This window comes from Streptomyces sp. NPDC096310 (assembly GCF_044763125.1).
Classification (GTDB): Bacteria; Actinomycetota; Actinomycetes; order Streptomycetales; family Streptomycetaceae; genus Streptomyces.
In genome coordinates this window covers 56465-114135 of sequence record NZ_JBIWFO010000010.1, presented here as the reverse complement: position 1 = coordinate 114135, position 57671 = coordinate 56465, and the positions used below count along the sequence as shown (strand labels likewise).

Below are 57671 nucleotides of genomic sequence, written 5' to 3'. Positions count from 1 at the left end.
CGGGCGACCCCGGGCCCGCGGCGCCGCTGCTGGCCCTCGTCGAGGACGACGAACCCGGTGACGGCTGGAAGGCCGTCGGGTCCGCCGAGGTGGGCGAGGGCAGGACCGCCCTGCTGGTGCACGCCGACGACGTACGGCTGCGGCGCCTCGCCGTCCTCGACGCGGTGATCAACAACGGTGACCGCAAGGGCGGCCATCTGCTGCCCGCGCCCGGCGGACGGCTCTACGCCATCGACCACGGCGTCACCTTCAACGTGGACGACAAACTGCGCACCCTGCTCTGGGGCTGGGCCGGTGAGCCCCTGACCGGCGAGGCGCTGGAGGTGCTGGCCCGGCTGGCGGACGCCCTCGCGGACGGCGGCCCCCTCGCCACCCGGCTGGCCGAACTCATCACCCCGGCCGAGACCGACGCCGTACGGGCCAGAGTCCGTGAGCTGCGCCACACAGGCCGTCACCCCGAGCCGTCGGGGCAGTGGCCCGCGATCCCCTGGCCGCCGGTGTGAGACCGGGGGCGGCCCCCCTGGAGCGGTCCGCGCCCGTCCCCGTGGAGCACGCGGGGACGGATCGCGCAAGAGCGCCCAACCGGCCAACGGCGGGTATCCGGTTCGTATCCGGAAGTTCCGTCCGGTTACGCTCATGACATGCATGCCTGGCCCGCTTCCGAGGTCCCCGCCCTGCCTGGCAAGGGCCGCGACCTCAGGATTCATGACACGTCGACCGATGGCCGAGTCACGCTTGAGCCCGGTCCCGTCGCCCGTATCTACGTCTGCGGCATCACGCCGTACGACGCGACCCACATGGGTCACGCGGCGACCTACAACGCGTTCGACCTCGTGCAGCGCGTATGGCTCGACACGAAGCGGCAGGTCCACTACGTCCAGAACGTGACCGATGTCGACGATCCGCTGCTGGAGCGGGCGCTGCGCGACGGGGAGGACTGGGTCGGGCTCGCGGAGCGCGAGACGGCGCTCTTCCGCGAGGACATGACCGCCCTGCGGATGCTGCCGCCCCAGCACTACATCGGCGCCGTCGAGGCGATACCGGGCATCGTGCCGCTGGTGGAACGGCTGCGCGACGCCGGCGCCGCGTACGAACTCGAAGGCGACGTCTACTTCTCCGTGGCGGCCGATCCGCACTTCGGCGAGGTCTCCCGGCTGGACGCCGAGGCGATGCGGCTGCTGTCGGCCGAGCGCGGCGGCGACCCGGACCGGCCGGGCAAGAAGAACCCCCTCGACCCGATCCTCTGGCTGGCGGCCCGCCCCGGCGAGCCGAGCTGGGACGGCGGCTCGCTGGGCCGAGGCCGGCCCGGCTGGCACATCGAGTGCGTGGCCATCGCCCTCGACCATCTCGGTATGGGCTTCGACGTCCAGGGCGGCGGCAGCGACCTCGCCTTCCCGCACCATGAGATGGGCGCCTCGCACGCGCAGGCCCTCACCGGCGAGCACCCGTTCGCCCGATCCTATGTGCACGCCGGCATGGTCGCCCTGGACGGCGAGAAGATGTCCAAGTCCAAGGGCAATCTGGTCTTCGTCTCGGCGCTGCGCCGCGACGGCGTGGACCCGGCGGCGATCCGGCTCGCCCTGCTCGCGCACCACTACCGCTCCGACTGGGAGTGGACGGACCAGGTCCTCCAGGACGCCGTCGACCGGCTGGCGCGCTGGCGGGCCGCGGTGTCGCGGCCCGACGGCCCGTCGGCCGAGGAACTGGTCGAAGAGGTCCGCGAGGCGCTGGCCGACGATCTGGACGCCCCCACCGCGCTGACGGCCGTCGACCGCTGGGCGGCGCTCCAGGACACCACGGGCGGTACGGACGAGGGCGCGCCCGGCGTGGTCTCCCGTACGGTCGACGCCCTGCTGGGCGTCGCGCTCTGACAGGTCGTACAAACTACGAACGCTGTACAGAACGCGCTGTAGGGAAAGCGCTGTAGGGAAAGCACTGTACGGAAACGCTGTACGAAGAACTGTACGAAGGCTGTACGAAGAAGGAGGGCGGCGCCGACCGGCGCCGCCCTCCTTCTCTCCGTCACCGACCGGCGGTCAGTCCTCGGACGAATCGTCGTCGTCGCCCGTGTCCCGCTCCTGGTCCTTCGGGGAAGGACCCGGGCCCTTGTCCTTGTCCGTACCGCCACCGGCCCCGCCGCGCGGTGGCCGCTGCGGACGGGCGCGGCCGCCGGACGCGTCCCGCAGGAATGACGGCCCGTCACCGCCCTCCGTGGCGTGGCCGCCCGGCGCCGGGCCGAGCCCGCCGTCCCGGCGTCGCAGATACCGCTCGAACTCCCGGGCGATGGCCTCGCCGGAGGCCTCAGGAAGCTCCGCCGTGTCCCGCGCCTCCTCCAGCGACTGCACGTACTCCGCCACCTCGCTGTCCTCGGCCGCCAGTTGGTCCACGCCGAGCTGCCAGGCCCGGGCGTCCTCGGAGAGTTCGCCCAGCGGGATCCGCAGACCGATCAGATCCTCCAGCCGGTTGAGCAGCGCCAGCGTCGCCTTCGGGTTGGGCGGCTGCGACACGTAGTGCGGTACGGCGGCCCACAGGCTCACCGCCGGTACGCCCGCGTGTGTGCACGCCTCCTGGAGGATGCCGACGATGCCGGTCGGCCCCTCGTACCGCGTCTCCTCCAGATCCATCGTCCTGGCCAGGTCCGCGTCCGAGGTGACCCCGCTGACCGGCACCGGCCGGGTGTGCGGAGTGTCGCCGAGCAGCGCGCCCAGGATGACCACCATCTCCACGCCCAGCTCATGGGCGAAGCCCAGCAGCTCGTTGCAGAACGAGCGCCAGCGCATGGACGGCTCGATGCCGCGGACCAGTACCAGGTCACGGGGCTTCTCACCGCCGACGCGCACCACGGAGAGCCGGGTGGTCGGCCAGGTGATCTTGCGCAGGCCGCCCTCCAGGAAGACCGTGGGCCGGTTGACCTGGAAGTCGTAGTAGTCCTCGGCGTCGAGCGCCGCGAACACCTCGCCCTTCCATTCCCGGTCCAGATGACCCACCGCTGTGGAGGCGGCGTCGCCCGCGTCGTTCCAGCCCTCGAACGCGGCCACCATGACCGGGTCGATCAGCTCGGGAACCCCCTCGAGCTCGATCACCCAGTGCCTCCTTCCGACGTTGTCACTTGTACGCACCAACCTTACGGCTTCACCGGTGCCCGCCCGCAGCCCTGTGCACGCTCCGCGCACGCCCGGGTGAACCTGGGGTCTTTCGTTTGGATCGGATCGGACGCGGCTGGAAAGCCCCGTCCGCACTGTTGCGCGGTGCGCAGAGCCTATCCAGGTTCCCCCGCGCAACCCCGTCGATTCATCCGAGCTGTGGCCGGGAATTGACGCCGGGCTCTGGACGTGCGGACCACAATGGCGCTATACATCGGATGACTGAAGAGATCCGATGTTCTTCTCAAAGGGGCGTGCATGAGCCAGACCGTCACGGGGTTCGAGGTACACGACATCCGGTTCCCCACCTCGGAACAGCTCGACGGCTCCGACGCCATGAACCCCGATCCCGACTACTCGGCCGCCTATGTGGTGCTGCGTACCCAGGACGGCACCGAGGGACACGGCTTCTGCTTCACCATCGGGCGCGGCAACGATGTCACCGCCGCCGCCATCGAGGCGCTGCGCCCCTATCTCACCGGCAGACCGGCGCCGCTCACCGCGGCCGATCTCGCCGCTCTCTACTTCGAGCTGACCCACGACTCCCAACTGCGCTGGCTCGGCCCGGAGAAGGGCGTCATGCACATGGCCGCGGGCGCCGTCGTCAACGCCGCCTGGGACCTGGCCGCCAAGAGCGCCGGCCTGCCCGTCTGGGAGTTCCTCGCCGGGATGACACCCGAGGAACTGGTCTCGCTCGTCGACTTCCGCTACCTCACCGACGCCCTCACACCGGACGACGCGCTGGCCATCCTGCGCGCCGCGGAGCCCGGCCGCGCCGAGCGGGCCGCCCTGCTCCGTACCGAGGGCTACCCCGCGTACACCACCTCGCCCGGCTGGCTCGGCTACTCCGACAGCAAGCTGGTCGCCCTCGCGGAACAGGCCGTCGCCGACGGGTTCGAGCAGATCAAGCTCAAGGTCGGCGGCGATCTGGCCGACGACGTCCGGCGCATGAAGCTGGCGCGCGCGGCCGTCGGCCCCGCCATCCGGATCGCCGTCGACGCCAACCAGCGCTGGGACGTGCCCGAGGCGCTGCACCGGCTGTCCGCCCTCGCCCCCTACGACCCGCACTGGATCGAGGAGCCCACCAGCCCCGACGACATCCTCGGCCACGCCGCCGTACGGGCCGGCCAGCCGGTCAAGGTGGCCACCGGCGAACACGTCGCCAACCGGGTCGTCTTCAAACAGCTTCTCCAGGCCGACGCCGTCGACTACCTCCAGATCGACGCGGCCCGCGTCGCCGGAGTCAACGAGAACCTGGCGATCCTGCTGCTCGCCGCGAAGTACGGCGTCCCCGTCTGCCCGCACGCCGGCGGCGTCGGCCTCTGCGAACTCGTGCAGCATCTCGCGATGTTCGACTACGTCGCGGTCTCCGGCACTCAGGAGGGCCGGGTCATCGAGTACGTCGACCACCTCCACGAACACTTCGCCGACCCCGTGGTGATCGTCTCCGGGCGGTACGCCGCCCCGGGCGCGCCGGGCTTCTCCGCCCGGATGCTCCCCGAGTCGATCGCCGCGCACCGCTACCCGGAAGGGCCCGTCTGGCAGGCCCGCCGCACCACCGAGGAGGTCACCTCATGACGGCCGCACGCGACTTCGACGGGCTCTGCGCCCTGGTCACCGGCGGTGCTTCGGGCATCGGCGCGGCCATCGCGGCCCTGCTCCTGGAGCGCGGCGCCCGGGTAGCCGTGCTGGACCGGGAGACGGCCGGGGCGCCCGCAGGGACCCTGCCGCTGACGGCCGACGTCACCGACGACGCGGCGGTGAAGGCGGCGGTCGACGCGGCGGCGGCCGAGTTCGGCGCCCTGCACACCCTGGTCTCCAACGCGGGTATCGGCGCGGTCGGAACCGTCGAGGACAACCCCGACGACGAGTGGGGCCGCGTCCTGGACGTCAACGTCCTCGGAATGGTCCGTACGGCCCGGCACGCCCTGCCCCATCTGCGCCGCGCGGCCCCCGGCCGGCCCGGCGCCGTCTCCATCACCCACACCTGCTCCATCGCCGCCACGGCGGGGCTGCCCCAGCGCGCCCTGTACTCCGCGAGCAAGGGCGCGATCCTCTCGCTGACCCTGGCGATGGCCGCCGACCACGTACGGGAGGGCATCCGCGTCAACTGCGTCAACCCCGGTACCGCCGACACACCCTGGGTCGGCCGGCTGCTCGACCAAGCGCAGGACCCCGCCGCCGAACGCGCCGCCCTCGAAGCCCGCCAGCCCTCGGGACGGCTGGTCGGCGCCGACGAGGTCGCCGCGGCGGTCGCCTATCTCGCGGGACCGGCCGCGGCGGCCGTCACCGGAACGGCACTCGCCGTCGACGGCGGAATGCAGGGACTCCGCCTGCGCCCCGCCCCCTGAGAAGGCGGCCCGCTGAGAAGCCCCCTGAGAAAGCGGCTCCCCGAGAAAGCGACCTCCTGAGAACAGCGCAGCCCGCACGCACACCGAAGGGACAAGGACGGGACTTCCATGCCGGGACACACCGTGGGGCGCTCCCCACTCCGCAGACCCCGTACGGCCACCACCTCGGCCTGCGCCTTATTACTTGTCGCGGTGGCGGCCCTGGCGGGCTGCAATCGCGACCAGGAGGCCGGAAAGGGGAGCGGCGGCACGGTCGGCATCGATCTGCCGCGCAGCGACAGCGATTTCTGGAACTCGTACCAGCAGTACATCGAGAAGGGCGTCAAGGCCGGTGAGGTCAGCGCGCTCCCGCTGACCAACTCGCAGAACGACATCGGGAAACTCGTCTCCAACGTCCAGGTCTTCACGGACCAGGGCGCCAAGGCCGTCGTCATGGCCCCGCAGGACACCGGCGCGATCGCCGAGACCCTGCGGACGCTCGCCGAGAAGAAGATCCCCGTCATCAGCGTCGACACCCGCCCCGACCAGGGCGAGGTGTACATGGTCGTACGGGCCGACAACCGGGCGTACGGCGAGAAGGCCTGCCAGTTCCTGGGCGAGCGGCTGAAGGGCAAGGGGAAGGTCGCCGAGTTCCAGGGCGACCTCGCCTCGATCAACGGCCGGGACCGCTCCGAGGCCTTCAAGAGCTGCATGGCCCGGAAGTACCCCGGCATCCAGGTCTTCGAGCTGGCCACCGAGTGGAAGGGCGACGTCGCCTCCGCCAAGCTCCAGTCCACCCTCGCAGCCCACCCCGACCTGGGCGGCATCTATCTCCAGGCGGGCGGGGTCTTCCTCCAGCCCACCCTGGCGCTGCTCGAACAGAAGAGGCTGCTCAAGGCGCCGGACGCGCCCGGACATATCGCCATCGTCTCCAACGACGGCATCCCCGAGGAACTGGACGCCATCCGGGCCGGGAAGATCGACGCGACGGTCTCGCAGCCGGCCGACCTGTACGCCTCCTACGCGCTCTACTGGGCGAAGCGGGCGCTGGCCGGCGAGAAACCCCAGGCCGGGCCGACCGACCACGGGTCCACAGTCATCAAGATCCCGGGCGGCTTCGAGGACCAGCTCCCCGCGCCCCTGGTGACCAAGGAGAACGTGGACGACCCGAAGCTGTGGGCCAATCAGCTCGACGCGGGGGAGTAGCCGTGGCACCGCGGAACACACCCCCCGAGGCCGTCGCCACCGCGCCGCCCGCCGTACGGGCCGAGGGCATCGTCAAACGCTTCGGGCCCACCCTCGCGCTCGACGGGGTCGGCATCACGGTCGGCCCGGGCGAGTCGCACGCCCTGGTCGGCCGCAACGGCGCGGGCAAGTCCACCCTGGTCGGCGTTCTGACCGGGGTGCACAAGGCGGACGCGGGCGAGGTGCGCTTCGGCGGCGCCCCCGCGCCTGCCGCCGGGGACACCGCCGCCTGGCGGACCCGGGTCGCCTGTGTCTACCAGCGGCCGATGATCGTGCCCGATCTGACCGTCACCGAGAATCTCTTCCTCAACCACTACGGCCTGCCGGGCCCCCGAACCGGGACCGGCGGACGCCGCCTCATCGACTGGCGCGGGCTGCGCCGCCGCGCCCGGGACCTGCTCGCGGAGTACGGCGTCGAGGCCGACCCGGACGCCCGCGCCAAGGATCTCCCGGTCGAGCAACGGCAGTTCGTGGAGATCGCGCGGGCGCTCTCCTTCGGCGCCCGGTTGATCATCCTGGACGAGCCCACCGCGCAGCTCGACGCCCGCGGCATCCAGCGGCTCTTCGTCAAACTCCGTGAACTGAGCGGCCAGGGGGTGGCGTTCCTCTTCATCTCCCACCATCTCCAGGAGGTGTACGACCTGTGCGCCACCGTCACCGTCTACCGGGACGCCCGCCATGTCCTGACCGCCCCGGTCGCCTCGCTCGCCCGTAACGAACTGGTGGCCGCGATGACGGGGGACGCCGCGCGGACGGCCGCCGCCCGGCCCGCCCGGCGCCCGGACGCCCCGGACCCGTCGGGCGAGTCGCCCGTCCTGGAGGTCCACGGACTCGCCCTCGCCGGGGAGTTCGGGCCGCTGGACCTCTCCGTACACCCCGGTGAGGTGCTCGGCGTCGCGGGCGCCGCGGCCGGCGGCACCACCGCACTCGGCGAGACGCTGGCCGGGATGCGGGCGCCGACCGCGGGGCGGATCACCGTGCACGGCCGTACGGTGGCGCCGGGCAGCGTCCCGGCCGCGCTGGACGCGGGCATCGGCTACATCCCCGAGGACCGGCACCGCCAGGGGCTGATCCCCGAACGCAGCGTCGCGGAGAACGCCACCCTCACGGTGACCGGCCGGCTCGGCCCGTGGGGGACCGTACTGCCCGCGCGGACCAGGGAGTTCGCCCAGTCCATGATCGACTCACTGGACATCAGGACACGCGGCCCGGGCCAGCCGGTCTCCGGCCTGTCGGGCGGCAACCAGCAGAAGGTCGTCGTCGCCCGCGCCCTGGCGCGCGACCCCGGCGCGCTGATCGCCGTACGGCCCACGGCCGGTGTCGACGTCAAGTCCAAGGACGCGCTGCTCGGTGTGGTGCGCGGGGTGGCCGACGGCGGCCGCGCCGCCATGATCATCTCCGATGAGCTGGACGATCTGCGGGTGTGCGACCGGGTGCTCGCGGTGTTCCACGGGCACGTGGTGGCCTCGTTCGGGAGCGACTGGACCGACCGGGAGCTGGTGGCGGCCATGGAAGGCGTGCACGGGACGGTCCGCGGCGCCGCGGACCGTACGGACGACGACATGGGGGAGCGGGGATGACGCAGACCGTAAGGACCCGGGCGGTGGCGCCGGTCGAGGACCCGAGCCCGCTCCACCGGCTCCGGCTGATCCGGTGGAGCGACTTCTCGCTCGTGCCGGTGATCCTGGTGCTGATGGTGATCGGCTTCATCGTCTCGCCGGTCTTCCTCACCTCCGGCAATCTGATCAGCGTCGTCCAGCAGTCCTCCGAACTGAGCCTGCTGGTGCTCGGGCAGGCGCTGATCCTGATCTGCGGCCGGATGGACCTGTCGCTGGAGTCGACGATCGGGATCGCGCCCGTCCTCGCGATGTGGCTGGTGCTCCCCTCGGAGGGCGGTCGGTTCGCCGGGCTCGACCTGCTGCCCGTCTGGGCGGCCGTGCCGGTCTGTCTGCTCGCCGGGGTGGCCATCGGTGGCATCAACGGCTTCCTCATGCTGAAGCTGCGCGTCAACGGCTTCATCGCCACGCTCGGCATGCTCACCATGTTGCGCGGGCTCCACATCGGGATCACCGAGGGCAAGTCGATCACCGAGGTGCCGGAATCCTTCCGGTACCTCGGCAAGACGGACTGGCTGGGCGCCCCGGCCGCCGTCTGGATCTGTCTGGCGCTCTTCGCGCTGGGCGGGGCGGCCCTGGCCTGGCTGCGCCACGGACGGGCGCTGTACGCGATCGGCGGCAACCCGGAGGCTGCGCGCGCGGCCGGGATCCGGGTGGACCGCGTCACCTGGGTCGTGCTGGCGATCGGCGGGCTGCTGGCGGCGTTCGCCGGCATCCTCTACACGGGCCACTACGGCTCGGTCGCGGCCACCCAGGGCAACGGCTGGATCTTCCAGGTGTTCGCGGCCGCGGTCATCGGCGGCATCAGCCTCCGGGGCGGGCGCGGCACGCTCTTCGGCGCGCTGACCGGGGTGCTCACCCTGCAGCTCGTGGTCAACGTGATGACCCTCGGCGGTGTGCCGGCGCTCTGGAACCAGTTCCTGAACGGCGCCATCATCATCGTCGCCCTGGTCATCTCGCGCTTCGCGAGCGGCGAGAAGCAGGACTGAACCGCCCGCCGCCGGGGCGTGTCAGAGCGTCGACCTGAGCCACATCTCCACGCTCGCGATATGCACCGTGGCCCAGGACCTGGCCGCCTCGGCGTCCCGGTCGCGCAGGGCGGAGAGGATCGCCCGGTGCTCGTGGAGCGTACGGCTGACGGCGTCCTCCTGGGTCAGCCCGCGCCAGATCCTGGCCCGGGTGGTGGGCCCGGAGAGCCCGTCGAGAAGGGAGCAGAGCACCGCGTTGCCCGACTGGCGCACGATGCCGTGGTGGAACTCCAGGTCGGCGGCGACCAGTTCCTCCACCGAGGGCTCCGGGCCGAGCGCGTCGAGCTGGGCGTCGAGCGCGTCCAGCTCGTCCTCGGTGATCCGGGTGCTCGCCATCGCGGTGGCGGCCGGTTCGAGTATCCGGCGTACGGCCAGGAACTCCAGCACGGTGTCGTCCCGGTGGAAGTCCACCACGAAGCTCAGCGCCTCCAGCAGGAGCTGCGGGGCCAGGCTGGTCACGTACGTACCGTCGCCCTGCCGTACGTCGAGGATCCGGATGAGCGACAGGGCGCGCACCGCCTCGCGCAGGGAGTTGCGGGAGAGCCCCAGCTCGGCGGCGAGCTCGCTCTCCTTGGGCAGCCGGTCGCCCGGGCGCAGCGCGCCGGAGACGATCATCCCCTTGATCCGCTCGATGGCCTCGTCGGTGACAGCCATGGGCACCCCTCCAGACATCCGATGTATCGGCCCCCATTATGCGTCCCGGAACGCCCGCCCGGCGCACGAAAAGGGACGCATCCGGAAAGGATGCGTCCCTCTCCCGCCCACGCGTCGCACGTATGTACTGATGTGCGGCGGTGCCGGCCGTACGGTTCAGACCCGCTTGCCCAGCAGGTCCTCCACCCGGGCGCGGATCTCGTCCGTGTCCAGGCCGCGGATGGTCAGCGTGGTGCGCCGGCGCAGTACGTCGTCGACCGTCTGGGCCCACTCGTGGTCCCGGGCGTAGACGACCTGCGCCCAGATCTCCGGCGCGTCCGGGTGGATCCGCTCGGCCAGCTCCGGGTACTCGTTCGCCAGCCGCACGATGTCGAAGGCGAGCGAGCCGTAGTGGGTGGCGAGATGGCGCGCGGTGTCCACGGCCATCGAGGGGCCCGTACCGCCGCCGTCGATCAGCAGCCGGTGCGCGACCGCGTTCGGGCTGGCGATCCCGGGCAGCGGAAGCTTCTTCGGCAGGTGCGAGACGGGCTCCATGCCCTCGCCGAGCGGATGGCCCGGCAGGGTCGCCAGCTTGTGCATCACCGTACGGCCGATGTGGCGGAAGGTCGTCCACTTGCCGCCCGCGACCGACAGCATGCCGCCGCGGCCCTCGGTCACGACCGTCTCGCGCTTGGCCTTGGAGGTGTCACCGGGGCCGCCCGGCAGCACCCGCAGACCCGCGAAGGAGTACGTGATCAGGTCGCGCGAGAGCTGCTGGTCACGGACGGAGTACGCCGCCTCGTCCAGGATCTGGTGGATGTCCTTCTCGTTGACCGAGACGTCGCCGGGCTCGCCCTCGTACTCCTCGTCCGTCGTACCGAGCAGCAGCATGTCCTCCCAGGGGAGGGCGAAGGTGATGCGGTACTTGTCGATGGGGGTCGCCAGCGCGGCCTTCCACGGGGAGCTGCGCTTGAGAACGAGGTGCGCGCCCTTCGAGAGGCGGATGGAGGGCGCCGCGTCCGGGTTCTCCATCTTGCGCAGGTGGTCGACCCAGGGGCCGGTCGCGTTGAGCACCAGCCGGGCGTCGACGCCGAACTCCGTACCGTCGATCCGGTCGCGCAGCTCGGCGCCGGTGACCCGGCCCTGGGTGAAGCGCAGCCCGGTGACCGTGGCGTGGTTGAGGACGGTGGCGCCGGAGTCGACCGCGGCGCGGACGGTCATCAGCGCCATCCGGGCGTCGTTCATCTGGTCGTCGCCGTAGACGGCCACGGCCTTGAGGTTGTCCGTACGCAGCTCGGGCACGGCCTGACGGGCCTTGGCCGGGCTGATCACATGGCCGACGCCGTCGCCGAACGCGGAGAGCGCGGAGTACGCGAAGACGCCCGCGCCGAGCTTGGCCGCGCCATGCGGGCCGCCCTTGTAGACGGGCAGGTAGAAGGTGAGCGGGTTGGCCAGGTGCGGTGCCACCTGGCGGGAGACCGCCCGCCGCTCGAAGTGGTTCTCCGCGACGAGCTTCACCGCGCCGGTCTGGAGGTAGCGCAGACCGCCGTGGAGGAGCTTGGAGGAGGCGGACGAGGTGGCGCCGGCGAAGTCGCCGCCGTCCACCAGGGCCACCCGCAGTCCCGACTGGGAGGCATGCCAGGCGGTGGAGATGCCCAGAATGCCGCCGCCTATCACCAGGAGGTCGTACGTCGCGTTGGACAGTTGTTCCCGGGTTTCGGCACGGCTCGGCAGGGAACCGCCGGCCGGGTGCGTCCCCAGTGCGGGGACGCTGTGCGGGGTGCTCATGTGTAACTCCTCTTCAGCTCGTCCCGGCTCTTGCGCCGGTGGCTGTGGTGCGGTCAGCTTGCGTCGTCGACGTCGAGCCAGCCCTTGGTCCGCTCGACGGCCTTGAGCCAGCTCTTGTACTCGCGGTCACGGGTGGCCGCGTCCATCCGGGGCGTCCACTCGGCGGCGCGGCGCCAGTTGGCGCGCAGCGCGTCGGTGTCCGGCCAGAAGCCCACGGCCAGTCCCGCGGCGTAGGCGGCGCCGAGGCAGGTGGTCTCGGCGACCATCGGGCGCACCACGGGCGCGTCCAGGACGTCGGAGAGCGTCTGCATCAGCAGATTGTTGGAGGTCATACCGCCGTCGACCTTGAGCGAGGTCAGCTCGACGCCGGAGTCCTTGGTCATGGCGTCACTGATCTCCCGGGTCTGCCACGCCGTCGCCTCCAGCACCGCGCGGGCGATGTGCGCCTTGGTGACGTAGCCGGTCAGCCCGGCGATGACACCGCGGGCGTCGGGGCGCCAGTGCGGGGCGAAGAGTCCGGAGAAGGCGGGCACGAAGTACGCGCCGCCGTTGTCCTCGACCGAGGACGCCAGGGTCTCGATCTCGGCCGCGGACTTGATCAGGCCCATCTGGTCGCGCATCCACTGCACCAGCGAGCCGGTGACGGCGATGGAGCCCTCCAGCGCGTACACCGCGGGCTCGTCCCCGATGCGGTAGCCGACCGTGGTCAGCAGTCCGTTGTACGAGTTGACGGGCTTGCCGGCGGTGTTCATCAGCATGAAGGTGCCGGTGCCGTACGTGGACTTGGCCTCGCCCTCGGCGAAACAGGTCTGGCCGAAGAGGGCCGCCTGCTGGTCACCGAGCGCGGAGGCGACCGGGATGCCGTCGAGGACGCCGCCCTTGGCGTGGCCGTACACCTCGGCGGAGGAGCGGATCTCCGGCAGGATCGCGGCCGGGACCTGCATCGACTCCAGGATCTTGGCGTCCCACTGGAGGGTGTGCAGGTTCATCAGCATCGTGCGGGAGGCGTTGGTGACATCGGTGACATGCACCCCGCCGTCGGTGCCGCCGGTCAGATTCCAGATGACCCAGGAGTCCATGGTGCCGAAGAGAATGTCGCCGCGCTCGGCGCGCTCGCGCAGCCCCTCGACGTTGTCCAGCAGCCAGCGCGCCTTCGGCCCGGCGAAGTAGCTGGCCAGCGGCAGCCCGGTCTCGCGGCGGAAGCGGTCCTGGCCGACGTTGCGGCCCAGCTCACGGCAGAGCGCGTCGGTCCGGGTGTCCTGCCAGACGATGGCGTTGTGGACGGGCTCGCCGGTGTTCTTGTCCCACAGCAGCGTGGTCTCGCGCTGGTTGGTGATGCCGATGGCCTTGACGTCGGCGGAGGTGATCCCGGCCTTCTCGACGGCGCGGGCGACCACCTCCTGGACGTTGGTCCAGATCTCGGTGGCGTTGTGCTCCACCCAGCCCGGCTTCGGGAAGATCTGCTCGTGCTCCTTCTGGTCGACGGCGACGATCCGGCCGTCCCGGTCGAAGACGATGCAGCGGCTGGACGTGGTGCCCTGGTCGATGGCCGCGATGAACGGGCCTGTGCCGTGGGAGGAGGTGGTGTTCGTGTCGCTCACGGTGTGCTCCTGCTCGGTTCGGGGAAAGGTGGCTTACGCGAGGGCCAAGTTGTAATACCCACCGGCCAGCGCGGCGCCGATCAGCGGGGCGACGACCGGTATCCAGGCGTAGCTCCAGTCCGAGCCGCCCTTGTTGGGCAGAGGCAGGAGCGCGTGCACGATACGGGGACCGAGGTCACGGGCCGGGTTGATGGCGTACCCCGTCGGGCCGCCGAGCGAGAGACCGATGGCGACCACGACGAACGAGGTGATCAGCACACCGAGGGTGCCGAGCCCGTTGCCCGAGTCGTTGAGGCCCTGGGTGAGGATCGCGATGACCAGCACAAATGTGGCGATGATCTCCGTCAGCATGTTCTGTACGACGTTGCGGACCTCGGGGCCCGTGGAGAAGACGCCGAGCACGGGCCCGGCCTTGGGGGCCGTCTTCTGGTCGACGAGCCCTTCGGCGAGTTCTCCCACCGGGGGATGCGCCGCGAGGATCTCCGGGTCGGTGAGATGGGCCTTGAACTGGCCCAGGTACGTCACCCAGACGAGGAAGGCGCCGATCATCGCGCCCAGCATCTGGGAGCCGATGTAGAGCGGTACGTCGCCCCACTTGATGCCGCCCTCGACCGCGAGGCCGATGGTGACCGCCGGGTTGAGCACGGCCCCGGAGATCGGCGCGGAGAGATACGCGCCGACCATGACGGCGAAGCCCCAGCCGAAGCTGATGGCGACCCATCCCGCGTTCTGCGCCTTCGAGCGCTTGAGAGTGACTGCGGCGACCACGCCGCCACCGAGCAGGATCAGCAGGGCGGTACCTGTGACCTCGCCTATGAAGATGTCGAAGCTGGACACCCGAGACTCCTTCGTCCAGGGGGAGGCGGACCTCCGGTTCCCACCGGTGGCCGTGCCTTCGGATGAGGGCGTTACCTGCCAGTGGCGCTGTCACACACTAACTCGTATTACCGGTAAGTGTTCGACAATGCCGACCGTTGAACGGCAGTTTTCTCCTTCAGGCAACGCGCCGTCAAGGGTGCTGTGGCCGAAACCTCGCTCTACGGCGATGATCGGGCATCCCGCTCAGAACCGCCCGGCGCCGATGTCCCGGGAAACGGCCCGCGCGCACTCGCGTACGGCCGTCACCAGCTCGGACCTGACCTCTCCCGTGGGGCAGATCCGTTCCACCGCGCCGGTGATCGCGATCGCCCCGACCGGCATCCTGCGCCGGTCGTGGATGGGCGCCGCCACCGCGGCCACGCCGTCCCAGGTCTCCTCGACGTCGGCGGCCCAGCCGCGCGCCCTGGTCAGATCGAGCACCGCCTCGAACTCCGCCAAACCGGTGATCGTCCGGGGGGTGAAGGCCGTCCGCTCGCTCTCGACGGCCTCGCTGTGCGCCACCGGGTCGTACGCCGAGATGACCTTCCCCAGCGCGGTGGAGTGCATCGGCTGCATCGCCCCCACCTCCAGGACCTGCCGGCTGTCGTCCGGGCGGAAGACATGGTGGACGATGAGCACGCCCTGCTGGTGCACCACCCCGAGATGGACGCTCTCGCCGCTGGAGCGGGCCAGGTCGTCCGTCCAGACCAGGGCGCGTGCCCGCAGCTCGTGCACGTCCAGATAGCTGTTCCCGAGCCGCAGCAGCTCGGCGCCGAGCTGGTAGCGGCCCGACGCGGCGTCCTGCTCGACGAACCCCTCCGCCTGCAGCGTGCGCAGGATCCCGTGGGCCGTCCCCTTGGCCAGCCCCACGGAGGAGGCGATGTCGGACAGGCCGAGCCGCCGCTCGCCGCCCGCGAGCAGCCTCAGCATCGCCGCCGCCCGCTCCAGCGACTGGATGTTCTTCGCCATCGGACCCGGACCTCCACTACGTTCGACAATGCTGAACACTATCGGTCGATGCCGACGTTTTCTCTCCGTAGAGAGGATCTGTGAAGGCCCGACGCGCCGAATGTCCAGAGGACAGAATGCCGTCCGCCCGCTGGAACGACGCACCGTGACGAGGCGCGCCCGGCTACGCTGGCCGGGTGTGCCTGCCATCAGCACACGCAGAAGCCGACAGCCGTCGCAGCCCCGGGAGTACTTACATGGCCTCGTCGCCGACCCCCACCACCGACAGCCGGACCCGCATCGACGCCCTCAGAGAGGCGCTCGCCACCCGTGTGGTGGTGGCCGACGGTGCGATGGGCACGATGCTCCAGGCGCAGGATCCGACGCTGGAGGACTTCCAGGATCTGGAAGGCTGCAACGAGATCCTCAACGTGACGCGCCCGGACATCGTCCGTTCCGTGCACCAGGAGTACTTCGCGGTCGGTGTCGACTGCGTGGAGACCAACACGTTCGGCGCCAACCACTCGGCGGCGAACGAGTACGACATCGCCCACCGCATCGTGGAGCTGTCCGAGTCCGGCGCCCGCATCGCCCGCGAGGTCGCCGACGAGTTCACCGCCGAGGACGGCCGCCAGCGCTGGGTGCTCGGCTCGGTGGGCCCCGGCACCAAGCTGCCCTCGCTGGGTCACATCGAGTACGGCGTACTGCGCGACGGCTACCAGAAGAACGCCGAGGGCCTGCTCGCGGGCGGCGCGGACGCCCTGATCGTGGAGACCACGCAGGACCTGCTCCAGACCAAGTCGAGCCTCATCGGTGCCCGCCGCGCGATGGACGCCCTCGGCGTGAACGTGCCGCTGATCTGTTCGCTCGCCTTCGAGACCACGGGCGTCATGCTGCTCGGGTCCGAGATCGGCGCTGCGCTCACCGCGCTGGAACCGCTCGGCATCGACCTCATCGGGCTGAACTGCTCCACCGGCCCGGCCGAGATGAGCGAGCACCTGCGCTATCTGGCCCGCCACTCCCGTACGCCGCTGATGTGCATGCCGAACGCGGGCCTGCCCGTCCTGACCAAGGACGGCGCCCACTTCCCGCTCGGCCCCGAGGGCTTGGCCGACGCGCAGGAAGCCTTCGTCGAGGACTACGGGCTCTCCCTGATCGGCGGCTGCTGCGGGACGACCCCCGAGCACCTGCGCCAGGTCGTCGAGCGGGCCCGTGGCCTCACCCCGGCCGTCCGCGAGCCGCGCCCCGAGCCGGGCGCCGCCTCGCTCTACCAGACCGTGCCCTTCCGCCAGGACACCTCGTACCTCGCCATCGGCGAGCGGACCAACGCCAACGGGTCGAAGAAGTTCCGCGAGGCCATGCTGGAGGGCCGCTGGGACGACTGTGTGGAAATGGCCCGCGACCAGATCCGCGAGGGCGCGCACCTGCTGGACCTCTGCGTCGACTACGTCGGCCGGGACGGCGTCGCCGACATGTCCGAGCTGGCCGGCCGGTTCGCGACCGCCTCCACCCTGCCGATCGTGCTGGACTCCACCGAGCTGCCGGTGCTCCGGGCCGGTCTGGAGAAGCTCGGCGGGCGCGCCGTCATCAACTCGGTCAACTACGAGGACGGCGACGGCCCCGAGTCGCGCTTCACCAAGGTCACCGAGCTGGCGGTCGAGCACGGCGCCGCGCTGATCGCGCTCACCATCGACGAGGAGGGCCAGGCCCGTACCGTCGAGCACAAGGTCGCCATCGCCGAGCGTCTGATCACCGACCTCACCACCAACTGGGGCGTGCAGGAGTCGGACATCCTCATCGACTGCCTCACCTTCACCATCTGCACCGGGCAGGAGGAGTCGCGGGGCGACGGCATCGCCACCATCGAGGCCATCCGCGAGCTGAAGAGCCGTCACCCCGACGTCCAGACCACGCTCGGACTGTCGAACATCTCCTTCGGGCTCAACCCGGCCGCCCGTATCGTGCTCAACTCCGTCTTCCTGGACGAGTGCGTCAAGGCGGGACTGGACTCCGCGATCGTCCACGCCTCGAAGATCCTGCCCATCGCCCGGCTGGACGAGGAGCAGGTCAAGGTCGCCCACGACCTGATCCACGACCGGCGCTCCGAGGGGTACGACCCGCTCCAGCGGCTCATGGAGCTGTTCGAGGGCGTCAACACCCAGTCGATGAAGGCCGGCCGGGCCGAGGAACTGCTCGCCCTGCCGCTGGACGAGCGCCTTCAGCGCCGCATCATCGACGGCGAGAAGAACGGGCTGGAGACCGACCTCGACGAGGCGCTGGCGACCCGTCCCGCGCTCGACATCGTCAACGACACGCTGCTGGAGGGCATGAAGGTCGTCGGCGAGCTGTTCGGCTCCGGCCAGATGCAGTTGCCGTTCGTCCTCCAGTCCGCCGAGGTCATGAAGACGGCGGTGGCCTATCTGGAGCCGCACATGGAGAAGTCCGACGCCGAGGGGAAGGGCACCATCGTGCTCGCCACCGTCCGCGGCGACGTCCATGACATCGGCAAGAACCTCGTCGACATCATCCTCTCCAACAACGGCTACAACGTGGTCAACCTGGGCATCAAGCAGCCCGTCGCCGCGATCCTGGACGCCGCCGAGGAGCACCGGGCCGATGTCATCGGCATGTCCGGGCTGCTGGTGAAGTCGACCGTGATCATGAAGGAGAACCTGGAGGAGCTGAACCAGCGCAGCATGGCGGCCGACTACCCGGTCATCCTCGGCGGCGCCGCGCTCACCCGGGCCTATGTCGAGCAGGACCTGCACGAGATCTACCAGGGCGAGGTCCGCTACGCCCGTGACGCGTTCGAGGGCCTGCGCCTCATGGACGCGCTGATCGCCGTCAAGCGCGGGGTCCCCGGCGCCACCCTCCCGGAGCTCAAGCAGCGCCGCGTCAAGGCCACCACGAACACCGTGGTGGAGGAGGCACCCGAGGAGGGCGCGGTCCGCTCCGACGTCTCCGTCGACAACCCGGTGCCCACCCCGCCGTTCTGGGGCACCCGCGTCGTCAAGGGCATCCAGCTCAAGGAGTACGCCTCCTGGCTGGACGAGGGCGCGCTCTTCAAGGGGCAGTGGGGGCTCAAGGAGTCCCGCAAGGGCGGCCCCAGCTACGAGGAGCTGGTCGAGAGCGAGGGGCGGCCCCATCTGCGCGGCTGGCTGGACCAGTTGCAGACCAGGAACCAGCTGGAGGCGGCCGTCGTCTACGGCTACTTCCCCTGCGTCTCCAAGGGCGACGACCTCATCCTGCTCGGTGAGGACGGCTCCGAGCGCACCCGCTTCACCTTCCCGCGCCAGCGCCGCGGCCGGCGCCTGTGCCTGGCGGACTTCTTCCGCCCGGAGGAGTCCGGTGAGACGGACGTCGTCGGCCTCCAGGTCGTCACCGTCGGCTCGAAGATCGGCGAGGCGACCGCGGAGCTGTTCGAGGCCAACTCCTACCGCGACTACCTCGAACTGCACGGGCTCTCCGTCCAGCTCGCCGAGGCGCTCGCCGAGTACTGGCACGCCCGGGTCCGCTCCGAGCTGGGCTTCGCCGGCGAGGATCCGTCCGACGTCGAGGACATGTTCGCCCTGAAGTACCGGGGTGCGCGCTTCTCGCTCGGTTACGGAGCCTGCCCCGACCTGGAGGACCGCGCGAAGATCGCGGAGCTGCTGGAGCCCGAGCGGATCGGCGTACAGCTCTCGGAGGAGTTCCAGCTCCACCCCGAGCAGTCCACCGACGCCATCGTGATCCACCACCCCGAGGCGAAGTACTTCAACGCGCGCTGAGCCCCACCCGGCCCCGTTCCCCGGTCCCGCCCCGGCCGGGGGAAACCGGGCGGCGCGCACTCCGGACGAGTCGTACACTTGTCGGCCCAGCGCAGGCCGGTCGCCTGTCCCGGCGGGAATGCCCCCCGGGTAAGGTGACCGGCCTTCTCGTCCCTCACGGAGGTGTGCCGGATGACCAGTACGGTCCCCGCGTCCTTGACCCGAACGGCCGAGGGCTCCGCTCTGCAGGCGGTTCTCCTCGACATGGACGGCACCCTGGTCGACACCGAGGGATTCTGGTGGGACGCGGAGGTCGAGGTCTTCAAGGACCTCGGACACGTCCTCGACGAGGCCTGGCGCGATGTGGTGGTCGGCGGGCCCATGAGCCGCAGCGCCGGCTTCCTGATCGAGGCCACCGGCGCCGACATCACCCTCGCCGAGCTGACCGTCCGGCTCAACGACGCGTTCGAGGACCTGATCGGACGCGGTGTCCCCCTGATGCCGGGCGCGCGCCGGCTGCTCACCGAACTTGCCGCGCACGAGGTGCCGGCGGCCCTGGTCTCCGCCTCGCACCGGCGCATCATCGACCGCGTCCTCACCTCGCTGGGACCGGAGTTCTTCGCCCTCACCGTCGCGGGCGACGAGGTGCCCCGTACGAAGCCGCACCCCGACCCGTATCTGCTCGCCGCGCGCGGTCTGGGCGCCGATCCGGCGCGGTGCGCGGTCATCGAGGACACCGCCACCGGGGTGGCCGCCGCCGAGGCCGCCGGATGCCGCGTGGTCGCCGTACCGTCCGTGGCCCCGATCGCCCCGGCCGACCGGAGAACCGTCGTGGGCTCGCTCGAAGAGGTGGACCTGGCATTCCTGCGTGCTCTGATGACGCACGGGGACCGACCCGTGCACTGAGCGTCGCGATGAAATGCGCCATGGGAACTGTCGGCATTGGCCTGGATATTTTCCGTCACTTCACGTGGCGCATTCATGATCCCCGTAAAAGGGCGGGGGAGTGACCTTTATCACCTGCGCGCTCATCGACAGGGGCGGGTGGTGCTGATCCATGGCCGTCCCTGGTGGGCCTGGCTGTGCGCATGTGTCCTGCTTTGGGGCGGCCCGGAAGAAAGACGTCCCCGCCCGGATATCGACGCGCCGCTATTTCCGATCACTGTCCGATTGCGATTCCGATCGGCCCGGGTCCGGCATTACCGGCGCGTCCGACTAATCTCGTCGCGAGTACTTCGCCGTATCAACGACGTGTCCCCGACGGCCACCAAGTCGCCATGTACACAGGACCGATCGCCCTGTATCCCGGCCCGATCGCACTGCCCCGACCGGGTGGACGCGGCGGAGTCTCGTCAGCACCGCTGTATCTCAGTGCCGGATGAGGGAGTACGTCCAGGATGAACCGCAAGACTTTGGCGCTGTCGGCCGCGTTCGGCCTGCTTGTGCCCGTGCTCGCCGGTTGCGGGGGCTCGGACGGTGGCTCCGGCGGCGGGAAGGCCATTGTCGTGGGCACGACGGACCAGTACATCGCCACCAAGGACGGCCCCGCGCCCCTGGACCCGGCCTTCGCGTACGACACCGGCACCTGGAACGTCCTGCGCCAGGTCGTCCAGACGCTGGTCTCCGTCCCGCGCGGCGGCGGCAAGCCGACACCTGACGCGGCGTCCGAGTGCGGCTTCACGGACCGGGCGAACGAGAGCTACCGCTGCACGCTGCGCGAGGGGCTCAAGTTCCCCGGGGGTGACGCGATCACCGCCGACGACGTGAAGTTCTCCTTCCAGCGCGCCCTGGACATCCAGGACGAGAGCGGTGTGGCCACCCTGCTGGGCAACATCGACACGATGGAGTCCGACGGCGCCCGCAAGATCGTCTTCCATCTCAAGTCGCCGGACGCGACCTTCCCTTACAAGCTCACCACCCCGGTGGCCGGCATCGTCAGCGCCAAGGACTACCCGGCGAAGAAGGTCCGGACCGGCTTCGACCTCTCCGGCTCGGGCCCGTACACCCTGAAGACCGAGGTCGAGGGCGACAGTGTCGTCAAGGCCATCTTCACCAGGAACCCGGACTACAAGGGCAGTGTCAAGATCCAGAACGACAAGGTCGAGCTGCGCCCCTTCAAGACCCCCGACGACATGGGCAAGGCGCTCGACGCGGGGGACATCGACATGATGACCCGCGCCATGTCGCCCGAGCAGGTCCAGGCGCTGATCGAGAAGCCCAGGGACGACATCCAGCTCACCGAGATGCCGGGTCTGGAGATCCGCTACCTCGCGTTCGACACCGACGCCCCGCTCGTGAAGGACAAGGCCGTACGCCAGGCCATCGCGTACATCATCGACCGCGGTCAGATCGTGACCAAGGCGTACGGTGCCATGGCCGAGCCGCTGTACTCGCTCGTCCCGTCGACCGTGGCCACCCACACGAACCCGTTCTTCAACAAGTACGGCGACGGTGACGTGTCCAAGGCGGCGGAGCTGCTGGAGGGCGCGGGCATCACGACGCCGGTGAAGCTGACGCTGAACTACACCACCGACCACTACGGTTCGGCCACGGGCAAGGAGTTCGAGACCCTCAGGGACCAGCTCAACGCCACCAGGCTCTTCGATGTGGACATCAAGGGCACGGAGTGGAAGGACTTCCGGCCGAACGGGCAGAAGGGCGAGTACGCCGTCTACGGGATGGGCTGGTTCCCCGACTTCCCGGACCCGGACACCTACGTCGGGCCGTTCTTCGACAAGCCCAACTTCCTGAACAGTCCGTACGACAACCTGAAGATCCGGACCGAGCTGCTTCCCGAGTCGCGGAAGCAGGCCGACCGCAGCGCGGCCACCAAGACGTTCGGCCAGATCCAGAACCTCGTCGCCGACGAGGTGCCGGTGCTGCCGCTCTGGCAGGGCAAGCAGTACGTGGCGTCCCGCACCGAGATCTCCGGTGTGGAGTGGGCGGTCAACTCGTCCGCCGAACTCCACCTGTGGGAGCTGGGCCAGGGAAACTGATCCGCCGGATCCACCGACGACGAAGGGCTGCCGGGGAACCCCGGCAGCCCTTCGTCGTGCGCCCTACGGCGCCTGTACGGCGCCTGTACGGCGTCCGTACGGCCGCTACTGGGCGCCGGGGCGCACCAGCCCGCTCTCGTACGCGTACACCGCGGCCTGTACCCGGTCGCGCAGGCTCAGCTTCGTCAGCACATGCCCCACATGGGTCTTGACCGTCGTCTCGCTGACGAACAGATCCGCCGCGATCTCCGCGTTGGACAACCCGCGCGCCACCAGCTTCAGCACCTCGACCTCCCGCTCGGTCAGGGTGTGCAGTGTGTCGGGAACCGGATCCTCGCCCGACGGAAGATGGTCCGCGTACTTGTCGAGCAGCCGGCGCGTGATGCTCGGCGCGAGCATCGCCTCGCCCGCCGCGACCACCCGGATGGCCTGCACCAGCTCATTGGCGGGCGCGTCCTTCAGCAGGAAGCCGCTGGCCCCCGCGCGCAGCGCCTCCACCACGTACTCGTCGAGGTCGAACGTGGTCAGGACCAGCACCTTCGCCGGACCGTCCCGGCCGGGGCCGGTGATCTGGCGGGTCGCCTCCACCCCGTCCATCCGCGGCATGCGGATGTCCATCAGAACCACATCGGGCTGGAGCGCGCGGACCTGGTCGATGGCCTGGAGGCCGTCCCCGGCCTCGCCGACGACCGCGATGTCCTGCTCGGCCTCCAGGATCATCCGGAAACCGGTGCGCAGCAGCGGCTGGTCGTCGACCAGTAGGACGCGGACAGTCACGGGGCAACTCCTTCACTAGACAGCCCCATTCTGCCCTGACGCCCCTGCCCCGGGTCAGCCGGGCGCGGGCGCCTCCACCGCGGCCTGCGCGGGTGCCTGCACCGGTGCGTCCACCGCGGCCTCCACCGGCTTCACACTCAGCGGATAGACCGGCGGCGTGCCGCCGAACTCCGGACACACCGCCCGGTGGTCGCACCAGCCGCACAGCTTCGTGGGCCGGGGCCGCCAGTCGCCGGTCTCCGTGGCCAGCTCGATCGCCTGCCAGAGCGCCAGCAGCTTGCGCTCCACCCGCTCCAGATCCGCCTCCACCGGGTCGTACGTCACGACCTCGCCGCTGCCCAGGTAGACGAGCTGGAGCCGGCGCGGCAGCACCCCCTTCAGCCGCCGCACCACCAGGGCGTAGAACGTCATCTGGAACAGCGCGCCCTCCGCGTACTCCGGACGCGGCGCCTTGCCCGTCTTGTAGTCGACGATCCGCACCTCGCCGGTGGGCGCGACATCCACCCGGTCGATCACCCCGCGCAGCCGCAGCCCCGACTCCAGCTCCGTCTCGACGAACAGCTCACGCTCGGCGGGCTCCAACCGCGTCGGGTCCTCCAGCGAGAACCACCGCTCCACCAGCTGCTCCGCCTGCCCCAGCCACGCCGCCAGCCGCTCACCCTCCGCGTCCTGCGCGAACAGCTCACCCAGCTCGGGTCTGGCGGTCAGCAGCCGGTCCCACTGGCCGGGCACCAGCGCCTTCGCCCGCGGCGCCGTGCGCTCGGCGGCCGGCGCGTCGAAAAGCCGCTCCAGCACCGCGTGCACCAGCGTGCCGCGCGTGGCGGCCTCGCTCGGCTTCTCCGGCAGCTTGTCGATCACCCGGAATCTGTACAGCAGAGGGCACTGCATGAAGTCGCTCGCACGCGACGGCGACAGCGAAGTGGGCGGCTTGCTCGTACTCATGACGCAGACCCTACGGCCCGCCACTGACAGCGAGCCGAATACCATCGACTACAGAGCCACTCGCACCACATCATCGAGCGAGCGACGCCGCCGACGAAGGGAACCCGTGAAAGAGGACGACGAGAGCGGCGAGGGCAGGATGCCGCAGCCCGGCAAGGGGGACACGGGCCCCGGTGGCAAGCCGCCGCGCCGTGAAGACCCCGGCGGTGGCATTCTCATGGGCCGCCCCTTCGGCGTGCCCGTCTACGTCGCCCCGAGCTGGTTCCTGGTGGCCGCGCTCATCACCTGGATCTTCGGCGGTCAGCTCGAACGGGTCCTGCCGGAACTGGGCGCCCTGCGGTACCTGGTCTCCCTGTTCTTCGCAGTCGCTTTCTACGCCTCCGTACTCGTCCACGAGCTGGCCCACACCGTCGCCGCGCTCCGCTTCAAGCTGCCCGTACGCCGGATCCAGCTCCAGTTCTTCGGCGGGGTCTCCGAGATCGAGAAGGAGTCCGAGACACCCGGCCGCGAGTTCGTCCTCGCGTTCGTCGGACCACTCCTCTCCCTGGTCCTCGCGGGCCTCTTCTACCTCGGCCTGCTCGCCGTCGAGGCCCGCACGGTCCCCGGCGTCCTGCTCGCGGGGCTGATGATCTCCAACCTGATCGTCGCCGTCTTCAACCTGCTGCCCGGCCTCCCGCTGGACGGCGGCCGGATGCTGCGCGCCGTCGTCTGGAAGATCACCGGCAAGCCCATGAGCGGCACCATCGCCGCCGCCTGGGTCGGCCGCGCGCTCGCCGTCACCGTCCTCATCGGCCTCCCGCTCCTCACCCGTACGGGTGCACTCGGCACCTCCGCCGCGGACGTCGGCGGCATGGAGACCGTCATGGACGCGCTGCTCGCCGCGATCCTGGCCGCGATCATCTGGACCGGCGCGGGCAACAGCCTGCGGATGGCCCGCCTGCGCGAACACCTCCCCGAACTCCAGGCCCGCGCCCTCACCCGCCGCGCGGTCCCGGTCGAATCCGCCACCCCCCTCTCCGAGGCACTGCGCCGCGCCAATGAGGCGGGCGCCCGCGCCCTGGTCGTCGTGGACGGCCACGGCGACCCGACCGCCCTCGTCCGCGAGTCCGCGATCGTCGGCGTCCCCCAGCACCGCCGCCCCTGGGTCGCGGTGAGCGGCCTCGCGCAGGACCTCACAGAAGGCATGAAGGTCCCGGCGGACCTCGCGGGAGAAGCCCTCCTGGAACGCCTCAGGGCCAGCCCGGCGACGGAGTACCTGGTGCTGGAGGAGACCGGCGAGATCTACGGCGTCCTCTCCACGGCCGACGTGGAACGAGCCTTCGTCTCCGCCATGGCCCGGCCGCAGTGATTTTTGAGGGCTCGTTCGCCTCCGGGGCGCTTTATGCCACTGTCGACCGTCGGCGCCGACATAAACGCCCCGGAGGCGAACGAGCCCCCAAAAAGAGGGGCTAAGCTTCGAACATGTCCGAACCGACCGGTGCCGCCCGACGTCGCGGCCCCTTCAAAGTCGGGGACCAGGTTCAGCTCACCGACCCCAAGGGACGCCACTACACCTTCACGCTCGAAGCCGGGAAGAATTTCCACACCCACAAAGGGTCCTTCCCGCACGACGAGCTGATCGGTGCTCCCGAGGGCAGTGTTGTCCGTACCACGGGGAACGTCGCCTATCTCGCGCTGCGCCCCCTGCTCCCCGACTACGTCCTGTCCATGCCCCGCGGTGCCGCCGTGGTCTATCCGAAGGACGCCGGCCAGATCCTGGCCTTCGCCGACATCTTTCCCGGAGCCCGGGTCGTCGAGGCGGGGGTGGGTTCCGGCTCGCTCAGCAGTTTTCTGCTGCGGGTCATCGGCGACCAGGGCATGCTGCACTCGTACGAGCGGCGTGAGGACTTCGCCGACATCGCGCGGCAGAACGTGGAGCGCTACTTCGGCGAGCCGCACCCCGCCTGGACGCTGACGGTCGGTGACCTTCAGGACAACCTGTCGGACACGGATGTCGACCGCGTCATTCTGGACATGCTCGCCCCGTGGGAGTGTGTGGAGGCGGTCTCCAAGGCGCTGGTTCCCGGCGGCATCCTGTGTGCCTATGTCGCGACGACGACGCAACTCGCGCGTACGGTGGAGACGATCAGGGAGTTCGGCACGTTCAACGAGCCGGCCGCCTGGGAGTCGATGATCCGTAACTGGCATGTGGAGGGGCTGGCGGTCCGGCCCGACCACCGGATGATCGGGCACACCGGTTTCCTGGTGACCGCGCGCCGGCTCGCGGACGGTGTCGAGCCGCCTCTGCGCCGCCGCCGCCCCGCGAAGGGCGCGTACGGCGACGACTACAGCGGTCCGGGCAGCGCGAGCGGCGGAGCCGCACGCTAGACGAGTCATTCCGAAGTCCCGTCTGCGGGGAGGTGCCATGCACGCACGCTCGCGGTGTCGGCCAAAAGCCCTGGTAGCTCCTTCCCCAAGCTCCCAACTCCGTTCGAGCAGGGGAGGGGCCCCCGTCCAAGGACTTCCGGCCGCCTCGCGATCGCGCTCGGCATCCGCGGGATGAATCAAAGCGCCGAGACGGAGCGAGCGAAGCGAGCGCAGTGCACCGCGGTGACACCAGCCGCTCCGCGGCGGGCGCTCCCTTCGGGGCAAACATTGCCGGTCGCGGCACTGGACACCCTCCGGGGCGTGTCAACACGACGCTGCCGCCGCCCGGTTCCCGTTCGTACGGGGGAACTGGGCGGTGGCATCTTTACGTTGGGCTTACGCACCCCGCTGTTCCGTCACCGTGTGACGTGTGGCACGATGCTGACTCCCCCACACACCGTTGGTTACTCACCGGCACCGCCTTCACAGGAGACACTCCGCGTGCAGATCTCCGACGCGCCGGACCTCGCGCACACCCGGCCCCGCCCGATCCACTGGCTCGCCACGGCCACCGCGATGGCGGCTGTCGTGGCGCTGGCGGGGCTGCTCCAGCCCGGTCCCGCCACCGCCTCCCAGACGGACCAGGAGGGCCTGAGAAACGCCGCGGGGCCCGCCGCGCGGGCTCCGCTGCCCGCCCCCGACCCCGCCGGCGTCGACTTTCCCCTGGAGTGCGGCGGAACGGTGGGCACGGTCGTCGCCCAGAAGGCGTCCGGAGATCTCGATGGGGACGGCAGCCCGGAGACCGTGGCGGTCGTCCGCTGCGACTCGGGTGTGGGTACCCCGCCGAGCGGGGTGTACGTGCTGACGCGGGCGGAGGGGGACGTGCCCCGGCTCGTGGCCACTCTGGTGGACCCAGGGGGCAAGTGGACCGTCGGGCAGGATCTCACCATCCATGACGGTGTGATCCTGGCCACCCTGTTCGGCTACTCGGCGTCCTCCGTGCCGCGCTGCTGCCCCGACCAGGAGGAACGCGTCTCCTGGCAGTGGGAAAACGGCGCGTTCCTGCGCACGGAAATACCCGAAGCGCGCAGCAGCTGACCGCTCGCTCCGGGTGCTTCCGAGGTACGGAGGTCAGGCGGCGTCCGGGCCGTACACCTCTACCTGGTCCGTCACCCGGCGTACATGGATGCAGTCGCCCGGGCATTCTTTGGCCGAATCCACCACATCGGCCAGGAGCGGTAGCGGTACGCGCGTGGTGGCCCCGGGCGACTGGAGCAGTTCGTCGTCGGCGCTCTTCACATAGGCCAGGCCGTCGATGTCCAGCTCGAAGACGTCCGGCGCGTACTGGGCGCAGATCCCGTCGCCGGTGCAGAGGTCCTGGTCGATCCAGACCTCCAGCGGCTCACCGGTCTCGGTGACGCCTTCGGTGGGAGCCTCCTGCTGCACGGTCATCTCTCCTGCCGTTTTTTCTGCGTCGGACGGCGCGTGACGGGGTAAGTCGCGCCAGCCCTGACGGGTGTTGACCGCTTCGACGATACAACCGGCCGCTTTCCGATGTTCCTGGGTGGGTATTCCCCTGGCGTGAGGGAGAGCGCAAGGGTGAAGATCGGTCACACCCCGACAGTCTTTGTGATCTAGGGGTTTCAATCATCACCCACCCAGGTAGGGTCAGGAAGCGTCCAGCTCCCCTTGGAGGAGGTGAGGACCGTGGCAGCCCACGACGACGACATCAACCGCGGCATCCGGCCCGGGCGGGGGTCCGAAGACCCAGCCGGCCAGGTTGCCTATCTCGAGCAGGAAATCGCCGTCCTGCGACGTAAGCTCGCCGACTCTCCGCGGCATACGAGAATTCTCGAAGAGCGGATCGTCGAGTTGCAAACGAACCTGGCGGGTGTGTCCGCGCAGAACGAGCGGCTCGCCAATACGCTGCGTGAGGCCCGCGACCAGATCGTGGCCCTCAAGGAAGAGGTCGACCGGCTCGCACAGCCGCCGGCCGGTTTCGGGGTCTTCCTGCAGAGCAATGAGGACGGCACGGCCGATATTTTCACCGGGGGCCGAAAGCTCCGGGTGAATGTCAGTCCGGGCGTCGAGCTCGACGAGCTCCGGCGTGGCCAGGAAGTCATGCTCAATGAGGCGCTCAACGTGGTCGAGGCCATGGAATTCGAGCGGGCCGGGGACATCGTCACCCTCAAGGAGATCCTTGAGGACGGCGAGCGCGCCCTGGTGATCGGGCACACCGACGAGGAGCGGGTGGTGCGGCTCGCCGAGCCGCTGCTGGACATCACCATCCGCCCCGGCGACGCCCTGCTGCTCGAACCGCGCTCCGGCTACGTCTATGAAGTGGTTCCCAAGAGCGAGGTCGAGGAGCTGGTCCTCGAAGAGGTCCCCGACGTCGACTACGACAAGATCGGCGGCCTGGGCGGCCAGATCGAGATGATCAGGGACGCGGTCGAGCTTCCGTACCTCCACCCGGACCTCTTCAAGGAGCACGAACTGAGGCCGCCGAAGGGCATCCTGCTCTACGGTCCGCCCGGTTGCGGCAAGACGCTGATCGCCAAGGCGGTGGCGAACTCCCTCGCGAAGAAGGTCGCCGAGGTCACCGGACGTCCGGCGGGGAAGAGCTACTTCCTCAACATCAAGGGTCCCGAGCTGCTCAACAAGTACGTCGGTGAGACCGAGCGCCACATCCGCCTGGTCTTCCAGCGTGCCCGGGAGAAGGCCAGCGAGGGCACTCCCGTCATCGTCTTCTTCGACGAGATGGAATCCCTCTTCCGTACCCGTGGGTCCGGTGTCAGCTCGGACGTGGAGAACACCATCGTCCCGCAGCTCCTCGCCGAGATCGACGGGGTGGAGGGCCTGGAGAACGTCATCGTCATCGGCGCCTCCAACCGTGAGGACATGATCGACCCCGCGATCCTGCGGCCCGGCCGGCTCGATGTGAAGATCAAGATCGAGCGTCCGGACGCGGAGGCGGCGAAGGACATCTTCGCGAAGTACCTGACGCCCACGCTGCCGCTGCACGTGGACGACATCTCCGAGCACAACGGCTCGAAGGAGGCCGCGGCCCACGGGATGATCCAGTCCGTCGTGGAGCAGATGTACGCGGAGTCCGAGGAGAACCGCTTCCTGGAGGTCACGTACGCCAACGGTGACAAGGAAGTCCTCTATTTCAAGGACTTCAACTCCGGCGCGATGATCCAGAACATCGTGGACCGGGCGAAGAAGATGGCGATCAAGGCCTTCCTCGACCACGACCAGAAGGGCCTTCGGGTCTCCCATCTCCTCCAGGCGTGCGTGGACGAGTTCAAGGAGAACGAGGACCTGCCGAACACCACCAACCCGGACGACTGGGCCCGTATCTCCGGCAAGAAGGGCGAGCGGATCGTCTTCATCCGCACCCTGGTGACCGGAAAGCAGGGCGCGGACACCGGACGCTCGATCGACACGGTGGCCAACACCGGTCAGTACCTGTAGGAGCGCGGACCGGCTGCGGATGCCTTCCAGGGGCATCCGCAGCCGGTTGTTTTCCCCGTACCTCCCACCACACCCGCACTCCGGGCCAACCACCACACCAGGCCAATGAAGAAAATGATCTCCCCGTCGGCGCGGAGGCGTTCTAGGCTCGTTCGTACCGCCACGTCGCGCAGTGCGGGACCGGGCACCGCACACGCGTCGGAGAGAAAGCGGTACTTGAGCGCCGCTCCCGGAGGGGAGCGCCGCCGGGCAAGGAGGGCCGCATGACCGTACGGCGAGTAATGGGCATCGAGACGGAGTACGGCATCTCCGTCCCGGGCCACCCGAACGCCAATGCCATGCTCACCTCGTCCCAGATCGTCAACGCCTACGCGGCGGCGATGCACCGGGCGCGCCGCGCCCGCTGGGACTTCGAGGAGGAGAATCCGCTCCGGGACGCCCGTGGCTTCGACCTCGCCCGCGAGACGGCGGACTCCAGCCAGCTCACCGACGAGGACATCGGCCTGGCCAACGTGATCCTCACGAACGGCGCCCGGCTGTACGTGGACCACGCCCATCCGGAGTACAGCTCTCCGGAGATCACCAACCCGCGGGACGCCGTCCTGTGGGACAAGGCGGGCGAGCGCATCATGGCGGAGGCCGCCGAGCGCGCGGCGCTGCTTCCCGGCGCCCAGCCCATCCACCTGTACAAGAACAACACCGACAACAAGGGCGCGTCCTACGGCACGCACGAGAACTACCTGATGAAGCGGGAGACCCCGTTCTCGGACATCGTGCGCCATCTGACACCGTTCTTCGTCTCCCGGCAGGTCGTCACGGGCGCGGGCCGGGTCGGGATCGGCCAGGACGGCCACGAGCACGGCTTCCAGATCAGCCAGCGCGCGGACTACTTCGAGGTCGAGGTGGGGCTGGAGACGACGCTCAAGCGCCCGATCATCAACACGCGCGACGAACCGCACTCGGACGCGGAGAAGTACCGCCGGCTGCATGTGATCATCGGCGACGCGAATCTCTCGGAGATCTCCACCTATCTCAAGCTCGGCACGACCTCGCTGGTCCTCTCCATGATCGAGGACGGCTTCATCAACGTCGACCTGGCCGTGGACCAGCCGGTCCGTACGCTGCACCAGGTCTCGCACGACCCCACGCTCGGCCGGCTGGTCACGCTCCGCAGCGGCCGGACACTCACCGCCGTACAGCTCCAGATGGAGTACTACGAGCTGGCGAGAAAGTATGTCGAGGAGCGGTACGGCGCCGACGCCGACGAGCAGACCAAGGACGTGCTGGGCCGTTGGGAGGACACGCTCAACCGGCTGGAGAACGATCCGATGAGCCTCTCCGGCGAGCTGGACTGGATCACCAAGCGTGAGGTCCTGGAGGGCTACCGGCGCAGGGACGGCGTGGACTGGGACGCGGCACGGCTGCACCTCGTGGACCTCCAGTACGCCGACGTACGCCCCGAGAAGGGCCTGTACAACCGTCTGGCGGCCCGCGGCAAGATGCGGCGCCTGCTGGACGACCAGGACGTCGAGCGGGCCAGGACCAAGCCTCCTGAGGACACCAGGGCGTACTTCCGGGGCCGCTGTCTGGAGCAGTACGCAGACGACGTGGCCGCAGCCTCCTGGGACTCGGTCATCTTCGACCTGCCCGGCCGTGACTCGCTGCAGCGGGTGCCCACGCTGGAGCCGCTGCGGGGCACGCGCAACCATGTCAAGGAGCTGCTGGACCGCTGCCGCACGGCGGAGGAGCTGGTCCAGGTGCTGTCCGGAGGCTGAAACGGTTCCGGCATGGGAATGATCAGGGTGGCCCCCATGCGTTGAGGGAAGTGCGGGGCCGATGTCCGACCCTCCTTGTAGGGTCGGATCTTGAAGGTCACATCCAGCGGGGCGAACCGAGCGGGGTGAGGGTTATGGCGACCAAGGACACCGGCGGCGGACAGCAGAAGGCCACGCGTTCCACGGAGGAGACCGAGGAGCAGGCGCAGGAAGCGCAGGCATCCGAGGACCTCAAGGAGCGCCAGGAGAAGCTGTCGGACGACGTGGACTCCGTCCTCGACGAGATCGACGACGTGCTCGAAGAGAACGCCGAGGACTTCGTGCGGTCCTTCGTCCAAAAGGGCGGTCAGTAGGACCCGTTGTCCGTCCCCGGGGCCACCGGCGAAAGCCGGTCGCACCGGGGCGGATGACCGGCGACGGCGCGGGTAAGGTCCGTGCACAGACTGAAGATCGGCCCGGCCCGAGCGGGCCGCCGCCCATCCGGAAGGAAACGTGTGGAAGCCAACCCTCGTAACACCGGGCGTCTGCCGGCAGCCTTCCTGACGCCCGGCTCGTCCTCGTTCATGGATTTCCTCTCGCACCAGTCGCCGGAGATGCTGCCCGGCAAGCGTGTCCTGCCGCCCTTGCAGGGCGCCGTCGAGGCCCCGCACGGCACGACGATCGTCGCCGTGAGCTTCCCCGGCGGCGTGGTACTCGCCGGTGACCGGCGGGCCACGATGGGCAACATGATCGCCCAGCGCGACATCGAGAAGGTCTTCCCGGCCGACGAGTACTCGGCCGTGGGCATCGCGGGCACGGCCGGGCTCGCCGTGGAGATGGTCAAGCTCTTCCAGCTCGAACTGGAGCACTTCGAGAAGGTGGAAGGGGCGCAGCTCTCGCTGGAGGGCAAGGCCAACCGGCTCTCCACGATGATCCGCAGCAATCTGGCCATGGCGATGCAGGGCCTGGCCGTCGTACCGCTCTTCGCGGGGTGGGACGTGGACCGCGGTAAGGGGCGCATCTTCTCGTACGACGTGACGGGCGGCCGCTCCGAGGAGCCCGGGTACGCGTCCACGGGCTCGGGATCCATCTTCGCCCGCGGGGCGATGAAGAAGCTCTACCACGAGGAGCTGACCGAGCAGCAGGCGTGCACCCTGGTCGTCCAGGCGCTGTACGACGCGGCGGACGACGACTCGGCGACGGGCGGCCCCGACGTGGCCCGCCGGATCTACCCGATCGTCACCGTCATCACCGAAGACGGCTTCAGGAAGCTCGGCGACGACGAATCCGCCGAGATCGCCCGGTCGATCCTGGAGCGCCGGCTCGAACAGCCCGACGGCCCGCGTGCCGCGCTGCTCTGACGCCCCCTCTTCTGAACAAACATGCCACTGACAGAAAGGGACGGATAGCCGGTGTCGACGCCGTTCTATGTCTCACCCCAGCAGGCCATGGCCGACCGGGCGGAATACGCCCGCAAGGGCATCGCCCGCGGTCGCAGCCTGGTAGTGCTCCAGTACGCCGACGGCATTGTCTTCGTCGGTGAGAACCCGTCCCGCGCGCTTCACAAGTTCAGCGAGATCTACGACCGGATCGGCTTCGCAGCCGCCGGCAAGTACAACGAGTACGAGAATCTGCGCATCGGCGGTGTCCGCTACGCGGATCTGCGCGGATACACCTACGACCGTGACGATGTGACGGCCCGCGGACTCGCCAACGTCTACGCCCAGACGCTCGGCACGATCTTCTCCAGCTCCGCCGAGAAGCCCTACGAGGTCGAGCTGGTCGTCGCCGAGGTGGGCGCCACGGCGGACGGGGACCAGATCTACCGGCTGCCGCACGACGGCTCGATCGTCGACGAGCACGGCTCGGTCGCGGTCGGCGGCAGTTCCGAGCAGATCAGCACCTTCCTCGACCAGCGGCACCGCGACGGCATGTCGCTCGCCGAGGCGCTGAAGCTGGCCGTACAGGCGCTGTCCCGGGACACCAACGGCGGCGAGCGGGAGATTCCCGCCGAGCGGCTGGAAGTGGCCGTCCTGGACCGTACGAGACCGCAGCAGCGCAAGTTCAAGCGGATCGTCGGCCGGCAGCTCTCCCGCCTGCTGGAGGCGGACGGAGCGGCCTCCACCCCGACGGACGCCCCGTCGGACACGGAGGAGCCCGGCGGCGCGACCGCGCTCCCGGCGGACGACACTCCGGACGCCGGCACTCCGGCCACGGACGTCTCCGGCAAGCCGGACGTCTCCGACAAGCCGGACGACGACACCGGCAAGAAGTAGCCGCCCCGCCCGTGCCCCGGACCGCCCACGCGCTCCGGGGCACAGGCACGCCAGGGGCGCGTGCGGTTCTCTGCCCAGGCCCCGGCTCTCACTCTCCGGCGGCGGCGGGCGGTGCCGGTGCCGTGGAGCCCCGGACCACCAGCGTGACCGGCAGGTCGCCGGTCTCCGGCCGCCGCCCGTCCAGGACACGTAGCAGCGCCGTCATCCCGCGCCGTCCCACCTGCTCCGCGGGCAGCCGTACGGTGGTCAGCTCCGGCTCCACCGCCCGCGCCAGGGCCAGATCGTCGAAGCCGGTGACGGAGATGTCCTCGGGGACGCGCAGCCCGAGCCGCCGTACGGCCTTGCAGGCCCCCGCGGCCAGGACGTCGCCGTCGCAGACCAGGGCCGTGGGCCGGGGCCCCGGCGCCGCGAGGGCCCGCTCGGCGGCCTCCCGGCCCGCGTCGACCTCCAGGGGCGCGGAGACCGTCCGTACGATCGCGTCCGGCACGTCCCGTACCGCCGCGGCGATGGCCTCGGCCCGTACCCGGAAGGTCCAGGAGTCGACGGCGGACGCGAGATGGACCAGCCGCCGGTGGCCGAGGCCGAGAAGGTGCTCCGTCACCCGGCGCATGCCGTCGGCGATGGCGACATTCACCCGGGCGGCGGCTCCCGGCGCCTCCGGATCGCTGTCGAGCATCACCAGCGGCAGATCGGCGCCGTCCGTACCGCTGATCGCGTCGAGCGCGGCGGTCGCCATCGAGGAGGCGATCACCCCGTCGAGCGCGGCCCGCGCCGAGGCGAACGGGTCCCTGGCGGGGCCCATCCCCTCGGGCGAGGGGTACAGGACCACCCCGAAGCCGTGCTCGGCGGCGACCTCGGCCGCGCCGGTGTAGACCCGGGCGAAGAAGTCGTTGGTCAGCGCGGGCACCACCAGGAGCGCCGTCCTGGTGGTGCCCATACGCAGATTGCGGGCGGCGAGATTGGGCCGGTAGCCCAGGGCGCGCGCCGCCTCCCTGACGAGCCCGGCGGTCCGCTCCGAGACCCTGCCCCGCCACTTGTCGCCGAGGACCAGGGAGACCGTGGCCTGGGAGACGCCCGCGGCCCGGGCCACGTCCCTGCTGGTGGGCCTGGCCGAATGTTCTGTCATGACTGCCGTTCTCCGACGCGGGCGGGAATCGCGGTGGACCCGCGTACTGGGCACATGGTACGTATGGGCCAAGGCGTTATACGTAAAACCCGGCGCGCCGGGAAACGGGGAGACAGGGAGAGGCGGGCCATGGCCGCTGGAGCCACCGGGTACGCAGACATCATCAAGGCGCCGCACGCCGCGCGGCTGCTCACCGGCACACTCGTGGGGCGGCTGCCGAACGCCACCGCCCCCATCGCGATCGTCCTGCTCGTCCGGGCGGGCGGCGGCAGCTACAGCCTCGCCGGAGCCCTCGCGGCCGTCTACGGCATCGGCAACGCCGTGGGGCAGCCGCTGCTCGGCCGCGCCGTGGACCTGTACGGGCAGCCCCGTGTCCAGCTCCCCGCCGCGCTCGTGTCTGCCCTGGGCGCCGTGCTGCTCGTCGTCGCGGGCGCCGGCGGCGACAGCCCGGTGCCCGCGTACACCGGCGTGGCGGTCGCAGGGCTCTTCACACCGCCCCTGGAGGGCGGGCTGCGGGCACTGTGGCCCAGTGTCCTGGGCGCCGAGGAGCGGGTGCACCGGGCGTACGCCATGGACGCGATCGCCCAGGATGTCATGTTCACGGTCGGCCCCCTGCTCGTCACCCTGTTCGTCGCGCTCTGGTCACCGGCCGCCGCGCTCCTCGCCCTCAACGCGATCGGTGTGCTCGGCGCGCTCTCCGTCGTCCTGTCCGAGCCCTCCCGCGCCTGGCGCTCGGCGCCCCGCGAGGCGCACTGGCTCGGTGCCCTGCGCTCGCCGGGACTGCTCGCCCTGCTGGGCGCGTTCCTCTTCATCGGGATGGCCCTCGGCTCCATCACGGTCGCGGGGGTCGCGTACGCCGACGACCAGGGCCGCGAGTCCGTCTACGGCTGGCTGATGGCCGCCCTGGGCCTGGGCGCGCTGGTGGGCGGACTCGTGTACGGCGCCCGGCGGTGGACGAACACCCCCGAACGCCGGCTGCTCTCCATCACCGCCCTGCTCGCCCTCTGCTACCTGCCGCTGACGCTCACCCCCGGCGTTCTCGCGATGACCGGGCTCGCCGCGCTCGCCGGTGTCTTCCTCGCGCCGGCGATCGCCTGCGCCTTCATCGTCGTGGACCGGCACGCGCCGCGCGGCACCGTCACTGAGGCGTTCTCCTGGCTCGTGACGACCTTCGGCGTCGGCGCCGCGCTCGGAACGGCCGCGGCGGGCCCGGCCGTCGAACTGGGCGGCACGTCGGCGAGCTTCGGGGTGGCGGGGGCCGCGGGCACCGCCGCGCTGCTGGTCCTGCTGGCCACACAGCGGGTCCTCGCACGTCCCGGCGGTGCGCCCGACTCCACCGTTCCGACGGAAAATGATCCAAGCGGTGCGGTCGAACCCGGTTTCAGCTCAGGTCATCAGGCGTAATGTTCAGACATGGACCGCCGCATTTTCGGGCTGGAGAACGAGTACGGCGTCACGTGCACGTTCAGGGGACAGCGCCGACTGTCACCTGACGAAGTGGCGCGCTACCTCTTCCGCCGTGTTGTGTCATGGGGCCGCAGCAGCAATGTCTTCCTGCGGAACGGCGCCCGCCTCTACCTCGACGTGGGATCGCATCCGGAATACGCGACACCCGAATGCGACAACGTGACCGAACTGGTCACGCACGACAAGGCCGGCGAGCGCATTCTCGAAGGCCTGCTCGTCGACGCCGAACGCCGCCTGCACGAGGAGGGAATCGCGGGCGACGTCTATCTCTTCAAGAACAACACCGACTCGGCGGGAAACTCCTACGGCTGCCACGAGAATTACCTCGTCGCCCGCCACGGAGAGTTCTCCCGGCTCGCGGACATTCTCATCCCCTTCCTCGTCACCCGTCAGCTCCTGTGCGGCGCGGGCAAGGTGCTCCAGACGCCGCGGGGCGCCGTCTACTGCGTCAGCCAGCGCGCCGAGCACATCTGGGAGGGTGTCAGCTCGGCGACGACCCGCTCCCGTCCGATCATCAACACCCGGGACGAGCCGCACGCCGACGCGGAGCGCTACCGCCGGCTCCATGTCATCGTCGGCGACTCGAACATGTCCGAGACGACCATGCTGCTCAAGGTCGGCGCCACCGATCTCGTGCTGCGCATGATCGAGGCGGGCACGGTGATGCGCGACCTCACCCTGGAGAACCCGATCAGGGCGATCCGCGAGGTCAGCCATGACCTCACCGGCCAGCGCAAGGTGCGGCTCGCGAGCGGCCGGGAGGCCTCCGCCCTGGAGGTCCAGCGGGAGTACTACGAGAAGGCCGTGGACTTCGTGGACCGCCGCGGCATCCGAACCGGCACCGTGGAGCAGGTCCTCGAACTGTGGGGCCGTACGCTCGACGCGATCGAGTCCGAGGACCTCGACCGGATCTCCACGGAGATCGACTGGGTCATGAAGTACCAGCTCATCGAGCGGTACCGGGCCAAGCACAATATGACCATGTCGCATCCCCGGGTCGCGCAGATAGACCTCGCCTACCACGACATCCACCGTCGCCGCGGGCTCTATTACCTGCTGGAGAAGAAGGGGCAGGCCGCCCGTATCTGCAACGACATGAAGATCTTCGAAGGCAAGTCGGTGCCTCCGCAGACCACCCGGGCCCGGCTGCGCGGCGATTTCATCCGCCGCGCCCAGGAGCAGCGCAGGGACTTCACGGTCGACTGGGTCCATCTCAAGCTCAATGACCAGGCACAGCGCACGGTGCTCTGCAAAGACCCGTTCCGGTCGGTGGACGAACGGGTGGAAAAGCTCATCGCCGGTATGTGAGCGTTTCTGTCAACGGCCGGCTGACATGCATGGGTGGAATGCGGCCCGGGCCCCGTACGTATCGCGTACGGGGCCCGTGTCACGCCCTACAGTGGGCAGCTACTGTGCCGTCTGAGATCTGAGGAACACGTGCGCCGACTTGCCGGCCTGATCGTCGTCCCCCTGCTGCTGTTGTCGACAGCGGCCTGCGGTGGCGACGGAGGCTCCGACTCCACCTCGTCCAAGAACGGACTCCCCGCGATCAGCGAGGGCGCCAAGTTCGGACAGAAGCCGACCCTCGACAAGGGGGAGGGGGATCCGCCGAAGAAGCTGACGGTCGATGTCCTCAAGGAGGGTGACGGCGCGAAGGTCGTGAAGGGCGACGCGATCCAGGTCAACTACCTCGGCCAGACCTGGGACTCGGCCAAGCCCTTCGACAACAGCTTCGACCGGAAGCAGCCGTTCGATCTGACGGTCGGCGCCGGGATGGTCATCAAGGGCTGGGACCAGGGTCTCGAAGGCCAGAAGGTCGGCAGCCGCGTCGAGCTGGGGATCCCCCCGGAGCTGGGCTACGGCTCCCAGGGGCAGGGCGACATCAAGCCCAACTCCACACTGGTCTTCGTCGTCGACATCCTGAAGGCCACCAAGGTCCCCACCTCCGCCAAGGGCACCGCGGTCCCGCAGGACGACAAGGCGCTGCCGCAGGTCGGCACGAACGACGACGGCAAGGAGCCTGAGGTCACCATCCCCAAGGGGACCGACCCGCCGAAGAAGCTGGTCTCCGACTACGTGCTGGAGAGCAAGGGCGATGTGGTCAAGGACACCGACACCGTCGTGCTGAACTACTCGGCGTACCTCTGGAAGGACGCCAAGCAGTTCGACAGCACGTACAAGACGGGCCGCACCACGACCTTCCCGCTGCCGCAGCTCACGCTGAAGGGCCTCAAGACGGGCATCGTCGGCAAGAAGGTGGGCAGCAGGGTCCTGATCGTGATCCCGCCGGACCAGGCCTTCGGAGCCCAGGAGCAGCAGGGGATCCCGAAGAACTCCACGCTGGTCTTCGCCGTGGACATCCTCTCGAAGGTGTAAGACTGTCCCGGTTGTACCGTTCATCATTTTGAGGAGCAGTTTCACGTGAGCATCGAGAAGCCCGAGATCGACTTCCCGGGTGGCGAGCCGCCGGCCGACCTGGAGATCAAGGACATCTGGGAGGGCGACGGCGAGGTCGCCACGTCGGGCGCCAATGTCCAGGTCCACTACGTCGGTGTGGCCTTCTCCACCGGCGAGGAGTTCGACTCCTCCTGGAACCGCGGCGCTCCGCTTCCGTTCAGGCTCGGTGCCGGCCAGGTCATCGCCGGCTGGGACAAGGGCGTGCAGGGCATGAGGGTCGGCGGACGCCGTCAGCTCACCATCCCGCCGCACCTCGCGTACGGCGACCGCGGCGCGGGTGGCCGCATCGGCCCGGGTGAGACGCTGATCTTCGTCTGCGATCTGGTCTCCGTCTGATACGGAACGGTCCGGCCCGAGCCGGGTTCACCGAGGGTCCATGCCGTACGGCATGGACCCTCGGCTTTGCCGCGACACCCCGGGACGGTACGGTCAGCGGGCGGAGGCGGCACGATCAACGAGGGGTGCGAGGCGTCGATGGCCATTGCCAAGGCCGAGCGGCTGATGAATCTGGCGCTGTGTCTGCTCGGGACCCGGCGGCCGCTCAGCAAGCGCGAGCTGCGCGGCTCCATCGAGGCGTACCTGGAAGCCGGCACCGACGAATCCTTCAACCGGATGTTCGAGCGGGACAAGGACGACCTTCGCGAACTCGGCCTGGTCATCGAGACGGTCGAGAACCTCGACGGCGACACCGGCTATCTGGCCCGCCGCGACAGCAACCGGCTGCCCGCCATCACCCTCGACGCCGAGGAGGCCGCGGCCCTCGGCCTGGCCGCCAAGGTCTGGCAGCAGGCACGGCTGGCCGGCGCTGCGAGCGGCGCCCTCCAGAAGCTGCGCGCCGCCGGGATGCCCGAGGCCGAGGACAGCTACGAGGCACACCACGGCGCCCTCGAACCCCGTATCCCCGTCCACGAGGCCGCCTTCGAGCCGCTGATGCTCGCCTGCCGCGACCGGCGCCCCGTCTCCTTCGACTACCGCAAGGCCAACGCCGCCCGCGCCGAACAGCGCCAGGTCGAGCCCTGGACGCTGGAGTGCTGGCGCGGACACTGGTATCTGGCCGGCTGGGACCGCGACCGCGGCGCCGAGCGGGTCTTCAGGCTCTCCCGGATCACCGGCCGGGTCCGCTCGCGCGTCGGTACGTTCCGCGCGCCCGTGCCCGATGTGGTGACCGTACGCGAGACCGTGGAGAGCTGGGCGGGGGAGACCGCGACCCGCTCCGCGCTGATCAGACTCCGCTCCGGCTGCGGCTACCCGCTGCGCTCCCGGGCGCTGTCGACCCGGGCCGTGGCCGACGGCTGGGACGAGCTGGAGATCCCGTACGGACACGGCCTGGACGCCTGGCTGGTGGAGTTCGGCCCGGACGTCGTCGTACTGGAGCCCGCGGATCTGCGGGCCGACGTCCTGGACCGGCTGCGCGCCGTGGCCAAGGGCTGAGGGGGAGCGGACACATCGTGGCAGCCAACGCGATCGACCAGACCCGGCGGATGCTCTCGCTGGTGACCTATCTGCGGGAGCGCCCGGGAGCCCATGTCGGCGACGTGGCCCGCGCGTTCGGGATCAGCGAGGACGAGCTGATCTCCGACCTCGATGTCCTGCCCATGTGCGGGACGAGCTTCCGTGGCGGGGACCTGCTGGACATCGACACCGACGGCGACCGGATCTGGTGGCACAACCCCGACGATGTCGCCGAGCCGCTGCGGCTCGCCGCCGACGAGGCCACGGCGCTGCTCGTCGCGGCCCGCGCGGTCGCCACCCTGCCGGGGCTGCGCGAGGGCGACCGGCAGGCGCTGCTGCGCGCCACCGCCAAGCTGGAGGCCGCGGCCGGTGAGGCGGCGGGCGCCAGCTCCCGGCTCTCGGTGACCTTCGAGTCCGAGGGCGGCGTCTTCGCGGAGGTCGACCGGGCCATCTCCGAGCGGCGCAGGCTGTGGCTGCGCTACTACTCCCCGGCGCGAGACGAGCTGACCGAGCGCGAGGTCGACCCCATCCGGCTCTTCGCCGTGGGCCACACCTACATGGAGGCCTGGTGCCGGCTCTCCGAGGCGCGGCGTACGTTCCGGCTCGACCGGGTGGCCGAGATCAGGCTGCTGGACGCCCCGGCCGCGCCCCCGGAGCTGGAGCTGCGGGATCTGTCGGAGGGGCTGGTGCAGCCGTCCGCCGAGGACCCCGAGGTGATCGTCGAGGTGGGCCCCGGCGGCCGGTGGGTCGCCGAGTACTACCCGCACGACAGCGCGGTGGAACTGCCCGACGGCGGACTGCGCATCACACTGCGGACCCCGGTTCCGGCCTCGCTGCGGCGGCTCGCGCTGCGGCTCGGCGGCGACGGGCGGATCGTCGCCCCGCCGGAGCTGGCGGACAGCGCGCGGCGGGCCGCCGCCGAGGCACTGGCGGCATACGAGACCCGCGGATGACAGGCGGCCGGTGACCGCACGGGCGAGACGACTGAGGACAAGGAGAAACGGAAATATGTCGGCAATGTCTGGGCCCTCCGGTTTTTCGACGGTAGTCCCGGTCCTCTTCAGAGCGGCCTGTCCCGAATGCCGGGCCGCCTTCGAACTGTCGGCGGGCGCGCTGCGCCTGGCGATCGGGGCCAGCCGGCGCACCACCTTCTACTCCTTCGTCTGTCCCGAGTGCGAGGCCCCGGTCCGCAAGCCCGCGGGGGAACGCATCATCGAACTCCTCACGGGCGGCGGGGTGCGGACGATGCGTCTGCACTCCACGCTCCAGGACCTGCCGGGGACGGTCTAATACCATGCTCTGGCCCATGATCGCCATCGCCCTGGGTTTTCTCGGGATCGCCGTGCTCGGCGTCCTGGCCGTCCGGGTCTTCCTCGAAGCCCGGCGGCTCGGCCGCCAGGTCGCCGCCACCACGGAACGGATCAACCTCGCCGCCGAGGACCTGGAACGGGCCGCGACGCGGCTCGCCGCCACCGGTGACGCCCTGCGGTAGTCCACACGCCCCCTGCTCAGGGCGGTTCATGCGAGGTACGCTGCACGACGTGGCCCAGGTAGCGAGGCGCGGGCCGCGCGCTTGAAGTACGCACGGGGATTGCTCTGTGTTCACCCCCGCGCGTTACGATCGCTGGGCAACTTGTCGGACACAAGTCCGGCCCTATCCACGCAGGCCCGTTCCGTGCCGCCTCGGTGAGAAGGTAAAGACTTATGCTGTTCGGAAAGATCGGTGCCCCCGAGATCATTCTCATTCTCGTCGTGGTCATTCTCCTGTTCGGCGCGAAGAAGCTTCCCGACATGGCGCGTTCGCTCGGCAAGTCGGCCCGCATTCTCAAGAGCGAGGCCAAGGCCATGAAGTCCGAGGGACAGCAGACCGCCCCGGCCGAGCCGCCGAACGACCCCGCTCAGGACCAGACCCCGCCCCGTACGATCCAGGCCTTCCCCGGTGATGTGACGAGCGCGCGCCCGGTGAGCGAGCCGACGGACTCGACCAAGCGCTGACACCACCTGGGCCGGAGCGGGCACTGCCATGAGGGGCGGCCCGCCGCACGAGATGAGGACGTGGGTTGCTGAAGTCCGCCCGTAAGAAGGAGACGGACCCCGAGGGGCGGATGCCACTGGTCGAGCATCTGCGCGAGCTGCGCAACCGGCTCGTCAAGGCGCTCATCGGCATCGTCGTCGTGACCATCGTCGCGGCTTTCTCCTACAAGGAGATCATCGAGTTCTTCACGAACCCGGTGCTGCAGTCCGTCGGATGCGACGCGAGCTTCGCCGACCTCGCCCAGCGCAGGGATGGCACCTGCGCGCGGATCGTCCTCAACGGCCTGATCACGCCCTTCACCCTCGCCCTCAAGGTCTCCCTGATGGCCGGCGTCGTGCTCTCCTCGCCGGTCTGGCTCTACCAGCTCTGGGCGTTCATCGCGCCGGGGCTCCACAAGAACGAGAAGAAGTACTCCCTCGGCTTCGTCGCCGCGGGCTTCCCGCTCTTCCTGGCCGGTGGCTTCTTCGCGTACAAGACGCTCCCCACCATGGCGCGGGTCCTCCTGGAGTTCTCGCCCGCCGATCTGGACAACCAGCTCCCGCTCGACGATCTGCTCGATCTGATCACCCGCATGGTGGTCGTCTTCGGCCTCGCCTTCGAACTGCCGCTCCTCCTCGTGATGCTCAACCTCGGCGGAGTGCTCAGCGGCAAGCGGATGGCCGGCTGGTGGCGCGGCATGATCCTCGGCATCACGATCTTCGCGGCGGTCGCCACCCCGAGCACCGACCCGCTCTCCATGCTCGCCCTGGCCGTGCCGATCTGGGTGCTGTACTTCTTCGCCACGGGGATCTCCCTGCTCAACGACCGGCGCAAGGCGGCCCGTATCGCGGCGGGACCCGGCGACGACGAGGCGTCGGACCTGGACCTGACGCCGGAGGACATCGGCGAGATCGAACCCGTGGCGTCCCGGCCCGCGCTGCCGGAACAGTCCGACGGCACCCGGAACAACCGGGTGAACGGGTACGACGACATCACCTGACCGGCAGGGGCGGAGCGGTGCCGCCCAAAGACGATTAAAGATCGGGCTGACTGTCAGAGGGGGCGGGTAGGCTCGACCGCAAGATGACAGAGGACCTCTCACCAGCCGAGCGGTACGCCGCAGCCCGGATCCGCGCCGCCGACCGGGCCACGGCGCTGGCGCCCTTCCGCGAGATGTACGAATTCGGCCTGGACCCCTTCCAGATCGAGGCATGCCAGGCCCTGGAGGCCGGGAAGGGCGTACTGGTCGCGGCGCCCACCGGCTCCGGCAAGACGATCGTCGGCGAGTTCGCCGTGCACCTGGCCCTGGCCGAGGGCCGTAAATGCTTCTACACGACCCCGATCAAGGCCCTCTCCAACCAGAAGTACGCCGATCTCGCCAAGCGGTACGGAGCCGGCAAGGTCGGCCTGCTCACCGGCGACAACAGTGTGAACGCGGACGCGCCGGTGGTCGTCATGACCACCGAGGTCCTGCGCAACATGCTCTACGCGAACTCGCAGGCGCTCGTCGGGCTCGGCTATGTGGTGATGGACGAGGTCCACTACCTCTCCGACCGCTTCCGCGGCGCGGTCTGGGAAGAGGTGATCATCCACCTGCCGGCCTCCGTCACCCTGGTCTCGCTCTCGGCCACCGTGTCGAACGCCGAGGAGTTCGGTGACTGGCTGGACACCGTACGGGGCGACACCGAAGTGATCGTCTCCGAGCAGCGCCCCGTACCGCTGTGGCAGCACGTGATGGCCGGCCGCCGGATGTACGACCTCTTCGAGGAGGAGACCGACCACGGCGGCCGGGGTGTCGCCAAGCGCGAGGTCAGCCCGGACCTCGTCCGGCTGGCCCGGATGGAGAACCAGCGCACGTACAACCCGCGCGACCGCCGCCGGGGCAAGATGGTCCGCGAGGCGGACCGGGAGCGCGAGCGCCGCCAGCGCAGCCGCATCTGGACACCGGGCCGGCCCGAGGTCATCGAGCGGCTGGACGCGGAGGGGCTGCTCCCCGCGATCACCTTCATCTTCAGCCGGGCCGGCTGCGAGGCCGCCGTACAGCAGTGCATGTACGCGGGCCTGCGGCTCAACACCGACGAGGCGCGCCGCCGGGTCCGGGAGATCGTCGAGGAGCGTACGGCCTCCATCCCCGGCGAGGATCTGCACGTCCTCGGCTACTACGAGTTCCTGGAAGGCCTGGAGCGGGGCATCGCCGCGCACCACGCGGGCATGCTGCCCACCTTCAAGGAGATCGTGGAGGAGCTGTTCGTCCGCGGTCTGGTCAAGGCCGTCTTCGCCACGGAGACACTGGCCCTCGGCATCAACATGCCGGCCAGGTCCGTGGTGCTGGAGAAGCTCGTCAAGTGGAACGGCGAGCAGCACGCCGACATCACCCCCGGCGAGTACACCCAGCTCACCGGGCGGGCCGGGCGCCGGGGCATCGATGTCGAGGGCCACGCGGTGGTGCTCTGGCAGCGTGGCATGGACCCGGGCGCGCTCGCCGGGCTCGCCGGGACGCGTACGTATCCGCTCCGCTCCAGCTTCCGGCCCTCGTACAACATGGCCGTCAACCTCGTACAGCAGTTCGGCCGGCATCGCTCGCGCGAGCTGCTGGAGACCTCCTTCGCCCAGTTCCAGGCCGACAGGTCCGTCGTCGGGATCTCCCGGCAGGTCCAGCGCAACGAGGAGGGGCTGGACGGATACCGGGCGGGCATGACCTGCCACCTCGGGGACTTCGAGGAGTACGCGCGGATGCGCCGCGACCTCAAGGACCGCGAGACGGAGCTGGCCAAGCAGGGCGCGGCGCAGCGCAGGGCCGCCGCGGCGTCCTCGCTGGAGCGGCTGAAGCCGGGCGATGTCATCCATGTGCCGACGGGCAAGTTCGCGGGCCTCGCGCTCGTCCTGGAGCCGGGGCTGCCCGCGGGACGCGCCAATGGACACCGCGGCTTCGACTACCAGGAAGGCCCGAGGCCGCTCGTCCTGACCGCGGAGCGCCAGGTCAAGCGGCTGGCGGCGATGGACTTCCCGGTGCCGGTGGAGGCGCTGGAGCGGATGCGCATCCCCAAGTCGTTCAACGCGCGCTCGCCGCAGTCGCGCCGCGACCTGGCGTCCGCGCTGCGCACGAAGGCCGGACACATCGTGCCCGAACGGCACCGCAAGCAGCGGGCGGCGGCCGCCGACGACCGGGAGATCTCCCGGCTCCGTACGGAGCTGCGCGCCCACCCGTGCCACGGCTGCGACGAGCGCGAGGACCACGCCCGCTGGGCCGAGCGCTACCACCGGCTCCAGCGGGACACCCGCCAGTTGGAGCGCAGGATCGAGGGCCGGACGAACACCATCGCCCGTACCTTCGACCGGATCGTCGCGCTCCTGACCGAGCTGGACTATCTGCGCGCCGACGAGGTCACCGAACACGGCAAGCGGCTGGCCAGGCTCTACGGTGAGCTGGACCTCCTCGCCAGCGAATGCCTGCGGGACAGGGTCTGGGAGGGACTCTCCCCGGCCGAGCTGGCCGCCTGTGTCTCCGCCCTGGTCTACGAGGCCCGGCAGGCTGACGACGCGGTGGCGCCGAAGCTCCCTGCGGGCGACGCGAAGACCGCGCTGGGCGAGATGGTCCGTATCTGGGGCCGGCTCGACGCCCTGGAGGAAGATCTGAAGATCAGCCAGACGGAGGGCGTGGGCCAGCGCGAGCCGGACCTCGGTTTCGCCTGGCCGGTCCATATGTGGGCCTCCGGCAAGGGTCTTGACGAGGTCCTGCGCGAGGCGGAGATGCCGGCCGGTGACTTCGTGCGCTGGTGCAAGCAGGTCATCGACGTCCTCGGCCAGATCGCGGCGGCTGCCCCCCGCGAGAACAGCACGGTCGCGAAGAACGCCCGCAAGGCGGTCGACGCGGTGCGCCGCGGAGTGGTGGCGTACAGCTCGGTCGGCTGACAGCGGAGCGACCACGGGCCCGCACCCCCTCCCGGGGGCGCGGGCCCGCGCCATGCCTGCCGTTCGACAGGGATCGGGTCACATCTTCGGCATCAGGACCGTGTCGACGATGTGGACCGTGGCGTTGGCGGTCGGGACATTGCCGCAGACGACCTTCGACGAGCCGTTCACGGTGTAGGACCCGCCCGAACCGGCCGTGGTCAGCGTGGACTTCTCCAGGGTCGGGAAGGTGCCGCTCTCCAGCTCCTTCGGAGCCAGCTTCTCGCCCACGACGTGGTACGTGAGGATCTTGGTCAGCATGGCCTTGTCGGCGAGGACCTTGTCCAGCTCGGCCTTGGGGATCTTGGCGAACGCCTCGTTGGTCGGCGCGAAGACGGTGATGTCCTTGGCGTTGTTCAGGGTGTCGACCAGACCGGCCTCCTTCACCGCCGTGACCAGGGTGGAGAGGTCGGGGTTGTTCGACGCGGCGGTGGCCACCGGGTCCTTCGACATGCCGTCGAAGGAGCCCGCGCCGGACTTCGGCACCGATCCACACGCCGTGCCGAAGGGCTGGTCGCCGGTGCCCGCCGCGTTGTCCGCCGGGGTCTCGGCCGTCTCGGTGGCTGCGGAGGAGGCCGGGGAACCGCTGTCCTTGCCGGTGCCGCCGGAGCAGGCCGTGAGGGCGAGCGGCAGTACGGCTCCACCGGCGACGGCGAGGGCGGCGCGCTGGAAACGGGTGGCGTTCATGGGGGATCTCCTTGGGAAAGGCGGTGCTCGCCGGAGTGCGGGCACCGGGGGGTAGGGCAGGGTCGGAAAGGCTTCCGGGATGGGATGGGATGGGGTGCGACGGCGGCGCGGGGGCGGTCAGGTGACCGAGACGACCACCGAGTGCCAGCCGGTCGCCCCGTCGGGGACGGTGCCCACCCGTCGACCGGTCTGCGTGTAGCCGTCCTGGTCGGTGGCGCGGACCTCAAGGGTGTGGTCGCCGGTGGTGGCGGGCCACTCCCAGACCCACTGCCGCCAGGTGTCCCGGGTGTCCTGGGCCGCCAGCCGCGCCGTGTGCCAGGGGCCGCCGTCGACCCGTACCTCTACCCGGGCGATGCCCCGGTGCTGGGCCCAGGCGACCCCGGCGACCGGGATCGTGCCGGGCTTCGGGGCGGCGAACGGGCGCGGGGTGTCGATCCGTGACTCGGTCTTGACCGGCGCCTCCCGCGACCAGCCCCGCTTCACCCAGTACGCGTCGTAGTCGGCGAACGTGGTCAGCTCCAGGTCCTGGAGCCACTTGCAGGCCGATACGTAGCCGTACAGCCCGGGCACCACCATCCGGACCGGGAACCCGTGGTCGAACGGGAGCGGTTCGCCGTTCATCCCGACGGCGAGCAGGGCGTCCCGGCCGTCCATGACCGTCTCGACCGGCGAGCCGATGGTCATACCGTCCACCGAGCGGGACACGAGCTGGTCGGCGGGACCGCCCTTCGAGGGCGGCCGTACGCCCGCCTCGCGCAGCAGGTCGGCCAGGCGTACGCCGATCCAGCGGGCGTTGCCCACGTACGGGCCGCCCACCTCGTTGGAGACACAGGTCAACGTGGTGTCCCGTTCGATCAGCGGACGCCTGAGCAGGTCGTCGAAGCTGAGGGCGAGGGGGCGGGCGACCCCCTTGCCGTGGATCCTCAGCCGCCAGCCCGTGGCATCGACCCGGGGCACCACCAGCGCGGTGTCCACCCGGTAGAAGTCCTTGGCGGGCGTCGTGAACGAGCTGAGACCGCGGACCCTCAGGTCCGCGCCCGCCGGTACGGGACGGGCCGGGGAGGCCGGAGGCGGCAGGACGACGGCCTTGCGGGAGGCCACGGCGCCGGCCGCGCCGGACGTGTTGAGCCCGCGTCCGAGCGCGCCCGCCCCGGCCGATGCCGCCACCGCCGCCGTCGCGGCGATCACGAAGCGGCGCCGGTCGAACGTACCGCCCGTCCCCCCGGCCGCGGGGGACGGACGGAGCGTGAGGGTGCCGGCCAGCAGATACAGCACCCCGCAGGCCACCAGCGCCCCCACGAGCGAGGGCAGCGCGTCGACGGGGCCGCCGCCGGGGCGGCTCACCGCCGCCACCGCGCCGATCGCCCCGAAGACCAGAACCGCCGCGGCGCCCGCCCGCCGGTGGTGCAGCGCGAACACACCGACCGTCATGGCAAGGAGCGCCAGGACGATCACGATGCCGAGCTGGAGCACCAGCTTGTCGTGGGTACCGAAGTTCCGTACGGCGAAGTCCTTGAGCCACGGGGGAGTGCGGTCGATGAACGCGCCGCCCACCGCCGTCACGGGACTCGCCTCGGGCCGGACCGCCGCCGCGGCGAGCTCCGCCACGGCGAGCGCGGAGAAGCCCGCGATCAGCCCGCCGAGCGCGCCGAGGCCGCGGTGCAGCAGGCGCGCTGTCGGGCCGTCATAGGGACGGGCCTCTCGTTCCGGCACTTTCCGATCTTCGCTCACACCGGCCATTCGAGGCTGGAAGCAAGGCGGATTGGTCGGCCACCCGAAGGAAGGAAAAGAATTCCGCCGACGGACCGGAGTGCGCGGGGCCCTGGGGTGTGCCTGCGGCGCCGCGGGCGCCCGAGCGCCACGGCGCCGTGGCGGTCAGGCGGCCGGGAAGTTCATCAGCGCCAGCGGTGTGGAGGTCGGCTGCTCGGAGCCGCCCGCCGGTTCCACCGTGATGCCCATGCCCGACGCCCCGTCCACCGGTCCGTCCATCAGTACGGAGGCGGAGCCGGTCGCGGGATCCAGCAGCCCGGCGGCCCGCATCGTGCCCCCGTCGTTGTACCAGAGTTCGTAGACCTTTCCGCTGGGTGGTTCGGGCATTCCGGACGCGACGAACGCGGCCCGGTCCCGGGAGCGGGAGACGATCACGCTCCCCGTCGCGCCGTTCGTCAGGCCGCCCGTGGCGACCCGGGCGTCCGGGGCGGCGAGCACGGCGGCCAGCTCCTCGGAGTGCCGCTGCGCCGCCTGTGCCTCCTGGCGGGCGTCCCGCGCCTCCTGGTGCTGCCGGAGCGCGACCCCGCCGAGCCCGGCCACGGCGGCCAGGCACGCGGCCAGGGCGAAGCGGGAGAGCGCGCGGCCCCGGCCGGCGCCACCGGACCGGGCTTGATGCGGTGTCACCTTCGGCGGGTCCTGGCGCTCGGTGGCGATCCGCCGGAGCACCTGCTCCTTGAGCGCGGGCGGCGGGGTCACGGCCACGGCCCGGCCCAGCCGGGCGGCCGTCGCCGAGAGTTCCCGTACCTCGACGGAACACGCGTGGCACGCCTCCAGATGGCGTTCGAACTCGGCGCGCTCCTTCGGGGCCAGGGCGTGCAGCGCGTACGCGCCGGTCAGCGTATGGAGATCCGCGGTGGTCATGCGGTCACCCCCAGGCAGTCGCGCAGCCGGATGAGTCCGTCGCGCAATCGGGTCTTGACCGTGCCCAGCGGCACCGAGAGCAACTCGGCGACCTCCCGGTAGGCCAGGCCCTGGTAGTACGCCAGTGTGACGGACTGGCGCTGGAGTTCGGTGAGAGTCCGCAGACAGCGGCGCACCTGTTCGCGTTCGAGACTGGCCTCCACCTGCTCGATGACCTCGTCGAAGGCGGGCGTACGGTCGAGCAGCGCGGCCCGGTGCTCCCGGTCGCTGGACGCCTGCGCCGAGCGCACCCGGTCCACCGCGCGCCGGTGCGCGAGGGTCAGCACCCAGGTCATGGCGCTGCCCCGGGAGGGCCGGAAACGGGTGGCGGTCCGCCAGACCTCCAGCAGAACCTCCTGCGCCACCTCCTCCGACTGGGCCGGATCGCGCAGCACGCTGCGCACCAGGCCCAGCACGGGGCCGCAGACCTGGTCGTACACCCGGGCGAATGCCTCCTGGTCGCCCCTGGCCACCTGGCCCAGCAATTCCTGAAGATCGGGCCCCGCCGAAGCGGGGCCGCCGATGTGTACGGCTTCTTTCACGCGGCTCTCCTCCAGGGTGCGCACATGCGTTCAGGCTTCCGTTCGTGCTGGTCGACGAGTGGGTCCGAACAGACTCCCGCATGATTCGGAGCCGGGGCGCCCCCGGATTGGTCCGTTCCCTCAGGAGATTCGAGATATGCCGCGTGTTCGATTGACCGGGTCATGGACTCGCGATATGTTCGGCGACGAGTATTCGTGCACGTATGATCGTATCCGAGGTGGTGGCCATGGCGGCCAAGCGGCGCAAGCTCGGCAATCCACTGGCGCTCGCGGTCATGGCGCTGCTCTCGGAGCGTCCGATGCATCCGTACGAGATCGCGCAGACGCTGCGGCAGCGCGGCAAGCAGCACAGCGTCAAGATCAATTTCGGCTCGCTCTACACGGTCGTCCAGAACCTGGAGAAGCACGGTTTCGTGGAGGTGGCCGACGTCCAGCGGCAGGGCAACCGGCCCGAGCGCACGCTGTACGGACTGACCCCCGCCGGCCACCAGGAGATGCTGGAGTGGCTGGCGGACCTGGTGGCCGTCCCGGCCCGTGAGTTCCCCCTGTTCGAGACGGCCCTGTCACTGATCGGCGTTCTGTCGCCGGACGAGGTGGTCGCGCTCCTGGAGGAGCGGGTGGCCGCGCTCGACGTGCACGCGGCGGCGCTGCACGGGGTGCTGACGAAGCTGCACGGACAACTGCCCCGGCTTTTTGTCGTGGAGACGGAGTATCAGCTCCACATGGTCGAGGCCCAGGCCCAATGGGTCCGCGGTCTGCTGCGCGAGGTCGCCGAAGGGACGCTCAGCGGCGTCGACGCGTGGCGCGCCCTGCGGGAGACGGGGGAAGTCCCGGAGGAGTGGCGGCTGCTGGAGGGGGAGCGGATCGACACCGCCGAGCCGGACACCGCTACCGCCGGCACGGGCACCGCCGACGCGGGCCCCACCGCCGCGGGGAAGGCGCCGTCGAACGGCACGCAGGGGAGGCGCGACCGGAAGCCCTGAAGCGGAGAGAGCCGGAACGACCCCGGCGGTGGCTGTTGCAGCAGCTCCCGCCAGGGTCCCGAACCCCGGACCGGACCGCCGTGGAGGCGACCGGGCGATCGAGGTGCCGCACACCCAAGGATAGCCCGGAGCTCCGCGCGTGGATCGGCTCGGCACACCCGAGGACCCTCGGCGCGCCCGAGGGACCCGACCACCACAGGAGAGTTCTGTCATGAGTACCGGTGTCACCCCTGGCGGCGCACCCGCCGTGCGGGCGCACGATCTGATCAAGACCTATCCCGGCGGAGTCACCGCCCTGAACGGGATGGGCATCACCGTCGAGCCCGGTACGGTGCTCGGTCTGCTCGGCCCGAACGGCGCCGGCAAGTCCACCACCGTCAAGATCCTCACCACCCTCGCCCGCCCCGACAGCGGCACGGCCACCGTCGCCGGCCACGATGTGCTGCGCCACCGCGACCGGGTGCGCCGCGCGATCGGGGTCGTCGCCCAGAAGTCCGGCGCCGACCCCGTCGCCACGGGCCGCGAGAACCTCGTACTCCAGGGCCGGCTGTACGGCCTCAGGGGTACGGAGCTGGCGCGCCGCGTCGACGGGCTGCTGGAGCGGTTCGCCCTGGCGGACGCGGCGAAGCGGCCGGTCAGGGGGTACTCCGGCGGCATGCTGCGGCGGCTCGACGTGGCCCTCGGGCTGGTGCACCGGCCCGAGGTGCTCTTCCTGGACGAGCCGACGACCGGGCTCGACCCCGAGGCCCGTACCGCCATGTGGGAGGAGATCGGCCGGCTCGCCGGGGACGAGGGTCTGACCATCCTGCTCACCACGCACTATCTGGAGGAGGCCGACCGGCTCGCCGAGCGCATCGCGATCGTCGACCGGGGCCGGGTCGTCGTGGAGGGCACCCCCGACAAGCTCAAGGGCGAGCTGCGCGGCGACGCCGTCCATCTCGAACTGCGCGACGACGGCGACCGGGTGGCCCTCACCGCCGCTCTCGCCGCGCTGCCCGGGGTGCACGACACGGCGGTCGAGGGCCGCCGTGTCAGCGTCCGCGCCGACGACGGCGCCGCCGCCGTCCCCGTACTGCTCGCCGCGCTGGAGCGCGCCGGGGCGGCCGTGGCCGCCGCGACGGTGGCCAGGCCCTCCCTCGACGATGTCTATCTGCGGTACGCGGGACGCCGGTTCGCGGAGGCCGAGGCCGCCTCGGGCACCGACGCGGGTACGGCCGTCCTGACCTCCACCGGGGGTGCCCGATGAGCACCGCGGTCCTCACCCAGACCTGGTACATGACACAACGTCAGCTCGTGGCGGTCCTGCGCCAGCCGGTCTTTCTGCTGATCTCCTTGATCCAGCCGGTGATCTGGCTGTTCCTCTTCGGCAACCTCTTCAAGAAGGTCGTCGAACTGGGCGGCTTCGGCACCACGTCGTACCTCGACTACCTCGTCCCCGGCATCGTGGTGATGAGCGCGCTCGGCTCCAGCATGTGGGCCGGGATGGGGACGCTGGAGGAGATCGAGCGCGGCACCCTCAACCGCTTCCTGACCACCCCGGTCAGCCGCAGCGCCCTGATGAACGCCAACGTCGTGCAGAACGGCATCAGTACGGCCGTCCAGTCCGTGATCATCGTGCTGCTGGGGCTGCTCGGCGGGGCCGACTACCCGGGCGGCTTCGGCGGACTGCTGATCCTGATCGTCGCGTCGGTCCTGCTGGGCACGGTCTTCGGGGCGCTCTCCAACGCCCTCGGGATGCTGGTGCGCCAGCGCGAGTCGATCATCGGCATCAACACCTTCCTGCTGCTGCCGCTGACGTTCCTCTCCTCGGCGTTCATGGCCCCGGCGCAGATGCCGTCCTGGATGGCGCGGATCGCGGACTTCAACCCGGTCAACTGGGCGATGGTCACCGGACGTTCCGCGATGGCGGCCGACCCCGACTGGGGCGACGTCCTGAGCCGGGGCGGCGCCCTGCTGGCGCTCGCCGTCGCGGCGGTCTGGCTCTCGACCCGCACCTTCCGCTCGTACCAGAAGTCCGTCTAGCGGGGAATGCGCGTACGGGCGGACGCACGTACGGGCAGACGTACTACGGGCAGGACGTACGGGCAGGCGTACGGGCAGGACGTACGGGGACGGCCACGGGCCCCGGTGCGGGCGAGCGGCCCGTACCGGGGCCCCGGTGGAGCGGGGGCGGCGGGCGCCGGTCAGGTGGCGGGCCGCTGCTCCTGCTCCTTCTCCACCTGCTCGTTCCACTCGCGCTTGACGGCGCGCCACGCCTCGTCGGACTTGCCGAGCCTCCAGTACCCCGAGATCGACAGCCGCTCGCGCGGTATGTTCCGCTCCAGCCGGAGATGGCGGCGCAGCTCCTTCACGAAACCCGCCTCGCCGTGGACGAACGCCAGGACATCGCCGGGCGGGAAGTCGAGCGCGCGCACGGCGGCCGTCAGCGCCTCGCCCACCGGGCGGGAGCCGCGGTGCAGCCAGGTGATCCCGACCCCGTCCGGTGTCGCGATCTTCTGCTCCTCCTCGGGCCCCGAGATCTCCACGAACGCGTGCACCACGGCGCCGGCGGGCACCCGCTCCAGCGAGGCGGCGATCGCCGGCAGCGCGCTCTCGTCGCCCACCAGCAGATGCCAGTCGGCGGCCGGGTCCGGCGCATAGAGACCGCCGGGCCCCAGCAGCCGTACCGTCTCGCCCGGCCGGGCCCGCGCGGCCCACGGGCCGGCCAGCCCCTCGTCTCCGTGGACCACGAAGTCGATGGTCAGCTCAAGGGCCGCGGGGTCCCAGGCGCGCACCGTGTACGTACGGTTCGCGGGCCACTGGTCGCGGGGGAACTCCGCCCGGATGCGGTCCATGTCGAACGGCTCCGGGTAGGTCACGCCCTCCGGGGCGAAGAGGACCTTGACGTAGTGGTCGGTGAACTCCCCGGCCCGCACCGAAGCCAGCCCCTCGCCGCCGAGGACCACGCGCACCATGTGCGGTGTGATCCACTCGGTGCGCAGGACCTGTCCCTCGTGGACCTTCGGTGCTTGGCGGGCGGGCTGTTCTGCCACGGCGGTCTCCCTCGACTCCACGACGCTTAGGCTTACCTAAGTAAGCTAACACTCACTGGGGAAGTGTGGCGAGCAGACGCCGCAGCGCCCCGCCCAGCCCCCACCGCGCGGCCAGCGCGTCGACCATGGCCGGATCGCGCGGTCCCGCGGGCAGCGCCGGGTCGAACTCGGGCAGCGGGACGTCCCCGGCGACCCGCACCACCGTGGGCGCGACCGCCACGTACTCCCGGGCGCCGTCCAGCCGCTTGCGCTGCGACGGGGTGAGCCGGGAGGCCGGATCGTCGACCGCCGCCATGATCCCGGCGAGATCGCCGTAGGCGTCCAGCAGCTTGACCGCGGTCTTCTCGCCGATCCCGGGCACGCCGGGCAGCCCGTCGCTCGGGTCGCCGCGCAGCAGCGCCAGATCGACATATCCGGCGCCGTCCACCCCGTACCTCTCGCGCAGCGCCGCCTCGTCCATGAGGTGAAGCGTCCCCACGCCCTTGACCGGGTACAGCACCCGGACGCCCCGGGCGTCGTCGACGAGCTGAAAGAGGTCACGGTCGCCCGTGACGATGTCGACCGGGCCCGTGGCGCGGCCGGCGAGGGTGCCGATCACGTCGTCCGCCTCGTACCCCGCGACGCCGACGCGCGCGATGCCCAGCGCGTCGAGGACCGCCTCGATCACCGGGACCTGCGGGGCCAGCGTGTCCGGGGTCTCCTCCTCGTCGGGCCCCTCGGGGCGCTCCTGCGCCACCCGGTGCGCCTTGTACGAGGGGATCAGCTCCACCCGCCAGGCGGGGCGCCAGTCGGCGTCCATGCAGGCGACCAGGTCGTCCGGGTGGTGGTCCTGGACCAGCCGGGCGATGAAGTCGAGCAGGCCGCGCACCGCGTTGACCGGCGTGCCGTCCGGGGCCCGTACGGAGTCGGGGACCCCGAAGTAGGCGCGGAAGTAGAGGGAGGCGGTGTCGAGGAGCATCAGGCGTCGTGTCACACCCCTGATGATGCCCCGCCCCACTGACAGCGCGGACAGCGACGACGGCACTGTCCGTTCCGGCCGATGTCGTTCCGTGACCGGGCGACGGGCGCGAAAGGGGGTTTTGCGCCGACCCTCTTGTGATCTCGTGTGACCTGTGTCACTTAATTGTTTGCCTTGTGTAAGGACGGGCATGCGCGCTCCCGGAGCCAGCCAAGGACGAATTTCACGCGTCGTCCCCGGTGGACGGACCGAATCCGTCCGCTCCACGGCCCGCCCGCGGGGGTGACGGGCCGTTTTTCCGTTCAACCCGTGAGGTGTATGTGACCAGGCTGCAAGCCGATCACCTGTACAAGGTATTCGGCAGACGACCGGACGAAGCCGTGACGAAGCTCAAGAACGGTACGGACCGTGAAGAGCTTCGCGCCGACGGTACGACCGCAGCGGTGATCGATGCCTCGTTCTCGGTCGAGCCCGGCCAGATCTTCGTGGTGATGGGTCTCTCGGGATCCGGCAAGTCCACGCTGCTGCGCATGCTCAACGGACTCCTGGAGCCCACCTCGGGCCAGGTGCTCTTCGACGGTCAGGACCTGACCGCCCTGCCCCCCGCGGAGCTGCGCCACGTCCGTTCCACCAAGATCAGCATGGTCTTCCAGCACTTCGCGCTCTTCCCGCACCGCAGCGTTCTGGAGAACGCCGGATACGGGCTGGAGGTGCAGGGCGTGCCGCGCGCGGAGCGCGAGAAACGCGCCGCCGAGGCCCTGGAGATGACCGGTCTGGGCGGCTGGGAGAAGTCCTGGCCCGACGAGCTGTCGGGCGGCATGCAGCAGCGTGTCGGCCTGGCGCGCGCGCTCGCCACCGACGCCGATCTGCTGCTGATGGACGAGTCCTTCAGCGCACTCGACCCCCTGATCCGCCGCGATATGCAGGACCAGCTCCTCGAACTCCAGAAACGGCTCAAGAAGACCATCGTGTTCATCACCCACGACCTCAACGAGGCCATGCGCCTCGGTGACCGGATCGCGGTCATGCGCGACGGGGAGATCGTCCAGCTCGGCAGCGCCGAGGACATCCTCGTCACCCCGGCCAACGATTACGTCGCCTCCTTCACCCAGGACGTCGACCGCTCGCGGGTGCTCACAGCGGGCGCCATCATGGCCGACCCGGAGACCGCCTTCGGCACCGTCACGGACTCCGGCAAGGAGCTGCGTACCGCCCAGGACGTCCTGGCCGCCGCGCCCGCCACCGTCACCGAGTCCACCCCGATCATCGAGCTGTTCACGCCCTGCTCGACCAGCGGCGTGCCCGTCGCCGTCGCCGACGACGCGGGTGGCCTCGTCGGGGTCGTCCCGCGTGCGCGGCTGCTCGCCGTCCTCGGCGAGCCGATGACGCCCGCCGACGCCCTCGCCCCGGTCGCCCCGGCCAAGGACGCCACGGCCGCACCCGCCAAGGGCGCGGCCGTCAAGGGCACCGGCACGGACAAGGCGGTCGCCAGTGCCTAGGCTGCCCCTCGGTGACTGGGTCGACAACGCTGTCGAGTTCCTCCAGAACCACTTCGCCTGGCTGTTCGACGCGATCGGCTGGGTCGTCTCCCACCTGTACGACGCCATCAACGCCGTACTCTCCGCGCCGGAGCCGCTGCTCCTCGCGGGAATATTCGCCGTCCTGGCCTGGTGGATGCGGAGCCTCAGCGCCGGTGCCCTCGCCTTCGTCGGCTTCGCGCTCATCGACTCGATGGAGCTGTGGGGCGAGGCGATGGAGACGCTCTCGCTGGTGCTGGTCGCGACCATCGTGGTGCTGGCCATCGCGATGCCGCTCGGTATCTGGGCGGCGCGCTCCAAGACGGTCAGCTCGCTGATCCGGCCGGTGCTCGACCTGATGCAGACCATGCCCGCCATGGTCTACCTGATCCCCGGTGTCGTCTTCTTCGGCATCGGCGCGGTGCCCGGCATCATCGCCACGATCATCTTCGCCCTGCCGCCCGGTGTCCGGATGACCGAGCTGGGCATCCGGCAGGTCGACGAGGAGCTGGTCGAGGCGGCCGAGGCATTCGGCACCACGCCCCGCAACACCCTGCTGCGGGTCCAGCTCCCGCTGGCCCTCCAGACGATCATGGCGGGGATCAACCAGGTCATCATGCTGGGCCTGTCCATGGTGGTCATCGCCGGCATGGTCGGTGGTGGCGGCCTCGGTGGCGCCGTCTACCGGGCGCTCGGCAACATCGATGTCGGCCTCGGCTTCGAGGCGGGCCTCTCCGTCGTGATCCTCGCCGTCTACCTGGACCGGATCACCGGCGCGCTCAGCCTCCAGGTCTCCCCGGTCGGCCGCCGCATCCTGGCCAAGGCCAAGGAGGCGAGTGGCGGTCTGAAGATCTGGCAGCACCGTCCCCAGCCCGTCGTCGCGATCGCGGGCGTTCTCGTTCTCGCGCTCGCCGCGGGCGGCATCGGCCTGTTCGGCGGCTCCTCGGCGTCCACCACGAACGAGGCGGGCAACGTCGGCCAGGGCAAGAAGATCAGCATGGGGTACATCCCCTGGGACGAGGGCATCGCCTCCACCTTCCTCTGGAAGGAACTGCTGGAACAGCGCGGCTACGAGGTCGACGCCCGGCAGTACGAGGCGGGATCGCTCTACACCGGCCAGGCCAACGGCCAGATCGACATCCAGACCGACTCCTGGCTGCCGGTCACCCACGCCTCCTACTGGGCCAAGTACAAGGACGACCTGGAGGACATGGGGGCCTGGTACGACAAGACCTCCCTGGAGCTCTCCGTCCCCTCGTACGTGAAGGGCGTCAACTCGCTCGCGGACCTCAAGGGCAAGAGCTCCACCTTCAA

The 57671-nt window shown here is 70.3% G+C and carries 50 protein-coding genes (2 of these 50 running past the window's edge); 34 read left to right on the top strand and 16 right to left on the bottom strand.

Annotation, left to right across the window (positions count from 1 at the left end; genetic code table 11):
- Together ACIQ7D_RS20565 and mshC are read left to right on the top strand one after the other, a co-directional pair.
- Positions 1–503 carry the 3' portion of an SCO1664 family protein gene (locus tag ACIQ7D_RS20565; protein ID WP_403939468.1) on the top strand. It extends 454 nt beyond the left edge of the window, so only the last 503 of its 957 coding nucleotides appear in the window; the start codon falls outside the window, past its left edge; it ends in the stop codon at positions 501–503.
- Between the two features lie 138 nt (positions 504–641).
- A complete protein-coding gene (mshC, locus tag ACIQ7D_RS20560) occupies positions 642–1871 on the top strand; it encodes a cysteine--1-D-myo-inosityl 2-amino-2-deoxy-alpha-D-glucopyranoside ligase (protein WP_403939466.1) in 1230 nt (409 codons plus the stop codon).
- 165 nt (positions 1872–2036) lie between these two features.
- Here the strand turns inward: mshC and ACIQ7D_RS20555 are convergent, their stop codons facing one another.
- Positions 2037–3083 (bottom strand): PAC2 family protein, encoded by a 1047-nt coding sequence (locus ACIQ7D_RS20555; protein ID WP_403939464.1) that lies wholly within the window; start codon positions 3081–3083, stop codon positions 2037–2039.
- 318 nt (positions 3084–3401) lie between these two features.
- On the opposite strand from ACIQ7D_RS20555, the gene ACIQ7D_RS20550 reads away from it, so the two are divergent.
- The 5 genes from ACIQ7D_RS20550 to ACIQ7D_RS20530 all read left to right on the top strand — a co-directional run bounded on the left by ACIQ7D_RS20550 (position 3402) and on the right by ACIQ7D_RS20530 (position 9323).
- A complete protein-coding gene (locus ACIQ7D_RS20550; protein ID WP_403939462.1) occupies positions 3402–4721 on the top strand; it encodes an enolase C-terminal domain-like protein in 1320 nt (439 codons plus the stop codon).
- Entirely contained in the window at positions 4718–5494 is a 777-nt protein-coding gene (locus ACIQ7D_RS20545; protein WP_403939460.1) for an SDR family NAD(P)-dependent oxidoreductase, read from the top strand. The genes ACIQ7D_RS20550 and ACIQ7D_RS20545 overlap by 4 nt, the downstream gene beginning before the upstream one ends.
- Positions 5495–5602: 108 nt before the next feature.
- Positions 5603–6679, top strand: a complete 1077-nt coding sequence (locus tag ACIQ7D_RS20540) for a sugar ABC transporter substrate-binding protein (protein ID WP_403939459.1) — start codon at positions 5603–5605, stop codon at positions 6677–6679.
- Between the two features lie 2 nt (positions 6680–6681).
- Entirely contained in the window at positions 6682–8298 is a 1617-nt protein-coding gene (locus tag ACIQ7D_RS20535; protein WP_403939457.1) for a sugar ABC transporter ATP-binding protein, read from the top strand.
- Positions 8295–9323, top strand: a complete 1029-nt coding sequence (locus ACIQ7D_RS20530) for an ABC transporter permease (protein WP_403939455.1) — start codon at positions 8295–8297, stop codon at positions 9321–9323. The genes ACIQ7D_RS20535 and ACIQ7D_RS20530 overlap by 4 nt, the downstream gene beginning before the upstream one ends.
- A gap of 21 nt (positions 9324–9344) precedes the next feature.
- On the opposite strand, the gene ACIQ7D_RS20525 is transcribed toward ACIQ7D_RS20530, so the two are convergent.
- From ACIQ7D_RS20525 to ACIQ7D_RS20505, 5 genes are all read right to left on the bottom strand, one after another.
- Complete coding sequence (locus tag ACIQ7D_RS20525) at positions 9345–10016, bottom strand: FadR/GntR family transcriptional regulator (protein WP_384927321.1); 672 nt, start codon at positions 10014–10016, stop codon at positions 9345–9347.
- Positions 10017–10172: 156 nt separating this feature from the next.
- The gene (locus ACIQ7D_RS20520) at positions 10173–11783 is read right to left on the bottom strand and encodes an FAD-dependent oxidoreductase (RefSeq protein ID WP_403939453.1); all 1611 of its coding nucleotides are present in this window, start codon (positions 11781–11783) and stop codon (positions 10173–10175) included.
- Between the two features lie 53 nt (positions 11784–11836).
- Positions 11837–13384: a glycerol kinase GlpK gene (gene glpK / locus ACIQ7D_RS20515; protein WP_403939451.1), complete on the bottom strand. Its 1548-nt coding sequence runs from the start codon at positions 13382–13384 to the stop codon at positions 11837–11839.
- A gap of 33 nt (positions 13385–13417) precedes the next feature.
- A complete protein-coding gene (locus tag ACIQ7D_RS20510; RefSeq protein ID WP_403939449.1) occupies positions 13418–14221 on the bottom strand; it encodes an MIP/aquaporin family protein in 804 nt (267 codons plus the stop codon).
- A 225-nt stretch (positions 14222–14446) separates the two neighbouring features.
- On the bottom strand, positions 14447–15211 hold the full coding sequence (locus ACIQ7D_RS20505) for an IclR family transcriptional regulator (RefSeq protein WP_403939447.1): 765 nt from the start codon (positions 15209–15211) through the stop codon (positions 14447–14449).
- Between the two features lie 236 nt (positions 15212–15447).
- Here ACIQ7D_RS20505 and metH point away from each other — a divergent pair, with 236 nt between their 5' ends.
- From metH to ACIQ7D_RS20490, 3 genes are all read left to right on the top strand, one after another.
- Positions 15448–18957 carry a methionine synthase gene (metH, locus tag ACIQ7D_RS20500; RefSeq protein WP_403939445.1) on the top strand — a complete coding sequence of 1170 codons (3510 nt, stop codon included), beginning with the start codon at positions 15448–15450 and terminating at the stop codon, positions 18955–18957.
- Positions 18958–19128: 171 nt separating this feature from the next.
- Positions 19129–19842: an HAD family hydrolase gene (locus tag ACIQ7D_RS20495; protein ID WP_403939443.1), complete on the top strand. Its 714-nt coding sequence runs from the start codon at positions 19129–19131 to the stop codon at positions 19840–19842.
- A 491-nt stretch (positions 19843–20333) separates the two neighbouring features.
- Complete coding sequence (locus ACIQ7D_RS20490) at positions 20334–21932, top strand: ABC transporter substrate-binding protein (RefSeq protein WP_403939441.1); 1599 nt, start codon at positions 20334–20336, stop codon at positions 21930–21932.
- A gap of 105 nt (positions 21933–22037) precedes the next feature.
- Here ACIQ7D_RS20490 and ACIQ7D_RS20485 read toward each other — a convergent pair whose 3' ends face one another.
- Both ACIQ7D_RS20485 and ACIQ7D_RS20480 read right to left on the bottom strand, forming a co-directional pair.
- Positions 22038–22709 carry a response regulator transcription factor gene (locus ACIQ7D_RS20485; protein WP_041991370.1) on the bottom strand — a complete coding sequence of 224 codons (672 nt, stop codon included), beginning with the start codon at positions 22707–22709 and terminating at the stop codon, positions 22038–22040.
- 54 nt (positions 22710–22763) lie between these two features.
- Positions 22764–23597 (bottom strand): RecB family exonuclease, encoded by an 834-nt coding sequence (locus ACIQ7D_RS20480; RefSeq protein ID WP_403939697.1) that lies wholly within the window; start codon positions 23595–23597, stop codon positions 22764–22766.
- Between the two features lie 193 nt (positions 23598–23790).
- On the opposite strand from ACIQ7D_RS20480, the gene ACIQ7D_RS20475 reads away from it, so the two are divergent.
- The 3 genes from ACIQ7D_RS20475 to ACIQ7D_RS20465 all read left to right on the top strand — a co-directional run bounded on the left by ACIQ7D_RS20475 (position 23791) and on the right by ACIQ7D_RS20465 (position 27095).
- Positions 23791–24999, top strand: a complete 1209-nt coding sequence (locus ACIQ7D_RS20475) for a site-2 protease family protein (protein WP_403939695.1) — start codon at positions 23791–23793, stop codon at positions 24997–24999.
- A gap of 113 nt (positions 25000–25112) precedes the next feature.
- The gene (locus tag ACIQ7D_RS20470) at positions 25113–26018 is read left to right on the top strand and encodes a tRNA (adenine-N1)-methyltransferase (RefSeq protein WP_403939439.1); all 906 of its coding nucleotides are present in this window, start codon (positions 25113–25115) and stop codon (positions 26016–26018) included.
- A gap of 480 nt (positions 26019–26498) precedes the next feature.
- Positions 26499–27095, top strand: coding sequence for a hypothetical protein (locus ACIQ7D_RS20465; RefSeq protein WP_403939438.1), 597 nt, complete (start codon positions 26499–26501; stop codon positions 27093–27095).
- A gap of 33 nt (positions 27096–27128) precedes the next feature.
- On the opposite strand, the gene ACIQ7D_RS20460 is transcribed toward ACIQ7D_RS20465, so the two are convergent.
- Entirely contained in the window at positions 27129–27449 is a 321-nt protein-coding gene (locus ACIQ7D_RS20460; protein WP_403939436.1) for a ferredoxin, read from the bottom strand.
- Positions 27450–27704: 255 nt separating this feature from the next.
- Here ACIQ7D_RS20460 and arc point away from each other — a divergent pair, with 255 nt between their 5' ends.
- The 5 genes from arc to prcA all read left to right on the top strand — a co-directional run bounded on the left by arc (position 27705) and on the right by prcA (position 33501).
- Positions 27705–29471: a proteasome ATPase gene (arc, locus tag ACIQ7D_RS20455; RefSeq protein ID WP_403939434.1), complete on the top strand. Its 1767-nt coding sequence runs from the start codon at positions 27705–27707 to the stop codon at positions 29469–29471.
- Between the two features lie 263 nt (positions 29472–29734).
- Positions 29735–31246, top strand: coding sequence for a depupylase/deamidase Dop (gene dop, locus ACIQ7D_RS20450; protein ID WP_403939432.1), 1512 nt, complete (start codon positions 29735–29737; stop codon positions 31244–31246).
- 134 nt (positions 31247–31380) lie between these two features.
- Positions 31381–31599 carry a ubiquitin-like protein Pup gene (locus ACIQ7D_RS20445; protein ID WP_030754525.1) on the top strand — a complete coding sequence of 73 codons (219 nt, stop codon included), beginning with the start codon at positions 31381–31383 and terminating at the stop codon, positions 31597–31599.
- A 141-nt stretch (positions 31600–31740) separates the two neighbouring features.
- Positions 31741–32586: a proteasome subunit beta gene (gene prcB / locus ACIQ7D_RS20440; RefSeq protein WP_403939429.1), complete on the top strand. Its 846-nt coding sequence runs from the start codon at positions 31741–31743 to the stop codon at positions 32584–32586.
- Between the two features lie 51 nt (positions 32587–32637).
- Positions 32638–33501 (top strand): proteasome subunit alpha, encoded by an 864-nt coding sequence (gene prcA / locus ACIQ7D_RS20435; protein WP_403939427.1) that lies wholly within the window; start codon positions 32638–32640, stop codon positions 33499–33501.
- 88 nt (positions 33502–33589) lie between these two features.
- Here the strand turns inward: prcA and ACIQ7D_RS20430 are convergent, their stop codons facing one another.
- Complete coding sequence (locus ACIQ7D_RS20430) at positions 33590–34627, bottom strand: LacI family DNA-binding transcriptional regulator (protein WP_403939426.1); 1038 nt, start codon at positions 34625–34627, stop codon at positions 33590–33592.
- A gap of 129 nt (positions 34628–34756) precedes the next feature.
- On the opposite strand from ACIQ7D_RS20430, the gene ACIQ7D_RS20425 reads away from it, so the two are divergent.
- The 11 genes from ACIQ7D_RS20425 (at position 34757) to ACIQ7D_RS20375 (ending at position 45929) form a co-directional block, all read left to right on the top strand.
- Positions 34757–36031: an MFS transporter gene (locus tag ACIQ7D_RS20425; protein WP_403939424.1), complete on the top strand. Its 1275-nt coding sequence runs from the start codon at positions 34757–34759 to the stop codon at positions 36029–36031.
- Positions 36032–36040: 9 nt separating this feature from the next.
- Positions 36041–37402, top strand: a complete 1362-nt coding sequence (gene pafA, locus ACIQ7D_RS20420; RefSeq protein WP_384999938.1) for a Pup--protein ligase — start codon at positions 36041–36043, stop codon at positions 37400–37402.
- 129 nt (positions 37403–37531) lie between these two features.
- Positions 37532–38470, top strand: a complete 939-nt coding sequence (locus ACIQ7D_RS20415; RefSeq protein WP_403939422.1) for an FKBP-type peptidyl-prolyl cis-trans isomerase — start codon at positions 37532–37534, stop codon at positions 38468–38470.
- 45 nt (positions 38471–38515) lie between these two features.
- The gene (locus ACIQ7D_RS20410) at positions 38516–38887 is read left to right on the top strand and encodes an FKBP-type peptidyl-prolyl cis-trans isomerase (protein ID WP_403939420.1); all 372 of its coding nucleotides are present in this window, start codon (positions 38516–38518) and stop codon (positions 38885–38887) included.
- A 138-nt stretch (positions 38888–39025) separates the two neighbouring features.
- Positions 39026–39982, top strand: a complete 957-nt coding sequence (locus ACIQ7D_RS20405) for a helix-turn-helix transcriptional regulator (protein WP_403939418.1) — start codon at positions 39026–39028, stop codon at positions 39980–39982.
- Positions 39983–39999: 17 nt separating this feature from the next.
- Positions 40000–40956, top strand: a complete 957-nt coding sequence (locus ACIQ7D_RS20400; protein ID WP_403939416.1) for a helix-turn-helix transcriptional regulator — start codon at positions 40000–40002, stop codon at positions 40954–40956.
- Positions 40957–41011: 55 nt separating this feature from the next.
- Positions 41012–41293, top strand: a complete 282-nt coding sequence (locus tag ACIQ7D_RS20395; protein WP_403939414.1) for a hypothetical protein — start codon at positions 41012–41014, stop codon at positions 41291–41293.
- A 4-nt stretch (positions 41294–41297) separates the two neighbouring features.
- Positions 41298–41495: a hypothetical protein gene (locus tag ACIQ7D_RS20390; protein ID WP_384999921.1), complete on the top strand. Its 198-nt coding sequence runs from the start codon at positions 41298–41300 to the stop codon at positions 41493–41495.
- Positions 41496–41710: 215 nt separating this feature from the next.
- Positions 41711–41998 (top strand): Sec-independent protein translocase subunit TatA, encoded by a 288-nt coding sequence (tatA, locus tag ACIQ7D_RS20385; protein WP_403939693.1) that lies wholly within the window; start codon positions 41711–41713, stop codon positions 41996–41998.
- Between the two features lie 65 nt (positions 41999–42063).
- The gene (tatC, locus tag ACIQ7D_RS20380) at positions 42064–43017 is read left to right on the top strand and encodes a twin-arginine translocase subunit TatC (protein WP_403939412.1); all 954 of its coding nucleotides are present in this window, start codon (positions 42064–42066) and stop codon (positions 43015–43017) included.
- A gap of 83 nt (positions 43018–43100) precedes the next feature.
- Entirely contained in the window at positions 43101–45929 is a 2829-nt protein-coding gene (locus ACIQ7D_RS20375; RefSeq protein WP_403939410.1) for a DEAD/DEAH box helicase, read from the top strand.
- Positions 45930–46007: 78 nt separating this feature from the next.
- On the opposite strand, the gene ACIQ7D_RS20370 is transcribed toward ACIQ7D_RS20375, so the two are convergent.
- From ACIQ7D_RS20370 to ACIQ7D_RS20355, 4 genes are all read right to left on the bottom strand, one after another.
- Positions 46008–46655, bottom strand: a complete 648-nt coding sequence (locus ACIQ7D_RS20370) for a fasciclin domain-containing protein (protein WP_403939408.1) — start codon at positions 46653–46655, stop codon at positions 46008–46010.
- 117 nt (positions 46656–46772) lie between these two features.
- Positions 46773–48395 (bottom strand): molybdopterin-dependent oxidoreductase, encoded by a 1623-nt coding sequence (locus tag ACIQ7D_RS20365; protein WP_403939406.1) that lies wholly within the window; start codon positions 48393–48395, stop codon positions 46773–46775.
- Between the two features lie 135 nt (positions 48396–48530).
- The gene (locus ACIQ7D_RS20360; RefSeq protein ID WP_403939404.1) at positions 48531–49286 is read right to left on the bottom strand and encodes an anti-sigma factor domain-containing protein; all 756 of its coding nucleotides are present in this window, start codon (positions 49284–49286) and stop codon (positions 48531–48533) included.
- On the bottom strand, positions 49283–49867 hold the full coding sequence (locus tag ACIQ7D_RS20355) for a sigma-70 family RNA polymerase sigma factor (protein ID WP_403939402.1): 585 nt from the start codon (positions 49865–49867) through the stop codon (positions 49283–49285). The genes ACIQ7D_RS20360 and ACIQ7D_RS20355 overlap by 4 nt, the downstream gene beginning before the upstream one ends.
- Before the next feature lie 227 nt (positions 49868–50094).
- Between ACIQ7D_RS20355 and ACIQ7D_RS20350 the strand changes: the two genes are divergently transcribed.
- The 3 genes from ACIQ7D_RS20350 to ACIQ7D_RS20340 all read left to right on the top strand — a co-directional run bounded on the left by ACIQ7D_RS20350 (position 50095) and on the right by ACIQ7D_RS20340 (position 52872).
- The gene (locus tag ACIQ7D_RS20350) at positions 50095–50850 is read left to right on the top strand and encodes a PadR family transcriptional regulator (protein ID WP_403939691.1); all 756 of its coding nucleotides are present in this window, start codon (positions 50095–50097) and stop codon (positions 50848–50850) included.
- A 211-nt stretch (positions 50851–51061) separates the two neighbouring features.
- Positions 51062–52096, top strand: coding sequence for an ABC transporter ATP-binding protein (locus tag ACIQ7D_RS20345; RefSeq protein ID WP_403939400.1), 1035 nt, complete (start codon positions 51062–51064; stop codon positions 52094–52096).
- Positions 52093–52872, top strand: a complete 780-nt coding sequence (locus ACIQ7D_RS20340) for an ABC transporter permease (protein WP_403939398.1) — start codon at positions 52093–52095, stop codon at positions 52870–52872. The genes ACIQ7D_RS20345 and ACIQ7D_RS20340 overlap by 4 nt, the downstream gene beginning before the upstream one ends.
- A gap of 161 nt (positions 52873–53033) precedes the next feature.
- On the opposite strand, the gene ACIQ7D_RS20335 is transcribed toward ACIQ7D_RS20340, so the two are convergent.
- Both ACIQ7D_RS20335 and ACIQ7D_RS20330 read right to left on the bottom strand, forming a co-directional pair.
- On the bottom strand, positions 53034–53882 hold the full coding sequence (locus ACIQ7D_RS20335) for a siderophore-interacting protein (RefSeq protein WP_403939396.1): 849 nt from the start codon (positions 53880–53882) through the stop codon (positions 53034–53036).
- 52 nt (positions 53883–53934) lie between these two features.
- A complete protein-coding gene (locus ACIQ7D_RS20330; RefSeq protein ID WP_403939689.1) occupies positions 53935–54840 on the bottom strand; it encodes a 5'-3' exonuclease H3TH domain-containing protein in 906 nt (301 codons plus the stop codon).
- Positions 54841–55160: 320 nt separating this feature from the next.
- Between ACIQ7D_RS20330 and ACIQ7D_RS20325 the strand changes: the two genes are divergently transcribed.
- Together ACIQ7D_RS20325 and ACIQ7D_RS20320 are read left to right on the top strand one after the other, a co-directional pair.
- Entirely contained in the window at positions 55161–56339 is a 1179-nt protein-coding gene (locus tag ACIQ7D_RS20325) for a glycine betaine/L-proline ABC transporter ATP-binding protein (protein ID WP_403939395.1), read from the top strand.
- Positions 56332–57671, top strand: partial view of an ABC transporter permease/substrate binding protein gene (locus ACIQ7D_RS20320; RefSeq protein WP_403939394.1) — the 5' portion only. Its footprint extends 1297 nt past the window's final position; the window shows 1340 of its 2637 coding nt (coding positions 1–1340); its start codon is at positions 56332–56334; its stop codon lies beyond the right edge, outside the window. The genes ACIQ7D_RS20325 and ACIQ7D_RS20320 overlap by 8 nt, the downstream gene beginning before the upstream one ends.

Coding starts and splice junctions, on each gene's coding strand:
- mshC (WP_403939466.1), top strand. CDS start 642: ATGCATGCCTGGCCCGCTTCCGAGGTCCCCGCCCTGCCTGGCAAGGGC.
- ACIQ7D_RS20550 (WP_403939462.1), top strand. CDS start 3,402: ATGAGCCAGACCGTCACGGGGTTCGAGGTACACGACATCCGGTTCCCC.
- ACIQ7D_RS20545 (WP_403939460.1), top strand. CDS start 4,718: ATGACGGCCGCACGCGACTTCGACGGGCTCTGCGCCCTGGTCACCGGC.
- ACIQ7D_RS20540 (WP_403939459.1), top strand. CDS start 5,603: ATGCCGGGACACACCGTGGGGCGCTCCCCACTCCGCAGACCCCGTACG.
- ACIQ7D_RS20530 (WP_403939455.1), top strand. CDS start 8,295: ATGACGCAGACCGTAAGGACCCGGGCGGTGGCGCCGGTCGAGGACCCG.
- ACIQ7D_RS20525 (WP_384927321.1), bottom strand. CDS start 10,016: ATGGCTGTCACCGACGAGGCCATCGAGCGGATCAAGGGGATGATCGTC.
- ACIQ7D_RS20520 (WP_403939453.1), bottom strand. CDS start 11,783: ATGAGCACCCCGCACAGCGTCCCCGCACTGGGGACGCACCCGGCCGGC.
- ACIQ7D_RS20505 (WP_403939447.1), bottom strand. CDS start 15,211: ATGGCGAAGAACATCCAGTCGCTGGAGCGGGCGGCGGCGATGCTGAGG.
- metH (WP_403939445.1), top strand. CDS start 15,448: ATGGCCTCGTCGCCGACCCCCACCACCGACAGCCGGACCCGCATCGAC.
- ACIQ7D_RS20495 (WP_403939443.1), top strand. CDS start 19,129: ATGACCAGTACGGTCCCCGCGTCCTTGACCCGAACGGCCGAGGGCTCC.
- ACIQ7D_RS20490 (WP_403939441.1), top strand. CDS start 20,334: ATGAACCGCAAGACTTTGGCGCTGTCGGCCGCGTTCGGCCTGCTTGTG.
- ACIQ7D_RS20480 (WP_403939697.1), bottom strand. CDS start 23,597: ATGCAGTGCCCTCTGCTGTACAGATTCCGGGTGATCGACAAGCTGCCG.
- ACIQ7D_RS20475 (WP_403939695.1), top strand. CDS start 23,791: ATGCCGCAGCCCGGCAAGGGGGACACGGGCCCCGGTGGCAAGCCGCCG.
- ACIQ7D_RS20470 (WP_403939439.1), top strand. CDS start 25,113: ATGTCCGAACCGACCGGTGCCGCCCGACGTCGCGGCCCCTTCAAAGTC.
- ACIQ7D_RS20460 (WP_403939436.1), bottom strand. CDS start 27,449: ATGACCGTGCAGCAGGAGGCTCCCACCGAAGGCGTCACCGAGACCGGT.
- dop (WP_403939432.1), top strand. CDS start 29,735: ATGACCGTACGGCGAGTAATGGGCATCGAGACGGAGTACGGCATCTCC.
- ACIQ7D_RS20445 (WP_030754525.1), top strand. CDS start 31,381: ATGGCGACCAAGGACACCGGCGGCGGACAGCAGAAGGCCACGCGTTCC.
- ACIQ7D_RS20430 (WP_403939426.1), bottom strand. CDS start 34,627: ATGACAGAACATTCGGCCAGGCCCACCAGCAGGGACGTGGCCCGGGCC.
- ACIQ7D_RS20425 (WP_403939424.1), top strand. CDS start 34,757: ATGGCCGCTGGAGCCACCGGGTACGCAGACATCATCAAGGCGCCGCAC.
- pafA (WP_384999938.1), top strand. CDS start 36,041: ATGGACCGCCGCATTTTCGGGCTGGAGAACGAGTACGGCGTCACGTGC.
- ACIQ7D_RS20405 (WP_403939418.1), top strand. CDS start 39,026: ATGGCCATTGCCAAGGCCGAGCGGCTGATGAATCTGGCGCTGTGTCTG.
- ACIQ7D_RS20395 (WP_403939414.1), top strand. CDS start 41,012: ATGTCGGCAATGTCTGGGCCCTCCGGTTTTTCGACGGTAGTCCCGGTC.
- ACIQ7D_RS20390 (WP_384999921.1), top strand. CDS start 41,298: ATGCTCTGGCCCATGATCGCCATCGCCCTGGGTTTTCTCGGGATCGCC.
- ACIQ7D_RS20375 (WP_403939410.1), top strand. CDS start 43,101: ATGACAGAGGACCTCTCACCAGCCGAGCGGTACGCCGCAGCCCGGATC.
- ACIQ7D_RS20370 (WP_403939408.1), bottom strand. CDS start 46,655: ATGAACGCCACCCGTTTCCAGCGCGCCGCCCTCGCCGTCGCCGGTGGA.
- ACIQ7D_RS20365 (WP_403939406.1), bottom strand. CDS start 48,395: ATGGCCGGTGTGAGCGAAGATCGGAAAGTGCCGGAACGAGAGGCCCGT.
- ACIQ7D_RS20360 (WP_403939404.1), bottom strand. CDS start 49,286: ATGACCACCGCGGATCTCCATACGCTGACCGGCGCGTACGCGCTGCAC.
- ACIQ7D_RS20350 (WP_403939691.1), top strand. CDS start 50,095: ATGGCGGCCAAGCGGCGCAAGCTCGGCAATCCACTGGCGCTCGCGGTC.
- ACIQ7D_RS20345 (WP_403939400.1), top strand. CDS start 51,062: ATGAGTACCGGTGTCACCCCTGGCGGCGCACCCGCCGTGCGGGCGCAC.
- ACIQ7D_RS20340 (WP_403939398.1), top strand. CDS start 52,093: ATGAGCACCGCGGTCCTCACCCAGACCTGGTACATGACACAACGTCAG.
- ACIQ7D_RS20330 (WP_403939689.1), bottom strand. CDS start 54,840: ATGCTCCTCGACACCGCCTCCCTCTACTTCCGCGCCTACTTCGGGGTC.